Source organism: Candidatus Binataceae bacterium (assembly GCA_035294265.1).
GTDB lineage: Bacteria > Desulfobacterota > Binatia > Binatales > Binataceae > DATGLK01.
In genome coordinates this window covers 1-57,065 of sequence record DATGLK010000085.1, presented here as the reverse complement: position 1 = coordinate 57,065, position 57,065 = coordinate 1, and the positions used below count along the sequence as shown (strand labels likewise).

The 57,065-nt window shown below is 62.3% G+C and carries 56 protein-coding genes (1 of these 56 running past the window's edge); 33 read left to right on the top strand and 23 right to left on the bottom strand.

What is annotated here, in order from left to right:
* Both VKV28_13605 and VKV28_13600 read left to right on the top strand, forming a co-directional pair.
* Window positions 1-94, top strand: the end of a protein-coding gene (locus tag VKV28_13605) for an oligopeptide/dipeptide ABC transporter ATP-binding protein (protein HLH77833.1). 872 nt of this gene lie to the left of the window's left edge; the window shows 94 of its 966 coding nt (coding positions 873-966); the start codon falls outside the window, past its left edge; its stop codon occupies window positions 92-94.
* A 48-nt stretch (window positions 95-142) separates the two neighbouring features.
* Window positions 143-577 (top strand): polymer-forming cytoskeletal protein, encoded by a 435-nt coding sequence (locus tag VKV28_13600; GenBank protein ID HLH77832.1) that lies wholly within the window; start codon window positions 143-145, stop codon window positions 575-577.
* A gap of 1 nt (window position 578) precedes the next feature.
* Here VKV28_13600 and rplS read toward each other — a convergent pair whose 3' ends face one another.
* Window positions 579-923, bottom strand: a complete 345-nt coding sequence (gene rplS, locus VKV28_13595; protein ID HLH77831.1) for a 50S ribosomal protein L19 — start codon at window positions 921-923, stop codon at window positions 579-581.
* Window positions 924-1,063: 140 nt separating this feature from the next.
* Complete coding sequence (locus VKV28_13590; protein ID HLH77830.1) at window positions 1,064-2,161, bottom strand: FAD-binding oxidoreductase; 1,098 nt, start codon at window positions 2,159-2,161, stop codon at window positions 1,064-1,066.
* A gap of 191 nt (window positions 2,162-2,352) precedes the next feature.
* On the opposite strand from VKV28_13590, the gene VKV28_13585 reads away from it, so the two are divergent.
* From VKV28_13585 to VKV28_13540, 10 genes are all read left to right on the top strand, one after another.
* A complete protein-coding gene (locus tag VKV28_13585) occupies window positions 2,353-2,700 on the top strand; it encodes a hypothetical protein (protein HLH77829.1) in 348 nt (115 codons plus the stop codon).
* 116 nt (window positions 2,701-2,816) lie between these two features.
* On the top strand, window positions 2,817-4,064 hold the full coding sequence (locus VKV28_13580) for a Rieske 2Fe-2S domain-containing protein (GenBank protein HLH77828.1): 1,248 nt from the start codon (window positions 2,817-2,819) through the stop codon (window positions 4,062-4,064).
* Between the two features lie 190 nt (window positions 4,065-4,254).
* Window positions 4,255-5,451, top strand: coding sequence for a hypothetical protein (locus VKV28_13575; protein HLH77827.1), 1,197 nt, complete (start codon window positions 4,255-4,257; stop codon window positions 5,449-5,451).
* A 33-nt stretch (window positions 5,452-5,484) separates the two neighbouring features.
* Window positions 5,485-6,393: a hypothetical protein gene (locus VKV28_13570; GenBank protein ID HLH77826.1), complete on the top strand. Its 909-nt coding sequence runs from the start codon at window positions 5,485-5,487 to the stop codon at window positions 6,391-6,393.
* A gap of 18 nt (window positions 6,394-6,411) precedes the next feature.
* Window positions 6,412-7,173: an SDR family NAD(P)-dependent oxidoreductase gene (locus VKV28_13565; GenBank protein ID HLH77825.1), complete on the top strand. Its 762-nt coding sequence runs from the start codon at window positions 6,412-6,414 to the stop codon at window positions 7,171-7,173.
* Window positions 7,174-7,188: 15 nt separating this feature from the next.
* Complete coding sequence (locus VKV28_13560) at window positions 7,189-8,850, top strand: AMP-binding protein (protein HLH77824.1); 1,662 nt, start codon at window positions 7,189-7,191, stop codon at window positions 8,848-8,850.
* Window positions 8,822-9,694, top strand: a complete 873-nt coding sequence (locus VKV28_13555) for an amidohydrolase family protein (GenBank protein HLH77823.1) — start codon at window positions 8,822-8,824, stop codon at window positions 9,692-9,694. Before VKV28_13560 ends, VKV28_13555 begins: the two co-directional genes overlap by 29 nt.
* A 182-nt stretch (window positions 9,695-9,876) precedes the next feature.
* A complete protein-coding gene (locus tag VKV28_13550; protein ID HLH77822.1) occupies window positions 9,877-10,851 on the top strand; it encodes a Gfo/Idh/MocA family oxidoreductase in 975 nt (324 codons plus the stop codon).
* Window positions 10,852-10,866: 15 nt separating this feature from the next.
* Window positions 10,867-11,955, top strand: coding sequence for a DegT/DnrJ/EryC1/StrS family aminotransferase (locus VKV28_13545; protein HLH77821.1), 1,089 nt, complete (start codon window positions 10,867-10,869; stop codon window positions 11,953-11,955).
* Complete coding sequence (locus tag VKV28_13540; protein HLH77820.1) at window positions 11,952-12,695, top strand: glycosyltransferase family 2 protein; 744 nt, start codon at window positions 11,952-11,954, stop codon at window positions 12,693-12,695. Before VKV28_13545 ends, VKV28_13540 begins: the two co-directional genes overlap by 4 nt.
* A gap of 48 nt (window positions 12,696-12,743) precedes the next feature.
* On the opposite strand, the gene murF is transcribed toward VKV28_13540, so the two are convergent.
* A complete protein-coding gene (gene murF, locus VKV28_13535) occupies window positions 12,744-14,183 on the bottom strand; it encodes a UDP-N-acetylmuramoyl-tripeptide--D-alanyl-D-alanine ligase (GenBank protein ID HLH77819.1) in 1,440 nt (479 codons plus the stop codon).
* Window positions 14,184-14,259: 76 nt separating this feature from the next.
* Here murF and VKV28_13530 point away from each other — a divergent pair, with 76 nt between their 5' ends.
* From VKV28_13530 to VKV28_13510, 5 genes are all read left to right on the top strand, one after another.
* Entirely contained in the window at window positions 14,260-14,472 is a 213-nt protein-coding gene (locus VKV28_13530; GenBank protein HLH77818.1) for a hypothetical protein, read from the top strand.
* Between the two features lie 236 nt (window positions 14,473-14,708).
* Window positions 14,709-15,212 carry a 5-(carboxyamino)imidazole ribonucleotide mutase gene (gene purE, locus VKV28_13525; GenBank protein HLH77817.1) on the top strand — a complete coding sequence of 168 codons (504 nt, stop codon included), beginning with the start codon at window positions 14,709-14,711 and terminating at the stop codon, window positions 15,210-15,212.
* 153 nt (window positions 15,213-15,365) lie between these two features.
* Window positions 15,366-16,907, top strand: coding sequence for an ABC transporter substrate-binding protein (locus tag VKV28_13520; GenBank protein ID HLH77816.1), 1,542 nt, complete (start codon window positions 15,366-15,368; stop codon window positions 16,905-16,907).
* Complete coding sequence (locus VKV28_13515) at window positions 16,904-17,824, top strand: ABC transporter permease (GenBank protein HLH77815.1); 921 nt, start codon at window positions 16,904-16,906, stop codon at window positions 17,822-17,824. The genes VKV28_13520 and VKV28_13515 overlap by 4 nt, the downstream gene beginning before the upstream one ends.
* A complete protein-coding gene (locus tag VKV28_13510; protein HLH77814.1) occupies window positions 17,821-18,618 on the top strand; it encodes an ABC transporter permease in 798 nt (265 codons plus the stop codon). Before VKV28_13515 ends, VKV28_13510 begins: the two co-directional genes overlap by 4 nt.
* Window positions 18,619-18,624: 6 nt before the next feature.
* Here VKV28_13510 and VKV28_13505 read toward each other — a convergent pair whose 3' ends face one another.
* Window positions 18,625-19,521 (bottom strand): hypothetical protein, encoded by an 897-nt coding sequence (locus VKV28_13505; protein HLH77813.1) that lies wholly within the window; start codon window positions 19,519-19,521, stop codon window positions 18,625-18,627.
* 105 nt (window positions 19,522-19,626) lie between these two features.
* Here VKV28_13505 and VKV28_13500 point away from each other — a divergent pair, with 105 nt between their 5' ends.
* Window positions 19,627-20,793: a glycosyltransferase family 4 protein gene (locus tag VKV28_13500; GenBank protein ID HLH77812.1), complete on the top strand. Its 1,167-nt coding sequence runs from the start codon at window positions 19,627-19,629 to the stop codon at window positions 20,791-20,793.
* 147 nt (window positions 20,794-20,940) lie between these two features.
* Here VKV28_13500 and VKV28_13495 read toward each other — a convergent pair whose 3' ends face one another.
* Genes VKV28_13495 through hemW form a run of 3 tightly spaced genes read right to left on the bottom strand, consistent with a single transcriptional unit; the run spans window position 20,941 to window position 24,091 of the window.
* Window positions 20,941-21,759 (bottom strand): TauD/TfdA family dioxygenase, encoded by an 819-nt coding sequence (locus tag VKV28_13495; protein ID HLH77811.1) that lies wholly within the window; start codon window positions 21,757-21,759, stop codon window positions 20,941-20,943.
* A gap of 44 nt (window positions 21,760-21,803) precedes the next feature.
* Window positions 21,804-22,889, bottom strand: coding sequence for an amidohydrolase family protein (locus tag VKV28_13490; protein HLH77810.1), 1,086 nt, complete (start codon window positions 22,887-22,889; stop codon window positions 21,804-21,806).
* Between the two features lie 53 nt (window positions 22,890-22,942).
* Entirely contained in the window at window positions 22,943-24,091 is a 1,149-nt protein-coding gene (gene hemW / locus VKV28_13485; protein ID HLH77809.1) for a radical SAM family heme chaperone HemW, read from the bottom strand.
* Between the two features lie 132 nt (window positions 24,092-24,223).
* On the opposite strand from hemW, the gene murJ reads away from it, so the two are divergent.
* The 5 genes from murJ (at window position 24,224) to VKV28_13460 (ending at window position 33,365) form a co-directional block, all read left to right on the top strand.
* Window positions 24,224-25,843: a murein biosynthesis integral membrane protein MurJ gene (murJ, locus tag VKV28_13480; protein ID HLH77808.1), complete on the top strand. Its 1,620-nt coding sequence runs from the start codon at window positions 24,224-24,226 to the stop codon at window positions 25,841-25,843.
* Between the two features lie 69 nt (window positions 25,844-25,912).
* Window positions 25,913-27,325, top strand: a complete 1,413-nt coding sequence (locus VKV28_13475) for a 4-hydroxyphenylacetate 3-hydroxylase N-terminal domain-containing protein (GenBank protein ID HLH77807.1) — start codon at window positions 25,913-25,915, stop codon at window positions 27,323-27,325.
* Window positions 27,326-27,605: 280 nt separating this feature from the next.
* Window positions 27,606-28,580 carry a LysR substrate-binding domain-containing protein gene (locus VKV28_13470; GenBank protein HLH77806.1) on the top strand — a complete coding sequence of 325 codons (975 nt, stop codon included), beginning with the start codon at window positions 27,606-27,608 and terminating at the stop codon, window positions 28,578-28,580.
* 546 nt (window positions 28,581-29,126) lie between these two features.
* Window positions 29,127-32,573: an NHL repeat-containing protein gene (locus VKV28_13465; protein HLH77805.1), complete on the top strand. Its 3,447-nt coding sequence runs from the start codon at window positions 29,127-29,129 to the stop codon at window positions 32,571-32,573.
* Between the two features lie 87 nt (window positions 32,574-32,660).
* A complete protein-coding gene (locus VKV28_13460) occupies window positions 32,661-33,365 on the top strand; it encodes a hypothetical protein (GenBank protein HLH77804.1) in 705 nt (234 codons plus the stop codon).
* 21 nt (window positions 33,366-33,386) lie between these two features.
* On the opposite strand, the gene VKV28_13455 is transcribed toward VKV28_13460, so the two are convergent.
* The 3 genes from VKV28_13455 to VKV28_13445 all read right to left on the bottom strand — a co-directional run bounded on the left by VKV28_13455 (window position 33,387) and on the right by VKV28_13445 (window position 36,791).
* The gene (locus VKV28_13455; protein HLH77803.1) at window positions 33,387-34,289 is read right to left on the bottom strand and encodes a hypothetical protein; all 903 of its coding nucleotides are present in this window, start codon (window positions 34,287-34,289) and stop codon (window positions 33,387-33,389) included.
* A 48-nt stretch (window positions 34,290-34,337) separates the two neighbouring features.
* Window positions 34,338-35,630 (bottom strand): hypothetical protein, encoded by a 1,293-nt coding sequence (locus tag VKV28_13450; protein HLH77802.1) that lies wholly within the window; start codon window positions 35,628-35,630, stop codon window positions 34,338-34,340.
* Window positions 35,631-35,744: 114 nt separating this feature from the next.
* The gene (locus VKV28_13445) at window positions 35,745-36,791 is read right to left on the bottom strand and encodes an LLM class flavin-dependent oxidoreductase (GenBank protein HLH77801.1); all 1,047 of its coding nucleotides are present in this window, start codon (window positions 36,789-36,791) and stop codon (window positions 35,745-35,747) included.
* 650 nt (window positions 36,792-37,441) lie between these two features.
* On the opposite strand from VKV28_13445, the gene crcB reads away from it, so the two are divergent.
* A complete protein-coding gene (crcB, locus tag VKV28_13440) occupies window positions 37,442-37,816 on the top strand; it encodes a fluoride efflux transporter CrcB (protein ID HLH77800.1) in 375 nt (124 codons plus the stop codon).
* Between the two features lie 206 nt (window positions 37,817-38,022).
* Here the strand turns inward: crcB and VKV28_13435 are convergent, their stop codons facing one another.
* Window positions 38,023-38,463, bottom strand: a complete 441-nt coding sequence (locus VKV28_13435) for a hypothetical protein (protein HLH77799.1) — start codon at window positions 38,461-38,463, stop codon at window positions 38,023-38,025.
* Between the two features lie 138 nt (window positions 38,464-38,601).
* On the opposite strand from VKV28_13435, the gene hisC reads away from it, so the two are divergent.
* Together hisC and pth are read left to right on the top strand one after the other, a co-directional pair.
* Window positions 38,602-39,702: a histidinol-phosphate transaminase gene (gene hisC, locus VKV28_13430; protein HLH77798.1), complete on the top strand. Its 1,101-nt coding sequence runs from the start codon at window positions 38,602-38,604 to the stop codon at window positions 39,700-39,702.
* A 97-nt stretch (window positions 39,703-39,799) separates the two neighbouring features.
* A complete protein-coding gene (pth, locus tag VKV28_13425; GenBank protein HLH77797.1) occupies window positions 39,800-40,444 on the top strand; it encodes an aminoacyl-tRNA hydrolase in 645 nt (214 codons plus the stop codon).
* 216 nt (window positions 40,445-40,660) lie between these two features.
* On the opposite strand, the gene VKV28_13420 is transcribed toward pth, so the two are convergent.
* The 3 genes from VKV28_13420 to lgt form a co-directional block, all read right to left on the bottom strand.
* Window positions 40,661-42,067 (bottom strand): S41 family peptidase, encoded by a 1,407-nt coding sequence (locus VKV28_13420; GenBank protein ID HLH77796.1) that lies wholly within the window; start codon window positions 42,065-42,067, stop codon window positions 40,661-40,663.
* Window positions 42,068-42,128: 61 nt separating this feature from the next.
* Window positions 42,129-42,716, bottom strand: a complete 588-nt coding sequence (locus VKV28_13415) for a TlpA disulfide reductase family protein (protein ID HLH77795.1) — start codon at window positions 42,714-42,716, stop codon at window positions 42,129-42,131.
* Entirely contained in the window at window positions 42,713-43,579 is an 867-nt protein-coding gene (lgt, locus tag VKV28_13410; protein HLH77794.1) for a prolipoprotein diacylglyceryl transferase, read from the bottom strand. Before lgt ends, VKV28_13415 begins: the two co-directional genes overlap by 4 nt.
* Window positions 43,580-43,672: 93 nt before the next feature.
* On the opposite strand from lgt, the gene dtd reads away from it, so the two are divergent.
* Genes dtd through VKV28_13395 form a run of 3 tightly spaced genes read left to right on the top strand, consistent with a single transcriptional unit; the run spans window position 43,673 to window position 45,071 of the window.
* On the top strand, window positions 43,673-44,119 hold the full coding sequence (dtd, locus tag VKV28_13405; protein ID HLH77793.1) for a D-aminoacyl-tRNA deacylase: 447 nt from the start codon (window positions 43,673-43,675) through the stop codon (window positions 44,117-44,119).
* Window positions 44,120-44,121: 2 nt separating this feature from the next.
* Entirely contained in the window at window positions 44,122-44,601 is a 480-nt protein-coding gene (locus VKV28_13400; GenBank protein ID HLH77792.1) for a hypothetical protein, read from the top strand.
* A complete protein-coding gene (locus tag VKV28_13395; GenBank protein HLH77791.1) occupies window positions 44,598-45,071 on the top strand; it encodes a tRNA (cytidine(34)-2'-O)-methyltransferase in 474 nt (157 codons plus the stop codon). The genes VKV28_13400 and VKV28_13395 overlap by 4 nt, the downstream gene beginning before the upstream one ends.
* A 4-nt stretch (window positions 45,072-45,075) precedes the next feature.
* Here the strand turns inward: VKV28_13395 and VKV28_13390 are convergent, their stop codons facing one another.
* From VKV28_13390 to VKV28_13370, 5 genes are all read right to left on the bottom strand, one after another.
* Window positions 45,076-45,339: a hypothetical protein gene (locus VKV28_13390; protein ID HLH77790.1), complete on the bottom strand. Its 264-nt coding sequence runs from the start codon at window positions 45,337-45,339 to the stop codon at window positions 45,076-45,078.
* Between the two features lie 88 nt (window positions 45,340-45,427).
* On the bottom strand, window positions 45,428-46,333 hold the full coding sequence (locus VKV28_13385) for an ABC transporter permease (GenBank protein ID HLH77789.1): 906 nt from the start codon (window positions 46,331-46,333) through the stop codon (window positions 45,428-45,430).
* Window positions 46,326-47,375 (bottom strand): ABC transporter permease, encoded by a 1,050-nt coding sequence (locus VKV28_13380; protein ID HLH77788.1) that lies wholly within the window; start codon window positions 47,373-47,375, stop codon window positions 46,326-46,328. The genes VKV28_13385 and VKV28_13380 overlap by 8 nt, the downstream gene beginning before the upstream one ends.
* Before the next feature lie 20 nt (window positions 47,376-47,395).
* Window positions 47,396-48,886 carry an ATP-binding cassette domain-containing protein gene (locus VKV28_13375; GenBank protein HLH77787.1) on the bottom strand — a complete coding sequence of 497 codons (1,491 nt, stop codon included), beginning with the start codon at window positions 48,884-48,886 and terminating at the stop codon, window positions 47,396-47,398.
* Between the two features lie 27 nt (window positions 48,887-48,913).
* Window positions 48,914-50,254, bottom strand: coding sequence for a CCA tRNA nucleotidyltransferase (locus VKV28_13370; protein HLH77786.1), 1,341 nt, complete (start codon window positions 50,252-50,254; stop codon window positions 48,914-48,916).
* Between the two features lie 160 nt (window positions 50,255-50,414).
* Between VKV28_13370 and VKV28_13365 the strand changes: the two genes are divergently transcribed.
* Together VKV28_13365 and VKV28_13360 are read left to right on the top strand one after the other, a co-directional pair.
* Entirely contained in the window at window positions 50,415-50,885 is a 471-nt protein-coding gene (locus VKV28_13365; protein HLH77785.1) for a hypothetical protein, read from the top strand.
* A gap of 72 nt (window positions 50,886-50,957) precedes the next feature.
* On the top strand, window positions 50,958-51,428 hold the full coding sequence (locus VKV28_13360) for a hypothetical protein (protein HLH77784.1): 471 nt from the start codon (window positions 50,958-50,960) through the stop codon (window positions 51,426-51,428).
* A gap of 69 nt (window positions 51,429-51,497) precedes the next feature.
* On the opposite strand, the gene VKV28_13355 is transcribed toward VKV28_13360, so the two are convergent.
* The 4 genes from VKV28_13355 to VKV28_13340 are packed head-to-tail and all read right to left on the bottom strand — an operon-like array spanning window position 51,498 to window position 54,689.
* Window positions 51,498-52,355 carry an NAD(P)-dependent oxidoreductase gene (locus VKV28_13355; protein ID HLH77783.1) on the bottom strand — a complete coding sequence of 286 codons (858 nt, stop codon included), beginning with the start codon at window positions 52,353-52,355 and terminating at the stop codon, window positions 51,498-51,500.
* Window positions 52,356-52,359: 4 nt separating this feature from the next.
* On the bottom strand, window positions 52,360-53,421 hold the full coding sequence (locus tag VKV28_13350; GenBank protein ID HLH77782.1) for an aromatic ring-hydroxylating dioxygenase subunit alpha: 1,062 nt from the start codon (window positions 53,419-53,421) through the stop codon (window positions 52,360-52,362).
* Between the two features lie 51 nt (window positions 53,422-53,472).
* Window positions 53,473-53,661, bottom strand: coding sequence for a recombinase-like helix-turn-helix domain-containing protein (locus tag VKV28_13345; protein ID HLH77781.1), 189 nt, complete (start codon window positions 53,659-53,661; stop codon window positions 53,473-53,475).
* A gap of 14 nt (window positions 53,662-53,675) precedes the next feature.
* Complete coding sequence (locus VKV28_13340; GenBank protein HLH77780.1) at window positions 53,676-54,689, bottom strand: dihydrodipicolinate synthase family protein; 1,014 nt, start codon at window positions 54,687-54,689, stop codon at window positions 53,676-53,678.
* Window positions 54,690-55,059: 370 nt separating this feature from the next.
* On the opposite strand from VKV28_13340, the gene bioF reads away from it, so the two are divergent.
* Complete coding sequence (bioF, locus tag VKV28_13335; GenBank protein ID HLH77779.1) at window positions 55,060-56,244, top strand: 8-amino-7-oxononanoate synthase; 1,185 nt, start codon at window positions 55,060-55,062, stop codon at window positions 56,242-56,244.
* Window positions 56,241-57,065, top strand: an 825-nt coding sequence (locus VKV28_13330; protein HLH77778.1) for an aminotransferase class III-fold pyridoxal phosphate-dependent enzyme, incomplete at its 3' end; no start/stop codon positions are given. The genes bioF and VKV28_13330, both read left to right, overlap by 4 nt.

Genomic DNA, 57,065 nt, shown 5'->3' with positions numbered 1-57,065 from the left:
CTACGCTCGGGATATCTGCCGCAAGGACAGCCCCGCGCTTATCGAAGGCAGCAGCGGGCAGGCGGTTGCCTGCCACGTGTTCCCGGCGCAGTGACAAGCGCTTGCCCGTGCAATAGACTACTGGCGTGCGGCCGAAGTCATTATGAGCAACCGCGAAACGGATTCAAGCCCGCTCCCCGTGGCAGAGCTGGGCGCGGGATGGCACGCCGAGCGGGCCCGGGTCGCGGTGGGGCGCAACGTTACCGTCTCGGGGCGGCTTATCTTTCAGGAGCCGGTGCGGATCGAGGGCACCTTTAAGGGCGAGGTGCAGTCCAGCGACTTGGTGGTGATTGCCGCCGAGGCCAAAATCAGCGATGGGCGAGTGAAGGCCCATCGTTTGCTGGTATTGGGGCGAGTGGAGGGCGACGTCGAGTCAGAGCGGGTCTTCCTAGGGCCCGCGAGCGTGGTCACAGGCAATATCCGTGCCGCTTATCTGACCATTTGCGAAGGTGCCGAGTACAACGGCGCGGTGCAGATGGCGGGTGGGCGCGAGCTGCGCCCCGAAGATGCCGCCGCCGTCCGTGGCGGACGGGGCTAGCCTAGCTAGCCGAGGCAATACGGGCGGCCTTGCCGCGCAGGGCGCGCAGGTAATACAAACGGGCGCGTCGTACGCGACCTCGGCTGAGCACTTGGATGCTCTCGATGCGACTGGAATTAAGCGGGAAGATCCGTTCGACCCCAATGCCGTAGGATACCTTGCGCACGGTGAAGGTGGTGCGGGCTCCTGCCCGGTTGATACGGATTACCACGCCCTCGAAAGCCTGGATACGCTCCTTTTCGCCCTCAATGACGCGCACTTGCAGCCGAACCGTGTCACCGCTGCGAAAAGCGGGCAAGTCGGACTTGATCGTCGGTTCTTCGATTTTCCTAATCACGTCGTTCATGGGTGCAACCCCTGTCGTGCAAGTTGTCAAGGCTATCCGAAGCGAGTTCTCCAAACAACCCGCCTGATCTGCCCGCCGAAGCTGAGGGTAACCGAAATGGTGATCGTCCCGTACGATTTTTTTGAGGCGATCTTGCGAGCTCAAGACAACGCGCCCCAGGCGGGCAGGGGGCGGCGCTCCGTGATCGCCGCGGCGAGCTGCGCCCCGGCCCACACGCTGAGCGCTACCCCGTGGCCGGCGTAGCCGCCGGCGGCCAGCACCGTGGGGGTATCGGGTAATGCGCACAGGAGTGGCGTCATTCGCTCCAAAAAGGCGATCGGCCCCGCCCACTGGGCGCTGAATTGAACCTGGGCGAGCGCGGGATGGAGGTTGCGCACACGATGCTTAAGCCGCGCCAAGATGGCTTGGAACTCCCGGTTCGCCAACGTCAAGTTCTCCAGTTCGTCGGGAGTGCCGAAGCTCAGTCCGGCGCCGAAGATCATTCGGCCGTCGCGCACGTAGCGGCCCCACAGATAGGGCTGATCGACAGTGTAGAAAGGGATTCCCGCCGCTAGCCCGACCTCGGCCAATAACGCCTGGTCAAGCGGCGCCGTGGCGCAGGCGTATGTGAGGGCGCTATGGACTTGGATCGGGAGGAAAGCGGCTGACCAGGCGTTGACCGCCACTACCACCCAATGGGCGCGCACGGCGCGGTCGCGCAGCCGCAGGCGCGAGGGTGCCCCGGGTGTCAGGTGCTCAACCGGGCAGTCGAAGTACAGGGCCGCGCCGGCCCGGCTGGCGGCATCGGCCAAGCCCGCCATCAGCGCCCCCGGATCGACCGCCCCCCCGGGCACCGTGCGCGCAATTCCGATCGGCTGACCGCCGTCTTCCCAGGGCAGCCAGCTCTCGCCCGCGCCGCGCCGATGTTCGATCTCCCAGCAGCCGGGCAGGCGCAAGTCGCAAGCGATTTTCTCGCGCTCAACCAGCTCGCGCATGAACTCCGCAGTCTGGCCGGTTCCCTCCACGACCGCACGCGCGGTGCCCTCCAACACGATTCCCCCGGTGCGGCCGCTGGCGCCGCCACCGAGCGCGGCAGCTTCGAGCAGGGCTGGTCTGATGCCGGCACGGGCCAGATGGTAGGCGGTGGACAAACCGGTTAAGCCACCGCCGATGATCGCGACCTCGACTTCATTAGCGAGCGAGGGCGTGGCGGCCGGCGTTTTCGCGCGCCATGGTGGTTTGCCCCATTTCCGTTCCATGCTGTTGGCCCCATTTCTCCAGATCATTGTAAGCCCTGAGGTTTAACCAGAGCTATCGCGGACGGCGAGGACGAGGGCACCCGCGTCCATTGCTCGCGGTGTGGCCAGCGGTCACAATGTGCATGAGTTACATGAGTAATTGGATCGCCGATTAGTGGCGCAATGCGGGTATCTTGAATGGAGAATGCCGGATGAGGCCGTTGTGTCGCAGCTATGTGCGCTACTCCTTGTTGGTTTTAGCCGCGGGCCTGATGGCCTGCGGACCCACGATCGCTCAGCGGCGGCGCCAGGGCTTTATCGATACCCACCCCGAGTTGTCGCCCACCCTCAAGAGCGACATTTTAAACGGTCGGGTTGTGCGCGGAATGACCATGGATGAGGTACGGGCGATTTGGGGCAGTCCGCCTCCCGATTGTGCCACCCGGACCACCGCCCTGGTCGTGATTTGGAGCTATTGCCACAAGAATCTGGCTGCTTCGACCCTGGTTTTCTTCGATAGCCACGGTCGAGTCACCAATCTGCAAATGCCCCAGCAGTAAGCTGAAATTTCGGCCGGCCAGCCTTGGCGGCTTTGACGTCATGGACGAAACGAGCGGGACTTTGCTAACTAAGAAAAGGTCGCCAGCTACCGGGCCGGCGCGGAGGTAAACCTGCCATGATGACGCGCGAAGAAAACGAGCTGCTCTGCCGGGTGGGACCGGGCAGCGTAATGGGTGAGTTTTTGCGCGAGTATTGGGTGCCGGCCGCGCGCTCGGCGGCACTGGAGGCCGACGGCGCGCCGATGCGGGTGCGGCTGTTCGGGGAAAACTTCGTGGCCTTCCGCGCCACCGACGGCCGCGTGGGTTTTTTTGACGAGGGCTGTCCCCATCGATGTACTTCGCTGGCCTTGGCACGCAACGAAGATAACGCCCTGACCTGTATCTTTCACGGCTGGAAAATTGACGTCTCGGGCAAAGTCGTCGAGGTGCCCTCCGAGCCCCCCGAGCGACGCGCTGAATTCGCCGCCAAGGTGCGAGTGCGCCATTATCCCGTGCGCGAGGCGGGCGGGATGGCGTGGGTTTATCTGGGCAAGCGCAGCGAGCCGCCGCCGTTTTACAATTTCGAATTCAACCAAATGCCCGAAAGCCAGCTGATGCCGCAGCGCGCGGTGCTCCATTGCAACTGGTTCCAGGGCATGGAAGCGGTGTTGGATTCGGCCCACGTTGGCTTTCTCCATCGCGGTTCGTTTAACACCATGAGCGCCGACTTGCGCTTTGCCACCATGAACAGCCCCACCTACGAGCTGATCATGAAGCCCTACGGGTTTCGCGAAGGAGCCGTACGCGATCTGGGCGATGGCACTTATTACGCGCGCATCCGCGAGCTGGTGGCGCCCTTTTATTCGTTCATCCCCATGGCTTCCGAGGACGCCCACCTGATGATCTGCGCCATTCCGATCGATGACGAATGGAACGCGCAGTGGTATTTGCGCTATTATCCCAATCGACCAATGACCGCCGCCGACCGCACCCGCTTGATGCAGGGTAACGCGCCCAACCTGGACAATTTTGCCGCTACCATGGGCAATAGCGAAAATCTTTGGAACCAGGATCGTAAAAAGATGCGCGAAGGGCATTGGAGTGGTTTGCCCTGTTTCCAATATGAAGATTTTACCACCCAGGAAGCGATGGGCCCGATCGTCGATCGGACCCGCGAGTATCTGGGAATGAGCGACCTGATTGTGGTGCGGGTACGGCGGATGCTGTTGGAGGCGGCGCGCGAGTTCAAGCGCAGCGGCAAAATCGCCTTCGCCGCCGATCAGCCGCTGGACTATTCCAGGATTCGCGCGATCGCCGTGCGCTATCCCAAGCAGACCAGTTGGCGCGATATCGATTCCTTCGCGCCGCCGCCCCAACTGCCCTGAAGTGCGCGCATGAAGAGCGCTTTTCGTGGGCGTAGCTGGACTCGGGTTGGGCTGCTCGCTATGCCAGAGTTAGCGGTCATGGTGGTGAGCCGGGTCCAAAGCCTTTAACTCGGTTTAAGTGAACCGTCTGAGCGAAAGTGGGGAGCAGATGGCGAAAGTACGTAATCTTTTACCTCATCAGGGAAGAACTATGAAACCACGCTGGTCGCTGTTCGCCGTCGCAACATCGCTGTGCCTCGGGCTGGGAGTGCTGGGTTATCTGGTTGCCCCGGAAGGGGTTGCCTGGGCGCAAAACAGTCGCAAAATCGATTTTTCCGCGGTCTTCCGTTCTGCCAAAGGAGGGAACATCGCGCCCTGCCGGGAGATTTTCGATCCCTATCCCGAGTTCAACGGAATTGCGCTGGATCCCGCGCATAACCTGGTGGGGTTGAGCGATACTAATCTCAAGAGCCTGCTCATCTACCACATGGATCAAGGCTCGACGTCCCCCGATATCACGCCTCAGATTGGTCAGATCAAAGGGCCTGCCAGCTACATCTCGTATGCCGCGGGCGTGGCCTTTGACCCGGATCGAAAGATGGTGTGCGTGACCGAGAACGACGTTGGTGACGACGTGGCCTGCTTCTCCATTACCGCCAACGGCGACTACCCGGCGCGTGTGCTGGCGGTGCCGCATGGCGCTTACGGCGTAGCCTTCAGCCACCGGCTGCGGCAGATGGCGGTCTCGATCGAGCACAACGCGCAAATAATCTTCTATGCCACCGGAGCGACCGGGGCGACCTTGCCTCTACGCTCGATTCGCGGGCCGCACACTACAATGGCGGATCCGCACGGGATGTATTGGGACGATCAAAATCACGAGATTGCGGTAGTTAATCACGGTAACTGGTCGCGCGGCTACTGGGATATCGATTACAACGGCGGCGGTCATTATCAACCCCCCTCGATTACGGTCTTCTCCGACGAGGCCAAAGGCGACAGCGCGCCGCTGCGCACGGTGCAGGGTAATCAGACCCGGCTCAACTGGCCGTCGGGGATCGCGGTGGATACGGTTCACAACGAGATCGCGGTGGCCAACACCGCCAGCGGCTCGGTCTTGATCTTCAGCCGCACCGCCAACGGCAACGTAGCACCGATTCGCGAAATCGCCGGCCCTCACACCGGGCTTTCCATCCCGATGGGAGTAGCGTTTGACCCCGCCCACAACACCCTGTGGGTGGCCAACTTCGGCCACACCGCGCTCATCTTCGATCGTACCGCCAACGGTGACGCGGCCCCGCTGCGAGTGGTGCGCAATGCACCAAAGGGCACCCCGGCGGCGCGTTTTGGCAACCCCTTCACGATTGCGTACGACACCAAGCGGGACGCGCTGATTGTCCCCAATTGAGTGACCGATCCCCGTATCGGGATGTTTGCCAGGTTGGCAAGCGGTAATGTCGAGCCGGTTCGGATGATTTGGGGAACGGTCAGCAAACTCACGCGCGTGGCCCATGGCGTCTTCTATGATGCCGGGCGCGACCAGATAGTGGGCAGCGAGCCGCTGGCCAGCTCGGTGGTCACCTTCGACGCCGGCGCCAACGGTCAGGTCCCGCCCTTGCGGGTATTGCAGGGACCCAAGACCCAGTTGCATCAGCCCTGGGGAGTGGCGGTGGACGACATCCATCATGAGTTGGTGGTAGGCGATTACGCCACCAGCAACATCCTGGTCTACCCCTGGAATGCTACCGGCGACGTCGCACCGATTCGCACGATAGGCGGCGTCAACACCATGATGCGTGGGATTACTGATGTTGCGCTTGATCCGCAACGCAACCTGATCGTGGCGGTGACGATGCAAACCCGCAACAGCGCAGCGTCTGGCGCCGGGGTTTACACCACCCATTATGAGACCGCCGAAACCCAGCATCCGGGCGCGATCTTCATTTTCGATCGCACCGCCAACGGCGACGTCAAGCCCAAACGGATGATCTTCGGTCCGCATACCGGCATCCTGGCCACCGCCCAGGTGCAGGTCGCCGACGGCAAGATCTTTGTGACGGTGAGCAATACACCGTATCAACCGCCTTACGATCTGGCTGGCACCGCGCCGCGTCCGGGATGCCTGGGGCCGCCGCTGCCGCCGCTCACGATGGGTAGCGGAAACAACTTCGTTGGGGTGTGGAACCTGACCGACAACGGCGATGTGCCGCCCCGTTTCATCATCCACGGTCCGTCCTCGCAAATGGTGGCGCCGGCCGGGATTGCGGTTAATCCCAAGGCCGGGGAAGTCTACGTGACCGACGGGGGTGTCGGTTCCACCTTTACCTTCCTGGTGCCGCAGGCCTTCTAAGGCTGGTATCATTTGGGTATGACTGAGCGGCGGGCGGCGCTGATAACCGGAGCTTCAAAGGGCATCGGTGCCGCCGCCGCCGTAGCACTGGCCGCGGCCGGCTATGACGTCGCGATTAACTTCAGCCGCGACGATGCCGGTGCACGCGCGGTCGCGGCACGCGTCGAGGCCTTGGGCGTGGCCGCGCTGCTGTGTCGATGCGACGTATCGGATGAACCTGCGGTCCGTGCGATGGCCGACGCGATCGGTGAGCGTTTCGGGCGGCTGGATGCCCTGGTTAACAATGCTGGCATCACTTCCCGTACTGCCCCGAGTGATTTCGAGGCGATGGCGCTGGAGGACTGGGATCGTGTCTTCGCGGTCAACGTGCGCGGGATTTTTCAAGTGACCCGCGCGGTACTGCCGATGCTCAGGCGGGCGCCCGATGCCGCGATCGTTAACAGTGCCAGTATCGTCGGACTGCGACCGGGACCCCAACCCTTGCCTTACGCCGCCAGCAAGGCGGCGGTGGTCAATCTGACCAAGACTTTGGCGCTTCATCTGGGTCCCAAGATTCGCGTCAACGCGGTGGCGCCGGGTTGGATGGAAGGGGATTGGATGAAACGGATGCTGGGCGAGCGCTACGAAGATCTGATGGCGCGGCGCGCGCGCCAGACTCCGCTCAAGCGCAACGTCACCGCCGCGGATGTAGCCGAAACCATTGTCTCGCTGATCACCGCCAATCGCTTCGTCACCGGCGAGATTGTGGTGATCGACGGCGGCTTTGCCAGCTCGACCTGAAGCGGGTGCGGTCCGATGCTGGAGGGCGTAGTACCGTTTCCGCCTGAGTTCGCGCGCCGCTACCGCGAGCGTGGTTACTGGCAGGATCGCAGCCTGCGCGATGAATTCGCTCCGGTCTTCGCCAACTACGCCTCGCGGATAGCGCTGATCGACGGTGAACGGCAGTTTACCTATGCCGACATCGATCGAATAAGCGACAATCTGGCACTAAATCTGCTGGCATTGGGCGTACGGCCACTGGACCGGCTGGTGCTGCAATTGCCCAACGTGGCGGAGTTCGTGCTGCTCTATTTCGCGCTGCAGAAAATCGGCGCGATTCCCATTGCCGCCTTGGCCAGCCATCGCTTCAGCGAAGTCAGTCAGTTCGTCCAAATTTCCCAGGCGGTCGGATGCGTCTTTCCCAAGCTCCAGGGCGATTTTGAGTTTTCCCCGATGATCGCGCGGGTGGCTAAGGAAAACCCCTGCATGCGCTTTCCTATCGTGCTGGGTCAGGCAAGCTCGGATGAGATCTCGTTGGCCCAGTTAATTGAGAAACCCGCCGGACTAGGACGCGGCGAACTGGACAAAATCAAGCTGGATCCAACCGATCCGTGTATCTTTCAGCTCTCCGGGGGCACCACCGGAGTGCCCAAGCTGATTCCGCGTACCCACAACGACTACGCTTACAACTCCAAGGCGGCGGCCCAGGTCTGCGGCGTCAGCGGTGACTCGGTGCTGCTGCTGGTGCTGCCCATCGCGCACAACCTGCCGCTGGCCTGCCCGGGAATTCAAGGTTTCATGTTCAACGGTGGCAAGGTGGTGCTGTGCCAGAGCGCGCGCCCCGAGGTGATGCTGCCGCTGGTTCCCAAACATCGCGTCACTCATATCAAGGTGGTGCCCGCGTTGCTCATCCGGCTGATCAATAGCCCAGTCCTGGCCACGGTGGACACCTCCTCGCTGCGCTACATCCAAAGTGGTGGCCAGCGCTTGCAGCCCGAAGTACGTATTCGCACCCATGAGCTGATCCCGACCTGCTTCGTTCAGGAGAACTTCGGCATGTCCGAGGGCACGCTAATGTTCGTGCGCGCGGATGACCCCGAAGAGGTACGCTTGGAGACGGTGGGGCGGCCGATTTGCCCTGACGACGAAGTGCGGCTGTTGGATGACGACGACCGCGAAGTCGCTATGGGGGAGGTAGGCGAGCTGTGCACGCGCGGCCCCTATACCTTGCGCGGCTACTACGGCGCGCCGGAGCACAACGCTAAGGTTTTCACCACTGACGGCTTCTATCGCTCGGGCGACTTAATGCGCCAGCATCCTTCAGGCAATTACATAGTCGAGGGACGTAAGAAAGATCTGATCAATCGCGGCGGCGAGAAGATCAGCGCCGAAGAGATCGAAAATCTCATCCTGTCCCATCCGGCGGTGCAGAACGTCGCTTGCGTGGCAATGCCCGATCCCGAGCTGGGCGAGCGGATGTGCGCCTGCGTGATTGCGCGCGCCGGGGCGCGGCTGACGCTGGCGGAGTTGGTAAATTATTTGAGCACCAAGGAGATCGCCAGATTCAAGCTTCCCGAGCGGCTAGAACTGATGGATGACTTTCCGCTGTCAACCTTCGGCAAGGTGTCAAAAAAGACTCTGGTCGAGATGATAAGTCAAAAGCTCGCGCGTGAAGCCGCGCGCGGACAGGGTAATTAGCGTGCGTGTCATCGACCTGCATTGCTACCCCAACACTGAACCCTGGATTAAATGCCAGGGGCCTTACGTCGAGGCGCTCGCCAAGTACTGGAATCGCCAATGGACCTGGAAGCAGGAAGACGAGGTGATCGCGGAGTTCGAGCAGGCCGGCGTCGAGGCGGTGCTGGTGGCGTTGGATCTGGAGACTACGACCGGTACGCCGCCGTGCGGCAACGAGTACGTCAAGCAGATGCAGATGCGCCATCGGCCGCGGACAATCCAGGCCTGGGGCGCGGTCGATCCCTTCAAGGGCGAGCTTGCGCTACGCGAGGCGCGCCATGCGATCAAAGACTTGGGAATGCTTGGCTTTCACTTTCACCCCATCATGGGGCATTATGCGGTCAACGACCGGCGCCTTTATCCACTCTTTGAGCTTATCAATGAGCTGAAGGTGCCTGTCATGATTGACGTTGGTACCACCGGGATGGGGGCCGGGATGCCCGGCGGCCTGGGGGCTCGGATCTATGACGCTCATCCGCGCGCGCTCGATGAGCTTGCCGCCGACTTTCCTCAACTCACCATTGTTGCCGCTCATCCGGGCTGGCCGTGGACCGACGAGATGACGGCGGTGGCGCTGCACAAAGGCAATGTCTACTGGGAGATGTCAGGGTGGGCGCCGAAATACTTCCCAGAGCAACTTAAAATCGACATGCGCTCGAGGCTGCAAGATAAGATTATGTTTGGCAGCGACTATCCCAGCATTCCGCATGCCCGCTTGTTTAAGGAATGGGCGGAGCTGGGGTACAGCGCGACGGTGATGGAAAAAATCTTCCATCAGAATGCCGAGCGGATCCTGGGGCTGTGACTTTTTGGCTTGCCCCCGCCTGTTCTCAGTCGGTGATTGAGATAAATTGCTTGGCAAATGAAGCGCTCCGGCAATTGTCGAGCAACCGTTGATGACTTAAGCCATGGCTTGACTCCCCCTTCCGCAATATTAGAAAATTTTATGGTGGAACAGGGGCCTTCAAACCGCGTCTCGTTAACTGCGTGAAAGTTTTATTGCTGGGTATAGGACGCTGGGGCGCCAATCATCTGCGCGTCGCCCGCCTGCTGGGTGTTGATTTGTACGTGGCTGACCCGGCACCGGCGGGACAGGAGCGAGCGCGCAAGGCCGGGTTGGCGGCGGAGCGGGTGTCGCCCGACCCGATGGCCTTCAAGGAGGCCGTGACGGCGGTGGTGGTGGCCACACCTGCCCAGTCCCACTTCGAGCTGTGTCGCGCCTTTCTCAACGCGGGCAAGGACGTGTTTGTCGAAAAGCCGATCACGCTGGATGCTGCCCAAGCTTTGGAACTGACCAAGTTGGCCGAGCATAAACGGCGAATTCTGCAAGTCGGCCATATTTTTCGTTTCGATCCGGCTTCGCAATGGCTGCGCGCGGCGGTGGCCAATGGTGATTTCGGTCAGGTTCGCCTGTTGCGCGGTACCTTCAGTGGTTTCAAACGCCCCCGTATGGACACCGGTGTGATGTTCGCCGACGCGATTCATTTCGCCGACCTCTTTAATTTCATCCTCGATCGGCTGCCTGGGCGGGTGTTGGCGGTTAGCCGAGATTTTTTCGACCGCGGGATGGAGGACGAGGCTTTGCTCAGCTTGGACTATGCCGGGGGCACGATGGCTCGGATCGAGGCCGGCTACCATCTGCCGGGCAAGTATCGTGAGGTAATCGTGGTGGGTGAGCGGCTGAGCGCGGTGTGCGATTACAACGTCGCGCAGTACAAGCTGCGCACCTTCCGCAATCAGCATCAAATGGTCGGCGGCAACCTGGACGCGGCCGAGGGCGAAATGCATCAGTTGGAATTCGCACCCGAGGAGCCGCTGCTGGCCGAATGGCAGGCCTTTTTGGCCTCGGTAGCAGACCGTACGCCGCCGCTGGCCGACGGGCGCGCCGGCTATCAATCGGTGCGGGTGATCGAAGCCGCGCTGGAATCCGCGCGCAGTGGGCGCGTGGTGGAGCTGCAATAGGAAAAGGGGCTGTTCGTGCGCCGAATACCGTTATCGGTTCCGTTTGTGGATGACGAAGTGCGCCAGGCTGTGCTCCGGGCGGTGGACTCGCGCCGCTACATCCTGGCGGGTGAATGCGAGGCCTTCGAGCGCGAGCTGGCCGACAGCGTGGGACGCAAGCACGCCGTGCTCTCGACTTCCTGGACCTCGGCGGTCTATCTGCTCCACCTGGCGATGGGGCTGCGCGCGGGGGACGAAGTGCTGGTGCCCTCGCACACCGCCTTCCCCACGATCGAACCGATGATGCATTGCGGCGCGCGGCCGGTGTTTATCGATATCGACGACACCTATTGTATGGACCCAGCCCTGCTGGAAGCCGCGATTACGCCGCGCACGGTTGGGATAATGCCGGTCCATCTCTACGGCCATCCTGCCGATCTGGAGCCGATGGCGGCGCTCGCGCGCCGCCACAATCTATGGCTGTTCGAGGACTGCGCTCAGGCCCAGGGTGCGCGTTACCGCGGCCGCACCGTGGGCAGCTTCGGCATGGCGGCGGGATTTTCCTTCTTCCCCTCCAAGAACCTCACGGTTTTGGGCGACGGCGGTTGTGTCATGACTGACGACGACCAGTTGGCGCAGCGCCTGCGGATGCTGCGTAACCACGGCCGCTTGGACAAGTACACCCATCAGATGGCAGGTTTCAATTTGCGCTTCAACGATATCCAGGCCGCTGCCGGCCGGGTCGGATTGCGCAACCTGGAAAGGCTTAACAACGGCCGGCGCGCCGCCGCCGCGCGCTATCGCGAGCGGCTGGGCGCACTGGTGAAGGTGCCGCCGGAGCGACCGTGGGCATATGCGGTTTACCACATGTTTGTGATCGCACTGCCCGGGCGCGACGAGCTGGCCGCTTTTCTCAAGAGCCGCGGGATTGAAACCGGCCTGCATTATCCGGTCCCCAACCACCGCCAACCTGCCGTTACCGCCTGCTTCGACCATATCCCTTCACTGCCGGTGACCGAGCGCGCCGTCGATGAAATCCTGTCGCTGCCCATTCACGGCGAGATTTCGCTGGATGACGTGGATTATGTTTGCGACTCTATCGCGGAGTTTCTGAGGAAGCGTTGAATCCCACGCTCAGCCTGGTAGTTCCCTGCTATAATGAAGAAGGCAATTTGCGAGCGCTTACCGAGCGCATCGAGCAGGTTTGCGCGCCGCTAGGGCTAAGTTACGAGTTGGTCATCACCGACGACTGCAGCAGTGACGGCTCGTGGCCGTTGTTGCAACAACTGGCGGTGAGCAATCCCCATCTACGCGCCCAGCGTCTGGAGCGCAATTGTGGCGAATCGGCAGCCTCGTGGGCCGGGATGCGGGCGGCGCGCGGCCAGTACATTGTTACAATCGATGCCGACCTGCAGAACGATCCGACCGAGCTGCCGCATTTTATCGAAGCCCTCAAAAATTACGATTGCGTATGCGGGAGCCGGGTCAAGACGCGCGCGCAAGGCGACAATATCCTCAAGGTGTTGACGTCGCGGGCGGGCAACTGGCTGCGCAATTGGCTCAGCGGCGATCAGATCAGCGACTCGGGATGCACCTATCGTGCGTTCAAGCGCGAATGCATCGCCGAGGTGCGGCCGTTTCGTGGGATGCATCGCTTCCTGCCCACCCTGATCCGGATGGAAGGGTACAGCGTGGGCGAAATTGCGGTGGTCAACCAGCCGCGCCACTCCGGCCGCAGCCATTACGGGTTCTGGAACCGAATCAATTTTTTGGCCGATCTGCTGGCGGTTCGTTGGATGATCAAGCGCCAGATAAAACCCCGTGTCATCGCCCGTATCCCCGCTAACGACGAAGGGGAAGACTAAGGCTCTTTTTTTGCCGGAGCCGGCGAAATGGGCGTCTATGGTTCCCCTTTAATTTGCTTTTTCCAGGACCTCGATAACTCGTTCCATCCGCATCCCGCGCGAACCTTTGACCAGAATTAGATCGCCCGACCGTGCCAAGCGCCGGATCAAGGCCGCGGCGTGGGTACTATCGGCGCTGGCGTAACTTTGAATGGTCGCAGGGGCCAGCATCTCCGCCAGCGCCATGCTCATTTCGGGGCCAACCGCGACCAGGAGCGCGGGCCGGGCGGCGAGCGCATCCGATATTGCTGCGCGATGCATCTCGGCCGACAGGCTGCCCAGTTCCAGCATGTCGCCCAGGGCGATAATCAGTCGACTGCCGCACCGGTCGGCGATCTCGCGGGCGCCGCTCAGCGCCTCGCGCACAGAACTGGGGCTGGCGTTGTAGCTATCATCGAGCACGATCAGCGCGCCTACCTGTCGCAAGTGCATCCGGCCGGGTACCGGTGCGACTTCCGCCAGGGCTTGTCGCAGCGCGGGTAGATCGTCGGGTGCGATGGGGGCGAGGGCGGCGATAGCCGCCAGGGCGGCGGTGGCGTTGAGCGCAGCGGCCGCGCCCAGCAGCGGAAGCTCGGCTTCGAACAGCTCGGGCGTTCCCGGCGCGCGCATCCGCGGGCTCATCGCGATCCTCAGGCGTTGCCGGCAATCACGGGTTGCTTCGCGCGACAGCAGCCAGGCATCTGCGTCTGAGCTGGCGCCGAAGAACAGGGCAGGGAGATGGTCGGCGGGAATGCGCGAGCGCAAGCGCCGATCTTCGTTCCAGGTGACTCGCGCTTGACGCGCAAAAGCGAATAGCGCCGCTTCTTCATCGGCAATTCCATCGACGTTGCCCAGCCCTTCGGTGTGCTCGATCTCGGCGTTGAGCACCAGGGCGACGTTTGGCTGGACCATCTCGCCCAGACGGCGAATTTCGCCCGGCGAGTTGGTGCCGCATTCGATCACCATCGCGCGATGTTCAGGCGTTAGCGCCAGCAGGGTCAGCGGCACGCCGATGAGATTATTGAGATTGCCCGTGGTGGCCAAAATGGTTCCGAAGCGCGCGCGGGCTAGGGCCGCGGTGAGATCCTTAGTGGTGGTTTTTCCCACGGCGCCGCCGATTGCGATTGAGGGTATTGGATTAAGCTGACGCATCATTCGTAGATGGAAACGCGCCAAGTGCCCCAATGCTGCCAGGGTGTCCGGCACTTCGATCCGGACCGGCGCGCCCTCCCATCCCGGTTCGGTTACGGCGGCGATGGAGCCGGCGGCGCGCGCGGCCGCCAGATGGCGATGGCCGTCGCTGGTGGCGCCGCGCAGGGCGACGAACAGCGCGCCAGGCTGAATCATTCGCGTGTCGGTGGAGATGCCGCGGATGCGCGCCATGCCATCGCCGATCAATTTGCCGCCGCACGCCTGCGCGACTTCGCTCAGGGTCATCTCGACCTGGTTTTGTGGCAGCGGCGTAGCCATCCCTTCGGCCTCCGGGCATGAAAGCTACCGGCAATTTGGCGGGCAAGAAAGGGCTCTAAAAGTTTCAGATGGCGTGATGGAAAACCCAGTAAACGTGCACGAGGCAAAAACCCATTTCTCGCGGCTGCTCAACAAAATCAAGTTGGGAGAGGAAGTGGGGATTGCGGGAGCGGATAAGCCCATTGCCGGGCTGATGCCGCTTAGCCCATCACGGGGCGCACGCGTTGTTGGGCAAGCCATGCAGGAAGGTCTGACGTTGGTAAGCCATAAGTATAAGTTTGCCAGCTAGATGTTCGAATCATTTGGTAGCTTCGCAGGACGGTGGATGCGGTCTGGTTGCCTTCGTGCGCCTCCCTGATGAGATTCCTACGCGAGAAGCAGAAGACGCCGGCTGCCAAGTTGCCTGAGAGGCTCCAGGTCTAGCGCATTCCGACCTCCTTATTCGAGGGAACGAGCAAGCATTGCTGCCTGCTTGACAACGGCGGTGCGGGCTAGCAGCCTGCGTGGAGAAACGGAGCATGGGCGATGAGTGAAACAAAGAGTCCGGCCGGGGTACTGGTCGGAGTGATCATGGGCAGCAAGACGGACCTGGAATACCTCAACGCGGGTACCGAGCTGCTGGCGGAGCTGGGGATTGGTTACGAGGTCAAGGTGCTTTCAGCCCATCGCACCCCCGAGGCAGTGTTTGATTACGCGCGTGCGGCGGCGGGACGTGGCTTGGAGCTGCTGATTGCCGGTGCTGGCGGCGCGGCCCATCTGCCAGGAGTGCTGGCGGCCAACACCTTGCTTCCGGTGATTGGGGTGCCCATTCCCTCTACCACCCTGGGTGGGATGGATTCTCTGCTCTCGATCGTGCAGATGCCGCGCGGCGTGCCGGTGGCGACGATGGCGATCGGCAAGCCCGGCGCGGGTAACGCGGCGCTGTTCGCGGCCGCCGTCCTGGCGCCGCGCTATCCCGCGATTGCGGCCAAGCTGGCCGCCTGGCGCGACAAGCGCAGCCGGGAAGCGCTGCAGAATCAAAATCCCTGACGCCCGGACCAATGCGCCGCCTTTCAGCGGCGGTGGCTTTGCGCGGTTTGAGCGTACAGGTATCGTACATGGGCGGTGATATCACGCCTGGTCAGCATAGCATGCAGCCCGGCGGCGACTCTCGGGGCCCGCGGCCTGAGGTGGGCTGGGGTCTTGAGGGCGGCTGCACTGACGGGGTTTGTGCTGGTGCTCGCCGGTTGCCATCCGGCCGTCGTCCCGGCAATTCCAGCCAATTATCTGCGGGTTGATATCGATAGCTCGCCCTTGTCGCTGGACCCTCGTTATGCCACCGACGCGGTGTCGGCGCGGATCGACGAGCTGCTCTTCGATTCGCTCTTGCGCCTGGACCAAAACGGCCGCTTCACCGGTGACTTGGCCGCCAGTTTTGAATGGCGCTCGCCCACCGCGCTGGTCTTCCATCTGCGCCCGGGCGTGCGTCTGAGCGACGGCCGGCTGCTGACCGCGCGCGATGTCAAATACACCTACGACTCGGTGCTCGATCCGGCCAGCCTCTCGCCCAAGCGCGGCGGGATGGAGGAGCTGGCCGGAGTTGATGCACCCGACGATTCCACCGTGATTCTGCGCACTCGGCGCCCTTATGCGCCGGCCTTGGAACTGGGGTTGCTCAATGTGGTCCCGGCAGATACGCCGGCAGGGGCGGGGGCGAGCCGCACGCCGCTGGGCAGCGGCCCTTTTCGTCTGGCGGGCTTCGTGCGCGACGAATGGGTGATACTAGCGCGCAACCCCTACCATCCCTACGCCCCCGGCGCGGTGCCGGGCGTGGCCTTCAAGGTGGTTCCCGATCCGACGGTATGCGCGCTGGAGTTGCTGGAGGGCAGCGCCCAGTTCACCGAAAACGATCTGCCGCCCGCGCTGCTCGGCTATCTGCGCGACCGGCCCCGTCTGACAGTCAGCCAAAGTCCCGGCACTTCCTACCAGTATCTGCAGTTCAATTTTCGCGACCCCCGTCTGCGCGATCTGCGTGTGCGCCAGGCGATCGCGATGGCGATCGATCGCCCGGCGCTGGTGCGCTCGCTGCTCTATGGCACGGCGCGGGTAGCTAGCGGGATGCTGGCGCCGGAGAACTGGGCGTATACTGGCGCGGTGCGCCAATACCCTTATGATCCGGCGGCCGCGCGCCGGATGCTCGATCGTGCCGGTTATCGAGCCGGCGCCGACGGCCTGCGCTTCACCCTGGTATACAAAACCACCCAGGGCGAGGAGCGGATGCTGCTGGCGCAGGCGTTGGCCGCGATGCTGCGCCAAGTCGGGATCGGCTTGCGCATCCGCAGCTATGAATGGCCGACCTTCTACAGCGATATTCAGCGCGGCAACTTCGATTTGACTTCGCTGGCCTGGATCGGGATCACCGATCCGCATCACTATTTTTTGGTGTTCGATTCAGCCATGATTCCGCCGCGCGGACTCAATCGCGGCGACTATGTCAATCCTCGTATGGACGCGCTGCTCGCCCAAGGCGATGCCACGATCGATCCGAATCAGCGGCGCGCGATCTACGCGGCGGTCCAGCAATTGGCGGCCGAGGACCTGCCGTACGTTTCATTGTGGTGGCAGGATAACGTCGCGGTGATGGCGTCGCGGGTTGGCGGTTTTAAGCCCTATCCCAACGGCAGCCTGCGCTCGCTGGCTTCGGTTCATCTGGGCGCGGAGCCACTGGAGGCGGCGGTCCGGTGATCGATTTCATCTGGCGGCGAATATTGGCCTTGGTGCCGGTAGCGCTGGGCGTGGCCACGCTGACCTTCGCCCTGCTTCATCTGGTGCCGGGAGATCCGGTAATCGCGATGCTGGGAGAAAACGCGACGGCGGCCGACGTCGAAGGGCTACGCCATCAGTTGGGTTTGGACCAGCCCCTGGCGGTGCAATATGTCGCCTATCTCGACGGCTTACTGCATGGCGACCTGGGCCAATCCATCTCCACTCACCAACCCGTCAGCCGCGCCATCGCGCAGCGCTTTCCGGCCACCATGGAGCTGGCGGGGGCGGGGCTGGTGGTCGCTATCCTGTTCGCGTTTCCGCTGGGACTTTTGGCGGGTGCGCGCCCCGGCGGCGCGATCGATTTCAGCGCCATGAGCTTCGCCCTCTTTGGCATCTCGGTACCCCATCTGTACCTGGGGCCGCTGCTTATGATTGTCTTCTCGCTAGAGCTGGGCTGGTTGCCGCTCAACGGCCGTGGCGGCTTGGCCCATTTGGTCCTGCCCGCACTCACGATGGGGATGGCGCTGGCGGCGGTTACCGCGCGGATGTTGCGGCAGAGCCTCATTCAGGTGCGCGAGGCCGACTTCATGCGCACCGCGCGCGGCAAGGGACTGAGCGAGCTGTCCGCGCTTACTCGCCACGGACTGCGCAACGCCTTGACCCCGATTATCAGCCTGCTGGGACTGCAAGCGGGCGCGCTGCTGACCGGGTCCATCATCACCGAGGTGATTTTTTCCTGGCCCGGGATGGGGCGCCTGCTGATAAGCGCGATCGGCGCGCGCGACTATCCGCTGGCTCAGGGCTGCGTGCTGGTCTTTGCCCTGACCTACGTCACGGTCAATATCGTCACCGATCTGGCTTACGGGCTGGCCGATCCGCGCGTGCGCCGTCAATGAACAATCTATCCTTGCGCGTGGGCGCGGTGCTGGTGGCGGCGTTGCTGCTGACGGCGATGCTGGGCCCCTACCTGGGCGGCGATCCAATCGCGATCGATCTCAAGGCGGTGCTGGCGGGACCCAGCTTGGCCCATCCTTTGGGATGCGACGCGCTGGGACGCGATTTGCTCGCGCGCACCCTGTGGGGCGCGCGCATCTCGCTGGGCATCGCCGCCGTAATAGTGGTGTTGTCGCTGGTTATCGGCAGCTTGGTGGGCGGATGCGCGGCGTTGGCGGGGGGAATGCTGGACGAAGCCCTGATGCGAGGGGTGGATATCCTGCTGGCCTTTCCGGGCATCCTGTTGGCGATCGCGTTGGCGGCGATTTTGGGCCCCGGCATGCTCGATCTGGTGATCGCCTTGGGCGCGATGGGGTGGACCGGCTATGCCCGGCTAGTGCGCGGCGAAATTCTTTCGCTCAAAGAGCGCGAGTATGTACAAGCCGCACGCGGCCTGGGCGCTTCGCCCACCCGCCTCCTGCTACGCCATCTACTGCCCGCCGTGGCGGCGCCGGTCACCGTTCAGGCCAGCTTCGGTTTCGCCGGATTGATCGTGGCCGAGGCGGCGCTGTCCTTCCTGGGGCTGGGAATTCCGCCGCCGCAGCCGACCTGGGGCGGGATGCTCGATGAAGGGCGGGCGTTTTTGCTGATCGCGCCCCATCTGACTACCGTGCCCGGCGTGGCGATTGGGATCTCGGTGTTGGGCTTTAATTTTCTGGGCGACGGCTTGGCGCAAAAATTCGGCCGCCAGCATTGAGCAGAGTTAAAGCTTGGGTTTGCGCTCGCGCCGCGGGGTATCGTCGAAGGCCGCGCGCGCCCCGATTCGAGTGGTCACGCCCAGCCGAGGCGGCTCGTAATGGTTTTCAGCGCTGAAAGGTTGAGCGAAGCGATCGTCAGCCAGCTCCTCGCGCACGAAGAAAGCGTTGACCCCGGTGAAGTCGCATCCCACCAGCGCATAGCCGCGTTCGCGGCCCAGTTGTTCGAAGGCCTTGAGGCTGGCGCCGAAGTAGCTGGTGAATTTCCACACCAGCTCGGGGCGATAGGTGGCTTTCCAATCCATTTCAGGCGGGTAATTGGAGTTGTACTCGATCACCGCCACGCGCGGGCGGTAATCGGTCAGCGCTGCCCATAGATGGTAGGTGTTGCGATCGATATCCAGCGAGAGCAGATCGAAAGTCGAGGGCAGCTTCAACTCGGCGCACAACGCCGCGATATTCTCGGCCGTGACCTGGGCACATCGGGCGCGCAAACGCCCCTGGGCCAACGGCGCAGCAAAGGCGCGCTGGATTCGGTTCATCGCCTGCGCGTCGCCGTCGATCCACCAGCCGCTCCAGCCCTGGGCCAGCAGGAGCGCGGTGTTGTTTTCGAGGCCGTTGCCGGTGCCGATTTCGACAAAAGTGCGATCGGTGGTGCCGATCCGGCGAAAGATTTCGGCGATCATGCCGTCCTCGCCGTTTTGCGAGAAGGTTTGCGCGGCATACCGCAGCAGCCGCTTCGGATCCGACCACCGCGGGTCGTGAGCCAGCGCGATGGGCCACGCCACGGTGGCGCAGCGCTTGAGCGTATCGTTGAGCGCAGCCAGATGGGCGTTGGTCTCGCGCAATTCCTGAATTAGGGGCAAATTCCGATAGATCCGCCGCAGGAACCGTCGCAACGACATGGTCTAGTCCTCGCCCGGCGCGAGCTGGGTCGTAATCCACTCGGCCGGGATGCAAGCAGCGTCCACGGCCGCTAGAATTTCGGCCTGGGGGCAGGGAGTCAAGCCTTGAAGATTCTGCTGGTGGTGGAGGCGTTCAACTCGATCGGTGGGGCGATTGAGCTGGTCGACCACCTCTCGGCTAATTTAGCCGTCCGCGGCCATCGCGTGTTGATCGCTTCCACTCGCGCCGCTGGTGACAACGAACGCGTGCCAGCCGCCGGCGTGGAATGCGTCTATCTTCCGATTCGCGGGCGCAAACCCCTTAGCTGGCGCCATCTGGAGCGGTTGTGGCGTGAGCCTCTGTTGCCGCGTCGCAGCGAGTTGGCGGCGCTCATCGCACGCTGGCAGCCCGACCTGGTCAGCGGCCACACCTGCCATTGGGATACTTTTCCCACCTTGGCCAGTGTCTGCCGGATAACCAGGGTGGCGTGGGTGCACAGTCTCTACGATTGGCGCGATCAAGGGCGGCGGGCTTTTGCCAACCTACCTGCGCTTAAACGCGCCGCCGGTCTGATCGCCATCTCGCAAGCCAGCAAGGATGCCTTCGCCTCACGCTTTCCGCCCGCGGCCGCTGCCGAGGTGGTACTCGGCGGGGTAGATGAAAACAAGGCGACCCCTTACGCGGCATCGCGTCCCTACCTGTTTTGCGCCTCGCGGCTGGATTTGCGGGACAAGGCGCTCGATACCCTGATTGCCGCGTTCAGCCGGGTTGCCCGCCAGCATGCCGAGCCAATCGATCTGCTGATCGCCGGCAGCGGGCCCGACCAGGAGCGGGTTGCGGCGCTGGCGGCGGCCTCGCCCGTGGCGCAGCGAATCCGAATGCTGGGGCGAGTGTCGCGCGAGCATTTGCTGGCCTTGCACGCGGGCGCGCGCCTGTTTGTGATGCCGAGCCGCAAGGCCGAAGGGTTGGGAATCGTGTTTTTGGAAGCAATGATGGCGGGCAAGGCGGTAATCGGTACCCGCACCGGCGGCGTGGAGGAGATAATCACCGACGGCGACAACGGGCGCCTGGTGGCCGAGGACGATGCGAACGCGCTGGCCGCCGCCATTGCGCAGTTGCTCGCGGATCCGGCTGGCACGAGGGCGATGGGCGAGCGTGGGCGGACGCGCGCATCCCAGTACACCTGGCCGCGGCTGACGCAGCGTCACGAGGCGATCTACCAGGCTTGCCTGCGCCGGCATCGACCTGGTACCGCAGAAAGGTTCACGGGCGATGCGCCAGGCGATCGATGAAGGGTGCCGATCAGGTTGGGTAAATTGTCCAAGTGGCGTGCCATCGAGCGGGTGGCGTCCGACCAATAACCCGCTGTGGCTAGCCGCCCGATTGTCATTCAAGTGCAGTGAGCAAAGCGAACCACATTGAATTAAGTGGTGGGCATTTCAAGGGCGAAAGAACGGGCGGTCGCCCAGGATCGTCACTCGATGGCCATAGCGGCGATGGGGATAATAATCCCACACGGCCAGATGCTGAGTGCAGCGATTGTCCCAAAAGGCAACCGAATTCTCCTGCCACTTGAAGCGACACTGGAACCTGGGATCCTCCCCATGCGCGAAGAGCATCGCTAACACCGCATCGCTCTCGGCTTTGCCGAGCTGGACGATCCGGGTGGTAAACAAGCGATTGACGAACAGCGCCGGCCGTCCGGTTTCAGGATGGGTTCTGACGACGGGATGTTCGGCACGAGGGAATTCGGCGCGCCCTTCGGCCGGGCGCCGCCCCTCGTAATTGCGGGCGCCATCGTGAATCGCCGTGAGCCCACACAAGAATCGCTGCATAGGCGGGGAGAGCGCCTGGTAGGCTTCGTACATGCTAGCGAATAGGGTATCGCCGCCCACCGCCGGCAACTCCGTGATATGGAGCACCGAGCCCATCGGCGTCACTTCGTCGCAGGAAACGTCCGAATGCCATTCTTCACCGGCGATCCGCTGGGAATTCTCATCCGCCTTGACGACGATGATTTCGGGGTGGCCATCGACCACACCCAGAGGTGCCGGATGGATGTGCAGTTCTCCAAAGCGCCGGCCGAAAGCTTTATGCTGCTCGGGCGTAAGGCGCTGATCGCGGAAAAAGATGACTAGATTTTCCAGTAGCGCGGCGTGAATGGCTTTGAAGCCTTCCTCGCTCAGTGGCTGGGTCAGATCGATGCCATCGATTTCCGCGCCGATCGCGGGAGTCAGCTTCCGTATCGAAATAGCCACGCCTCGCACCTTTCCTGCTCCAAAACGATCTTTCTTAGCGCCGATTACAGGCGATAGAAGGCGCGGGCATTGGCGCCCAGGATCGCAACCTTATCCGCGCGCGACAGCTCCGGATTTTCTACGGTCTCGTCGATTTCATGCTTGACGTCGACCAGGTCGGCCTCGTGCGGGTAATCCGAGGAATAGCCGAAGCCTTGGGCGCCAAGCTGGTTAACCAGATAGGGCAGGATGGAATCGTTGCCCTCGCAGCCCACCAGGATCTGATTGCGCTGCAAATACTTCTCGAAGCGCGGAATCTCGAGCATCTCGCCCGCCTGTAACTCCCGCTCGCGCGCGATTCGGTCGTGGAGCAGCGCGACCCATCCCACGCCCCCTTCTAGAAAGGCCACGTGGAGGTCGGACCAGCGCTCGAACAGGCCGGCGCAGGTCATCGCGACGAAGGAGATCATCAGTGGGATGGGATGGTGCAGGATGTGGGAGTAGCGCAGATGGTCGAAGTCATCCAGGCCAATACCGCCGTTGCAGCCACCGTGAATAGCCAGCGCGCAGCCCAATTCTGCCGCGCTCTGATAGACCGGCCAGTAAAATTCGTGTCCTAGATGTAGCGGCAGACCGGTGGAAGGGATCATCGCGCCCGGCAGTCCCAGCTCCTTGACCGCGCGGCGCAATTCGGCCGCCGCTTCGGCCGGAAATTGCATCGGAATCAGCCCCATCGGGTGCAGCCGCGGATCGATCGCGAAACGCGCCGCCATATAATCGTTATAGGCGCGGCAGATGCGAATGGTGTATTCACGTTGGCGCAGCCATCCCACCGACAAGCCGTCGCTGGTAAATAGAACGGTCTGCGTGATCGGAGTTTGCTCGACCAGCTCCAACCAGTCCTGCGGCGAGCCGGGCCGATGCTGGCTGGCGGTCACCCGCGCCCGCTTGGGATTGTCGAACATCGCCTGGCGGACGACAGAGTCGGCGCGATAATGAATCCCGTCCAACGAAGGGAAGACGCTGATCGAGCTGGGAAAGGGGCGGTCGGTGCTGGCTAGGAAGCGAATCGTCGGATCCATGAATTCGGCCAGTTCGGACAAGGTCTCCACGACATGCCCGTCGCAATCGATCACGTCGATATTATCCATCAGGCTCCTCCCAAGGTGGGCGTTCCAACGCCCACCTTGCCCTGCTCGAAAGCTTACACCAGCTCGGCGAAAACCGAATCGGCCAGCTCCAGGCCGCGCTCGCTCAGGCGCAGATGCTCCCCCTGCCACAGCAACAGTTCGCCGTCGATCAGGCGAGTCAGGCGGCTGCCATAATGCTCCTGCAGGGTGTGGCCGAAACGGGCGCAAAAGCGGTTTCCGTCAAGCCCCTCACGCAGGCGCAGGTTGAGAAAGGTGAACTCACCCGCGCTGGTTTGCGCGTCCAGGGTTTCATTGCCCGCTTCCGCGATTCCCGCGTCCAGCGCGCGTTCCAGGTAGAGCGCGGGCAAGCGCTCGTTCCACCACCGCCGGCCGCCGCTGCCCTGCGCGGTGTAGCTATGGGCGCCGGCTCCGATTCCCAGATAATCTTCGCCTCGCCAATAGGTCAGGTTGTGGCGCGCGGGATGGCCGGGGCGGGCGTAGTTGGAAATCTCGTACATCGGATAGCCCCTGCTATTCAGCTCGCGCCGCACCATCTCGTACATGGCAGCTTGGCGCGATTCGGCCAGCGGGCGCATCCGCCCGCTTTTGAGCGCCGCTCCAAAAGCCGTGCCGGGTTCAAAGGTTAAGTTGTAGGCGGAGATATGATCGGGTTCCAGCTCGACGGCGGCGGCGATGTCGGCGCGCGCCTCGGCCAGAGTTTGACCGGGCAGCGCAAAGATAAGGTCGAGGCTGAGTTCGGCGATTCCCACCTGGCGCGTCCATTTCGCTGCCTGGCGAGTTTGCTCAGCGTCGTGGATACGGCCCAATTGCTTGAGAAGACGCGGGTTGAAAGATTGCGCCCCCAGGCTGAGCCGATTGATTCCGGCCTGGGCGTAACCGCCAAGCTTGGCCCGATCGACAGTGCCCGGGTTGGTCTCCAGGGTAATCTCGGCGCCGGATTGGATGCCGAACAGATGGTCGGCACTCTCCAGGAGCGCGCCGATCGAAGCCGGAGCGAAGAGTGAGGGCGTGCCGCCGCCGAAGAAAACGGTGCGCAGGCGACGGCCGGCGAAGGCGGTTTGGCGAGAGCGAAAGGCCAGCTCAGCCTTTAACGCCGCGACATAGCGCTGCTCAGGCCATTGTTTGACCGCGTATGAATTGAAATCGCAATAAGGGCATTTTGAATCGCAGTATGGGATATGTACGTAGAGCGAAAAATTCATGATCGCGATCGCGGCAGAAATCGCCTGTAGCAAGCTTAGGCCGCCCGCGCGGTCATTGCCAGTCGCCTTACTCCGCGCCGCTCGGCGCGGATATACTAGCCGGGTTTGGATCTTGGCTTGATGGGGCGCTGAGTGAGCATCGGAGCAGACGCGGAGTTGCCGGATAGCAACGGTGTGGCGGTTGAAGCGGTGCCGGCGGGCAGTCGGGCCGCGGTGGTGGCGGCAGGCATTCTGCTAAGCCGCATCGCGGGCCTGTTGCGCGAGAGCGTATTTGCCCATTTCTTCGGTGATTCAGCGGCTGCCGACGCCTTCAAGGCCGCCTTTCGCATTCCCAACATCTTGCAGAACCTCTTTGGCGAGGGGGTGCTGTCGGCCTCGTTCATCCCGGTGTACAGCCGTCTGTTGGGCCAGGGGGAAGAGGAATTGGGCGACGCCCTGGCGGTCACCTTGGGCGCGATTCTAAGTTTGACGATGGCGTTGCTGGTGGCGCTGGGCGTGGCTGCGGCGCCCTATCTAATCGACGCCGTGGCGCCCGGCTTCGTGGGCGCCAAGCGCGAGCTGACCATCCGTTTGGTGCGAATCTTTTTCCCCGGTGCCGGCTTGTTGGTGATGTCGGCCTGGTGCCTTGGGATCCTCAATAGTCACCACCGTTTTTTCGCCGCGTATGTCGCTCCGGTGGCCTGGAACTGCGCCATCATCGCCGCGATGCTGCTCTACGGCCCCCATTATCGGCAAGATGCCCTGGCCCGGCTGACGGCTTGGGGCGCTGTGATTGGTTCCATCCTTCAGGTTGCGGTGCAATTGCCGCAGGTTCTTTTACTGGTGCGCCATCTGCGGGTGGATCTGACCCGCACCCGCCAGGCGCTGCGCGCGGTGGGCAACAACTTTCTGCCCGTGATTACTGGTCGCGGAGTGGTCCAGATCAGCGCTTATATCGATAATCTGCTCGCGAGCCTGCTGCCCACCGGGGCGGTGGCGGCGTTCAATTACGCACAGATCCTCTACCTGTTGCCGATCAGTCTGTTCGGGATGTCGGTGGCCGCGGCCGAGCTGCCTACCATGTCCCGAGCGGTGGGCGCCCCCGAGCAGGTAGCCGAACGTTTGCGGCAGCGACTCAATCGGGGCTTGCGGCAGATAGCCTTTCTGGTGATTCCCTCGGCCGCGGCCTTTGTCCTGTTGGGCGACGTAATCGTTGGCGCGATCTTTCAGTCCGGCCATTTCACCCATGCCGACGCGCTTTACGTCTGGAGCATCCTGGCCGGATCCGCGGTCGGGCTGCTCGCGGTAACCATGGGTCGGCTTTATTCCTCCGCGTTCTATGCTTTGTGGGACACTCGTACGCCGTTGAAATTTGCCCTGGTCCGAGTGGCGCTGACGATTGCGGCGGGTTATTTGTGCGCGATTGTTCTGCCGCCGCGGCTGGGTATTCCACTGCGTTGGGGGGTGGCGGGGTTGACCTTCTCCGCCGGCGTGGCGGGATGGCTGGAGTTCGCGCTGCTGCGCCACGCGCTTAACCGCAGAGTTGGGCGCTCGGGGCTGGCCAAGCGCTACGTGCTGCAGTTGTGGGCGATGGCGTTGGTGGCGGGTGCGGTAGGGTTGGCGCTCAAGGCTGCAATGGGCACCAGCGGCCCGCGCCTACTTGCCTTGGCGGTATTGCCCGGCTACGGCTTGACCTATCTGGGGCTGGCCTATTGGCTTGGGCTGCCCGAGTTGGCCTCGGTTGCCAGCCGGCTCGTTGGCAGGCGCGCCTGAGCCCAAGAGCGCGCCGGGGGCGAATCGGACACGAGATCATCGCGAGCAAGCCAGCGGAGGAATCGATTAATGGCGCTACGAACTCCACAACAATATCGTGAGTCCTTGCGCGACGGCCGGCGGGTCTTTTTCCGCGGCGCGCGCGTCGCCGACGTCACCAGCCATCCTGTCATCGGCTTGGCCACCGACCACCTGGCGCTGGACTTCGAGTTGGCCGAGGAGCCGGCGATGCGCGAACTGGCGGTGGTGGAGGAGGGGGGTGTGGCCAGCAGCCGCTATTATCAACTGCCGCGCAGCGGGGCCGATTTGCGTCGACGGGCCGAGTTGATCGCAGCCTCCACCCGCCGCGGCGCCACCCTGGTGGTGCTGGCCAAGGAGATCGGCACCGACGCCCTCTTCGCCCTGCACCTGGCCGTGGCCGCACGCTATCGGGAACGAGTCGAGCAGTTCCATCGCTACTGTCGAGACCATGATTTGGCCCTGGCAGTGGCCCAAACCGACGTCAAGGGCGACCGCTCCTTGAGCCCGGCGGCGCAACCCGACCCCGATCATTACCTTCACATCGTGGCCGAGCGTGCCGATGGTATCGTGGTACGCGGAGCCAAGATCCACACTTCGATCGCGCCCAACGCCAACGAGCTGATCGTGCTGCCCACCCGCGCGCTCAAGTCAGGCGAGGGGCCCTATGCGGTGGCTTTCGCCATTCCGATCGATACGCCCGGCCTGAGCCTGATCGCCAGTCCGCATGGTAGCGGCCCCAAGAACCCCCTGGAGCATCCGATCAGCGCACGCCACAAGATGATGGAAACCCTGACCGTATTTGACGACGTCTTCGTGCCCTCGTCGCGGGTCTTCCTGCAGGGCGAGGCCGAGCTGGCGGGGCCGCTGGCGCTGGCCTTCGTGCGTTTCCATCGTTTCACCGCGGTTGCTTATAAACTGCCCCTGTTGGAGCTGCTGAGCGGGGCGGCGTACGCGATCGCGCAGGCCAATGGGATCATCGGCGCGGCTCATGTGCGCGACAAGTTGACCCAACTGGCGGTCTATCACACCGTGGTGCGCGGGTTGTTGGAGCAGGCGGCGGAGGCCTGGACTCTGGAACAGGGCTTGGCGGTGCCCAACACTTTGCTGGTGAACGTGGCAAAGTATCACTTCGCGCATAATTATCATCAGGCGGTGCAGATTGTGCAGGACCTGGCTGGTGGCCTGTTGGTAACGGCGCCAGCGGCCGAGGATCTGAGCAGTGAAGCTACCCGCGCCTATGTCTTGAAATATCTGGGCGGGCGGGCCGACAGCGATGCCGAGAGCCGCTTACGGTTGATGAACCTGGTGTCGGATCTTACCGCCTCCGACTATGGCGGCTATCAGGAGGTACTGGCGGTACAGGCCGAGGGAGGCTTCGAGGCAGAAAAGCTGCAGGCCTTTCGCGAGTACGATTTTCAAGCCGCGGCCGCCTATGCACGCCGGCTGGCTGGGGTGAAATAGTTTCGTTTAGCGGCGGGTGCCTAAGCCCTTGCTTCATTAGTCTGGCTTGCAATCAAATTTTAGCGTCCGGACTGGTAACAACTGCATTTTGCGCACAGACTTGAGTTTGGCCGGACTTTGGCCAAGCCACGGGAACTTGGAAAAGCACGCGCGCAAGCACCGTGCACCGGTTGGTTTTGGGCTCGCCGGTGTCGGTGCAGGGTTGCGGGTGGGCGCTCCCAGCTTCACGCAGAAGTCCGTTGCGGCTCCCCTTAGTATCAGCTATGCTTATGTAAAATCGATGCATATCGAAAGCCTCAAGGTTTTTTGCGACATCGTGGAGAGCGGCAGTTTTTCCTTTGCCGCCTCGCAGAATTTCGTCACCCAGTCGGCGGTTAGCCAGCAGGTGCGCAGCCTCGAGGAAAAATACGATTGCCGCCTCATCGAGCGCGGCCGCACCGGAGTCAAGCCGACCAATGCCGGACAACTACTCTACAGCGCAGGTAAGGAAATTGTACGGCGCTTCCTGGAGTTGGAAAATCGTTTGCGCGAGATCGGATCGGTGGTGGCGGGCTCGATTCGAGTCGGCACGGTTTACAGCGTCGGATTGCACGAATTGCCGGCCTATCTGACCGAGTTTCTGCGCGCCTACCCAGCCGTCAACGTGCATCTGGAGTATCTGCGTGCCAATCGGATTTATGAAGATCTGGTCGAGGGCAAGATCGATCTGGGGGTAGTCGCCTATCCCGCCAAGCGCAGTCAGATAGTCTCGGTCGCCTTCCGTCACGATGAGCTGGTGCTGGTAGTTCCGCCCGATAGCACCTTGGCGCGCCAGTCCAAGGTTAGCTTCAGCCAACTCGAGGGGCAGCGCTTTGTCGGGTACGAACGTGACATCTCCACCCGTAAGGCGGTGGATAAAATCTTGCGAGAGCACGGGGTCAAACCGACCTATACGATGGAATTCGACAATGTCGAAACTATCAAGCGAGCGGTGGAAATCGGGTTGGGCGTCGCCATCGTGCCGCGGCTGACGGCTGAGCATGAGAGCGCGCGCGGATCGCTTAGAGTGCTGGAATTTCAGGAAGGCGTCTTCACCCGCCCGTTGGCGATCATATACAAGCGGGGGCGCGAGCTGTCGCCCGCCATCCACCGCTTTATCGAGTTACTTACTTCCACTCAGACCGCGGTGGCAAAAGCCGCGCGTGGAGAGCGCGAGCGGTCCGAGCATCGCGACAAGACCGACAAGAGTGAACGCGTCGACAAGGCTGCGTCCTGAAGCCGCATAGCGACCTCCAGAAGCTGCCGGTTTGGCTCTCCTCGATCGTAACACGCGCTCCAACTGACTCACTCCAAGGATCGCCCGTGCCCTGTGTTTCAAGCATGGGCTAGCCGCGCTGGCGCTCCGCCGTCCTCAAACGGCTAATTCCAATCCGGCTGTAGCATCGCCATAAGCGCCTTATTCTCCTGTGCAAGGCAAGGGTTACAAGGCTTTAATTCAGCCCGGTGTCAAGTTGCATGCCTCGACAGCAGCTTGCGCGCCGCCAACGCGTATGGCGGTTAGGCCTACCATTTAAATATAATAAAATATGATTTAGACAAACAACAAGGATTTAAATCAATATTTTAATGTTTCAATAAAGAAGGAAAAAACTGCAGAGATAAACAATTAAAATAGATCTAAAAATTGCGTTTGACATTTTATAGTGGCCAGTAGTAATGAAAGCTTACTGCCCGCCCTGAGAGGGATAAAATGGCCAAGACTTACTTAAGTAGCCACCTAAAGGTTCAGCGCTTAATTAAGGGCTTAGTTTTGGCTGAGCTGATGCTTCTTAGCCAGGTTGCTTTGCGGGCAGATGCTGCGGCTCCCAACGTCACTGCCAGCGTCGCCTTGGGCCAGGATGATTTGACGCATGGGAACTTCAACCTGACCGACGCTGGATCGCTAAGCCTGTCGGGCAGTCTCAACTCTTCAGTGGTTACGGACAGCCAGGGGCACGTTTACGTGTCGGATGAAACCAACAATCGGGTGCTGGGTTGGCGCAGCGCAACGAGCTTGGTTAACGGTCAGGCCGCGGATCTGGTTTTGGGGCAGCCCGATTTTCTGTCTTACAGCTGCCCGTCGCCAACTGCCTCGACCTTATGCGGGCCCGAGGGAATTGCCGTGGACAGTTCGGGCAATCTTTACGTGGCGGACGAAACCAATAACCGAGTGCTCGAATACAAGACGCCGTTCAGCGCCTGTGCCAGTTTCCCCTGCGTGGGGCCTGCCGCGTCATTGGTCTTCGGCCAGGGGAGCAGCGGGAGCAACTTTACCGCCAACGTTTGCGCCAATGGCTCCAGCCCCAATCCCTCGCCCAGCGCGACTGGGCTATGTAGTCCTCACGGCGTTGCGGTCGACAGCTCCGGCAATCTGTACATTGCCGATGGAGCCAACAGCCGAGTGCTCGAGTACAACCATCCACTGAGCAGCCCGCCCAACGTGACCGCCAACCTGGTAATCGGTCAGGGCAGCACAGGAACCAACTTCACGGCCAACTCCTGCGCCGACGGAGCTGGCACAGATCCGGCGGTCAGCGCCACTGGTTTGTGTTTTCCCTACGGAGTGGCGATGGACGGCGCCAACGACCTGTACGTTGCCGACAATTTCAACAACCGGGTGCTTGAATACAACACCCCCTTGGGCAATCCGACCAACGTGACGGCTAACCTGGTTTTCGGCCAGGGCAGCAGCGGAACCAACTTCACCGCCAATACCTGCGCCAACGGCAGCTCTCCCAATCCGGCACCCAGCGCCACCGGCATATGCTCGCCACAGGGGGTGGCGCTTGATAGCTCGGGAAACCTGTATGTTGGTGACACTGGCAACAATCGAGTTCTGAAATTCAACGATCCGCTGGGTTCCAGTCCGCCCAACGTGACCGCCAATTTGGTTTTCGGCCAGGGCAGCAGCGGGACGGACTTCACCGCCAACGCTTGCGCTGATGGGGTTGACTCCGACCCAGCCATCAGTGCGACCGGAATCTGCAGGCCCGCAGGGGTTGCAGCCAGTTCTTCGGGGCAAGTTTACATTGCCGATCAGGGTAACAACCGGCTCCTCGGATATGGCAGCGCCAATGCGACGGCCAATCTGGTGCTGGGTCAGTACGATTTTGCGCATAACGTAAAAAATCGGACGAAGGCCAACGGCTTGGGTGAAAACGGGGCGGGGGTGGATAGTCGCGTGGCCGCCGACAGTTCGGGACACGTGTACGTGGCCGACAATGGCAACAATCGAGTGCTGGGATGGCGCAACGCCGGTTCGTTGGTCAGCGGCCAGGCCGCTGATCTGGTTATCGGACAAGCGGATTTTATCTCGTATCTTGCCAATCGGGGGAACAGCACTCCCGCTGCCAACACTCTCAATCTTCCGGTTGGGGTAGCCACTGACAGCGCCGGCAATCTGTATGTTGCCGACTACTACAATTCGCGCGTCCTGGAGTTCAATGCGCCCTTCGCGGCCTGCGCTAGCTTTCCCTGCGTGGGAGGCAACGCCAACCTGGTCTTCGGCATCGACGCCAGCGGCAAGAACTTCACCACGGCGGGTACCTGCGGAACTCCGAGCGCGACCAACCTGTGTAATCCCTCGGCTATCGCGGTGGATAGCTCGGGCAACGTCTACATCAGCGATAACGGTCACGGTCGGGTGCTGGAATATAACAATGCACTGGCCAGCACCAACGTCACCGCCAATACCGTTTTCGGCGTAGACGCCAGCGGCACGAATTTCACCTCCGGGGGCTGCGGCGGTACCAGCGCGACCAGCTTGTGCAGCCCCGCGGGCGTAGCCCTGGATGGCAGAAACAATCTCTATGTCGCGGACAACGGGGAGAGTCGGGTGGTGGAATACAACAGCCCGCTCAGCAGCAATCCGCCTAACGTGACGGCCAACCTGGTCTTCGGCCAGGGCAGCAGCGGGACCAACTTTACCGCCAACACCTGCGCCAACGGCAGCTTTTCCAATCCGGCCCCCAGCGCCACCGGCTTGTGCGGCCCCTCGGGGATCGCGCTGGACGGGAGCGGCAACCTCTATGTTGCCGACAATCTGAACAATCGCGTGCTTGAATATGTCAATCCCCTGGGCTCCAACCCACCCAACGTGACCGCCAGCACAGTCTTCGGCCAGGGCAGCAGTGGGACCAACTTCACCGCCAACGCCTGCGCCAACGGCTCCGGCTCCCCTGCGCCGATCAGCGCAACCGGTCTGTGTACGCCGGCGGGAGTGGCGCTGGACTACCTTGGCAACATTTATGTGGTCGATCTCACCAACAACCGGGCCGTGGTCTACAGTCAGTCCGCGCCCACGCCCACTCCGACCGCGACCGCTAGCTCGACGCCCACTCCGACGGCGACCGCCAGCTCGACCCCGACTCAGACGCCTACGCCTACCGCGAGTGCTTCGCCCACTGCCACCTTAAGCCCCACGCCCACGGCGACATCCAGCCAAACTCCGGCGCCCACCCAGGCTCCCACGGCGACGTTGGTGCCGCCGACAGCAACCGCGACCCTGGCGCCGACCAGTGGACCCACTGCGGTTCCGACCCAAACCGCCGCTCCGACACCTACCGCTGCACCCACGGCGGCGGCCAATGTTGCGCTGACCGGTACGGGCAATGGCAGCGGCGGTCCCGGCGCCACGGTAAGTGGCGGCAGCTTCAGCTTGACCAACACCACCTCGGGGGTCGAGACGATCGCCTCGGTGAGCATAGTCGTGAGCGATCCCAAGCTGTTCGGCTCGCTTACGCTGACGGCGAGCGTGGGTGGTCAGCAGACTGCGGTCACGGTAAGCGGCAGCGCCATAGCGGCCACGACCCTATTTGAGTTCTCCCCGGCGCTGATCGTGCCTGCCGGAGGTTCGGTGACTTTCTCGTTGAGCACGGTGATCTCGTTAAATCCGGCGATGAACGATCAAATGGGCGTCAGATATGCCTACGCGTCGATCGTGCCGATGTCGAGCGACGGTCAGTCGCGAGGCATGGTGCCGTTGCTGCTGGGATTGGGTCTGATCGGGATGGTGATGATGCTCAGTGAGAAGCGCAAACGGCGGCACACCGCACTGGCGGTAGCAGTGGCGCTGGCGCTGATGGCGGCAATCGCTGGCTGCAGTAGCAGCAGTAGTTCTTCCAAGCCCAGCTCCACGCAAGTGGTTCAGGGCGCGGCGGTCAGCCAAGGCGGGACGCCCCAAAAGGTAGCTGGCCTGCCCCTGCTGCTGGGCACCATCCAACAGCAGTGAAGAGGGTCGAGGAGTCACTTGCGTCAATTATGCTGCCGATAGAACGATCGCGCGCTGAAACTTCAGCCTTAGGGGAGATTAGGAGCGATGGCGGCAAGAAGTTTGATAGTGGCTGGAGCATCCCTCGCGATGATGCTGGCGGCGCAGCTTGCGCTGGCGCAGTCCGGCAGCAACGGGATTTATGGAGGGTACGTCGGCAGCGACCAATGGATGCAAAACCAGAATGACATGGCCCGCGACCGGGTCAGGATGGACGCACTGCAGCGCGGTGGAGCGAGCGGCGGATGCAACCAGTTGCCACAGGGATGGGCGCGTGTCGACGCTACCGTTCATTTCCCGGCCAGTTACGGTGGCTATGCCGGGTGGGTGAACACTGCTGAACTACTGCCGGTGGGTCGCGACTTGAAAGCGTTTCTTGCCAGTCACAGCGTGACGGGTGCTTTCGTGCGGCCAGCGCTGCGCGCCAGCGCCAGCACCGTGACGACCAGGGTATGCGCCCCGGCTGGACAGAGGTTCTGGCTGATTGTCGATTCTGGCATGGCGCGTGTGGCGGTTGGACAACTCGCGATGGGCAGCGCGGGGGCCAGCGACACGGTCTCGCTGACTGCGCCGCCGCTGTCCAAATCGAACGATAGCCAGGCCAGGAGCGCGCCCTCCATCCGGGTGGCTCCGATCGCCACCAGTCCTTTCCAAAAGCCTGCAGTAGACAACTCTTGGAAAGCGCCGACCGTCGACGATAGCTGGAAGCCGCCCACTGTGGGGTCAGGCTTTGTGCCGCCTGGCAGTCGATAAGCCTATCTGGCGCTTGGATCGTTACTCGCCCAGGCCAAAGAGCTGAGGTGCCAAGAAGGTGAAGATTCCGTGGCCGGGATCGACCACGTAAATCTCTCCTTCCTTGGGGTTGAGCGCGATGCTGGAGGGATGGGATAGGCCGGTATCCACGCCTTTGATTATAGCTATCGGTGGCACGTCGCCGTTGGCGGTCTCCGACCATACTCCCACGAAGCCCGCCGGCGCTACCCAGCCCGAGGGTGGAATAGTTTTCAGCCCGGCCCGCGGACTGATGCCGTGGTAGGTCGGAATATGAGGGGTGAAGTCGTATTTGACATAGGTAGGGACCAAGCCCGCCGAGGTGTAAGTGGGAATCAGATCGGATTGCATCACGCTGACGAAGATCTCGCCCTTGTAAACCGCGGTGTGCCAGTCGCCCAAAATACCGGTTTTCGGGCCCACGATTTCGCGCAGCGGAGCGACGTCGCCGTCATCGGTGCCTCGAAACATGAAGATCGCCGGCCGCGAGCGGCTGATGGTGGGTTCCGAGCCCGAGACCACGATCACGTCATGCTCGGGGTCGTAGGAAACTCCCATGATCGAGCCCAGCCGCGTCTTGGGCCCGGCAATCTCCTGTACCGGCTTGACGTTGCCCTGTCCCAGCCAGGGATAGACTGTTACCGAGTGGCTGCCCAGATTAGCTACCAGGATGTGTTTGCGTACCGGATCGAGCGCGACCCCGCAGGGCTCCGAAAGCCTGGTGTCGGGGCCCTGGATATAGCGCAAGGGCGGTTGGTTACCGCTGGCATCGCCGGCAAAGGTCAGGATGGCGGCGGCGTGCGTGCTGGGGATGACGATTTCATCGCGCGCCGGATTATAAACCACGCCATGGATGGTTCGCGAAAGGCGGGTGTGGCTGCCCTGGATGGTACGCACCGGCTGCATGTCGCCGTTTGCCAGCCTGGCAAACGCGGCAAGACGCGGGTCGATGTTTCAATTGGGAACCAGTAACTGGTTGCGCTTGCTGTCGTAGCCCAGCGCCATCGTGCTGTTGGTCCCGACCACCGGAGTCCCTGGAGGGGCATTGCGAATGATCCGCTTGGGTGCCACATCGCCCTGTGCGTTGAGGTCGAAGGCTTCGCCTTGATGGCCGAAGTTGGCGACCCAGATTTCCGCGTGGCGGCTATCGATCGCGATGCCGGTGGGATTGCGAATCTCGGTGTGAGGGCCGTGAATTACGCGCAAGGGCGCCACGTCGCCATTGGCATCGCGAGCGAAGATGAGGACTGAGTTGTTGCCCAGATTGGCGACCGCGATCAGATTGTGAACAGTGTCCACTGCAATCGAGCGCGGCCAATCAAGCTGCGTCTTGGGCCCTTGAATCACCCGCAGCGGGGTAACATCGCCCTGGGCCAGCCCGGAATAAATGCGAATGGAGGGGGGACGGAACTCGGCCTTGAGGCGCGGCTCGTTCTGCGCCCCCTGCAAGCGGACCAGGTTGAGATCGCGGGCCGAATGCTTGCCGAAATCCCCCTCCCACCAGTTGCCGTCATTGGCCACGCCGATTTCATTGTGTTGCTGGTCCCAGAAGATCCCCCAGGGGACGGCCAGGCCGGTTTTCGCTCCCCATATGTAGCGTATGGGGTGGGTCAAGCCGGTCGCTCCCAGCCGAAAGATAGTTACGATGTCCACCGCGGTGGAAGAGACCGCGATCTCCTTTCGCACCTGGTTGATCGCTGCCGCAAAGGCGCCGTGGGGCACCGCCAGCGTGCGCGGAGTGGCGTCACCGCGGGCGCTGTAGGGAAAGGCCATGATACTGTCGCCGGTATCGGCGTTGAGGGTATAGACCTCGCGCCGCACCGGATCGACCAACACGTTGCCGATGGTTTCGCAGCGGGTGTCGGGGCCGATTATCTGGGTTAGCGGCTGGGTGATGCCATCTTCCACCACGTTGCCAGTGCGCCGATAGAGCAGCAGACTCTTGAGATTAAAATCGCTGAAGGCAACCACGTCGTGGTCGGAATCAACCGCTACCCCGCTGAACTCCGGGTAGTGGTCGATCACACAGCGCACCGGAGTGAGGTCGCCGCCCAGCAAGGCACGGTTGAGCGCGCTCTGAAGCGCCGACGGATGGCTCGAGCTGGCCGACTGGCCTACGTCGCCAGCCTGCGCCCTCGCCGGGGCAGCTAGGTCCGAAACGACGCTGAGAAGCAGTGAAGCCAGAGCGCAGATACCGGCCGCGATTCCCAGCCGTGACCTGGAGCGCAATCGTTTTGGTCTGCGCATCGTTTGCCTCCCTGACTGAGCCCGCCCGTTAACCATGCGCGCTACCACGAAGGCTGGTTTAGCGTCAAGCCGCACCCGCGCCGCGGTTTCGTCAGCAGCGCCAGGCTGGGCCGGCTAATCGTGCAGTCTGGGGATCACGTGCTTGGCGAACAGATCGAGCGAACGCTCAGCATATTCCAGAGGCAGGCCGCCGAAGCGAAAGGTACAATCGACCTGGGTAAAGCCCATCAATTCTTGACCGCGCTGCAAAATCTCGACGGCTTCCTGCGGCGTGCCGACCAAAATTCGGGAGGCCGCAATTAATTCGTCGATATTGTGGACGTCGCGGATTACTTTCTGCTCTTCTTCGATGTTGCGTTCGCCACGCATGCGGTCGATAGTGTGGGTGCTGGCCCCGATATAGCGATGAAGCGCTTGGGCGGCCAGCGCCTTGGCTTCCTGGCGATTGTCAGACAGGACGACCTGGTAATGGGCGGCGATTCGATAGTCATTGGGCGGATGGCCCGACGCACGCCACGCCTGGCGATAGACCTTGTTCAATCCAATCAGCGGCTCGACCCCGCGATAGGCCACCGTTAGGATGCCAAAACCCTGCTCGCCTGCCCATTTGAAGCTTTCCGGCGTGCCGCCGCAGGCCAGCCAGACCGGCAAGCGTGGTTTTTGCTGCGGGCGCGGCCAAAGCTGCAAATCCTTAGCTTGATAAAATGGGCCGTCGTGGCTGAAGTGCTCGTTGGCCCAAGCTTTGAGGATCAAGGCCAAGCCGTCTTTGAGCCGATCCTGCGAGTTCTCCATCGGAACATGAAATCGATCGTAATCGAAGGCCACGAAACCGCGCCCCACGCCGAGATCCACCCGGCCGTTGGACATCAGATCGATCATCGCCAACTGTTCGGCGATCTCGATGGGATTGTGCAAAGGCAAGACGATAATCGACGAGCCCAGACGCACCCGCTTGGTACGTTGGGCCAAGGCGGAGAGCATGGTCAGAGTGGAGGGGATGATGCCGCCATAAGCATCGAAATGATGCTCGTTGGCCCACAACGAATCGAAGCCCAACTCTTCGCTCTCGGCCAGCATATCGACGAAGTGCCGCATGAATTCGCCCAGGTCGCCATCGACGTCGGCAAAATAGGTGGGCAGGCAAAAATGTCCAAACTTCACAGCTTTTCTCCCATCATCTGGGCCCGCGTTGATGGCGACTGTCACGGCCAGAGAACCATCGAAGAGCGCAACAACGCATACATTTGACTGTCGTATCGCTCAACGCTGACCCCTTAACAATCCCCACAGGACCATTTAGCCCGATCCGCGGGTACATGCCAGAGTCAGGCTGACCCGCGACGCCCATTCCGCCACGGGCTCGAAGATCCTTGGTGCTATCCACTACCTAACATAGCGCGTAAGTTTGTTCGCAAGCGGGCTCGTCACCTTCCAGATTGCGGCAGAACTCGGGCCTGAGCGGTTTCGCGAAACTTGGCGAGGACAGGGCTCATGTTCACGGGAAGGGCCAAACAGGTTGCGGCGTTTTTCAGTGAGCGCGATTTCTATACAATCAGTCGCGCTACTCGGTGCTGATCTAGGCGCGGCGCGGAGCGGCGGGCTTCGGTGTTTCCAGCCCGATCCACACCTCGGCTGTGCGGCTGTCGATAGGTCTGTCGATGATGCTGGCCGTGGCCGAGCCGCTGCTCGCCTTGTCGGCGGAAAGGCGGATCAGATGGATGGCAGCGACGGTGTACGGGTGGGACTCATGGGGCGTAGCGAAATGATACGCGCGTTGCTGGCCTGACCTGCACGCCGAGGAATCGCGGACGATGTTGGCGGCTTTGCTGGTGGCGTTGGGAGGCGGGCTGGGCTCGATGGCGCGCTATCTGGTGGGAGGTTGGTTCGCTGCTCGCCTGAGCTCCAGCTTTCCCTACGGTACCTTCTTCATCAACGTTACCGGCAGCTTCGTAATTGCCTTTTTTCTGGCCTTTGCCGAGGACCGGGTCTGGCTGGGGCCCAATTGGCGGCTGTTCTTCGCGATCGGCGTGGTGGGCGGCTACACCACCTTCTCCACCTTTGAATTTGAATCGATTCGGCTCTTGCAGGACGGCGAGATGCTGGCGGGTGCCTTCTACATGCTCGGCAGCGTGGTATGCGGAGCGCTGGGCGCGGTAGCGGGATTGGTTTTGGGCAGTCGGCTCTAAAGCGCGGCCAGGTGGCGTGGCTCGTGGCGGCGCAGCCTTGGGACATTCCAGATACCCACTCCGTAAATCCCCTGGTCAGGGAACGGGGTTTGCAGAAAGAGAAGACCAAGGAAGCAAACCGTCTTTGACGCAGCGGCTGTTTTTATGCGGAAAGCCGACTTCGCGCAGGCCGAAAGGGTTTTTGGCCCCTGCTTAAAGCCGGTTTTTCAGGGGAACATCATAGAGCCCACCGGATTCCATTCGCCTCGCACTGGCACCTCGGAGTTGAGCAGTTGGTCAATCTGGGCCTGGTCGGGTGTTGGTGCGGAGGGTGCCTGCTCGCGCAGTTGTTTGTACCTTTCGTAGGCTGCCAAGCTGCCGATATACACACAATCGCAAAATTTGGTGTCGGGGAAATAATAGGTAAGCACACCTTTGCGCTCCAAGCTGTTAAAGCGCAACGGAGTCAGCCCCGCGATCGCCTGCTGCATCGCGGGCGTAATGGGTACCTGCTTGAAGCCGGCCTGGGCCAACATGGGTTCGAGCATTTGGACGCGCGAAGGGCGAACCGGCGGATTGATAACCGGCGGAGTAGTAAGAGTTTGAGCGCAGGCCGTAGCCAACCCCATCGCCGCCAACAGGACCAGTGATTTGGTTTTGCAAAACATCTGCAGCATCTTTAATGCTCCGCCGCACTTGCCGCAACCCGATCCCATTGCGGTTGCGCTGGCGTGCGGCTCTTTCCCCGGCGGCGCGCCTGTGGCACTTTGATTCGATGGTGCTGTTTAAGCGGGCCCGCCAGTTGCATGTTTCGTTCCGCGATTGAACGAATGGCGCCTTACCTGCCGGGAGAGCAACCCCGGCTCGGTGAGCGCCTGATCAAGCTTAACACCAACGAGAACCCTTATCCGCCCTCGCCCCGGGTGCGGCGCGCGATCGTACAGGCGGCCGTGGCCGAAAGTTTGCGGCTGTATCCGCGGCCGCGGGCCGATAGCCTGGTGGCAGCGGCGGCGCGCTATTACCGCCTGCCGGCAAACATGATTTTGGCCGGCAACGGCTCCGATGAGCTGCTCTCGATGCTGTTTCGGGCCACCCTGGACGCGGGCGATGTAGCGGCTTGGGCGGTGCCGACCTATTCGCTGTACGACACGCTGGCCGCGATTGCGGGCGCGCGGGTGATACGTGTCGAGCTGGGGCGCGATTTCGCCTTTCCCCTGCGCGCGCTGGCGCGCGCGCGCGCTCGGCTGACGATCGTGTGTAATCCCAACTCCCCCTCGGGGACGCTGGTGGCGCGCGAGGATCTGATCGAATTGGCGCGCCGACTGCACCCGCGCCTGTTGGTGATTGACGAGGCCTATGTCGACTTCGCCGAGCGCAGCTCGCTACGGCTGGTGCGAGCCTTGGACAACGTGGTGATCCTGCGTACGATGTCCAAGTCGTTCTCGTTGGCGGGGATGCGGTTGGGGCTGTTGCTGGCACCGCCGCCTCTGATCGAGCAGTTACTCAAAGTAAAGGATTCCTACAATTTAAATTGTCTGGCGCAGGCAGCCGGCGCCGCCGCCTTAAACGACGCCGCCTGGGCCTTGCGCAACGTGCAGCGGGTGCGGCGCACGCGGAGAATGACCGAGGTCGGGTTGCGCAAAATCGGCTTCGAAGTCCCTTCCTCGGCGGCCAATTTCGTGCTGGCGCGAATGACGGGAATTAAGCTTGAGGGGATGGCCGCGCAGCTGCGCCGGCGTGGCATCCTGGTGCGTTATTTCGATACTCCGCTGCTTTACGATTGCCTGCGAATTACCATCGGCAAACCTGCCGAAATGAAAATCCTACTCCGGGAGCTAACCGCCTTGGTCCCTGCGGCGCGTGCCGGCGGCGGCGCGGGTCGCGGGCGGTCAAGGGTGCGCGCTTGAGCCAAAAGTGCTACCGGCGAAGGACGCGCCCGCTGCTGCGGTGGCGCGTCCGCCGTCCTGCTTTACTGGAACCTGAGCGGAGCAGAAAACAGGTACGATGACCCTTCGGCGGTTGTTCCAATCTTTTCGCGCGCCGCGCGCGGATTCGGTCCAGGATTCGGAGCGAGGTCGGGAGCCGTGGCTGCTGGTGGGGTTGGGCAATCCTGGCGAGCGCTATGCCCACAGCCGCCATAACCTGGGTTTCCTCGCGATTGAGCTGATCGCCCACCAAGCCGCCATCAGCCTAGGCCAACAACGCTTCAAGGCGCGGCTGGGCCGGGGCGACTTCGGGGGCCATCCGGTCCTGTTGGCGCAACCGCAAACTTTCATGAATCTGAGCGGTGAGAGCGTGGTCTCCTTGCTAGGCTACTTCAAGCTGCCGCTGGGCCGCCTGCTGGTGTTCCATGACGACCTGGATCTGGAACCGGGAGTGGTGCGGCTCAAGCGCGGTGGTGGCGACGGCGGCCATCGCGGCCTGCGTTCGATTATCGAGTTGCTGGGCAACGCCAATTTCCTGCGTCTGCGCATGGGAGTAGGCCATGCGCCGCAAGGACGCGAACCGGTCGGCTATCTGTTGGAGCCTATGAATGCTGCCCAGATGGCCCAGATACAGCCGCAACTGGAGCGCGCGGCTCAGGCGGCGCGGGCGGTGCTCAATGATGGCGTGGAGCGAGCGATGAACCAGTTCAATCAGCGTGGTTAGCCGTGGCGCTCGAAGCGCGGCCTGACGGCCAGCTGGTTCGCCATTTCCGTGCGCCGAGGATGACGGGAAGCTTAGGTGCGACCGACCGCCTAGCCTTGAAACCCGCAACTGTGAGTCCGCGGGCAAGCGAGGGTAGCCGCACCTGATAAACCAGGCTAGAGCCCTGACAAGTGGCTGGGGGTGGTTGAGAGCGCTCCAGCTACCGCGGAATGATGCCTAGTTGCTGGCCGCCAGCTTATCTTCCTTGGCAAGTTGCGCCTTGTAGGTGTTCCAGTGTTTCAGCACGTTGATGGCGGCCTGCAATTGCACATCCTGCGGTTTGCCTTTGGCACCCGCCTTGCTCTGGTTCTCCGGCTTGGCCGGGACCACTTGGCCGCTATGCGGCAGACTCAAGCCACTGGTGGCCGGGCTCTTCTTTTGGCCGTTGATGAAGTGGTGGGGTAGATCGCTCTCGCGAATCTCTTCATCCTGGTCTGCGGTTCCCGCCGGCACTTCCATCGTATTGCTCGCCAACCGCGGCTCCTCCACCACCACATCGGGCGTGATTCCGACCGCCTGAATAGAGCGCCCGTTGGGCGTGTAATAGCGAGCGGTGGTCAACCGCAACGCCGAGCGATCATCCAGCGGCAGAATGGTCTGGACGGACCCCTTGCCGAAGGTCTGAGTCCCCACGATCACGGCACGATGATGGTCTTGCAGGGCGCCGGCGACAATCTCGCTGGCACTGGCGCTGCCGCCATTGACCAGCACGACCATCGGGTAGTCCACGAAATTGTCCTTCTTGTGCGACATGTATTTCTGTTCCTGACTCTGTCGCCGGCCTTGCGTATAGACGATCAGGCCGCCGTCCAGGAAATCATCCGCTATCCGCACCGCTTGATTGAGCAAGCCACCGGGGTCGTCGCGCAGGTCCAGCACCAGGCCCTTGATCTGGCCGTGATGCTCCTTTTCGTACTTGCTCATCGCTGCTTCCAGGTCTTCGTCGCTATGTTCCTGGAATGTGGTCAGATGGATATATTCATAGCCGCCCGGTAGCTGATGGGCCTTGACCGACTTTATCTGAATGACGTCGCGCTTCATCGTGACCGTGAACAGTTCGGGCACGCCGTCGCGATGCAAGGTCAGGCTTATCGGACTACCCTTGGGCCCGCGCATCGCCTTGACCGCGTCGGTCAGAGTCATGTCCTTGGTAAAGTCGTTGTTGATTTTGATGATCTCATCGTTGGGCTTGATCCCGGCCCGATATGCCGGAGTGTCCTCGATGGGCGAGACCACGGTCAGGACACCATTTTTGATCGTGATTTCGATCCCCAGGCCGCCGAAGCTGCCCCGGGTTTCGATTTGCAGGTCTTTATAGAGGTCCGGGGTCAGGTAGGCGCTGTGAGGGTCGAGCGAAGCCAACATCCCAGTGATCGCGCCGTTGATCAGATCCTTGGTAGAGACTGGCTCGACGTAATTTTTCTGTACGATCGCCAGCACGTTGGCGAAGGTCTCGAGTTGGTCGTAGGAGCTGTCGGGTAAGGCTTGAGCGCGGCGGACCGCAAGTTGGCCGACGATCAGCACGCACGCAACCACGCACAGAAGCCCTGTGATAAGCCACTTGTTTTTCTTTATGGTGGTCATTAAACAACCTGCGATAACTAACCTGCGATGAACAAAATCAGCTCTGGGCGAAGCGCCAAAGCTAGCTCTCCTTGCTGTTGAGCAGCTCGCCCAGCGCCTCGCGGATATCGTCGCGCGACCAGTCGAACCCGCCCACGTGATGAGCCACGATCCGCCCATTGCGATCGATGATAAAGGTCTCGGGTACGCCGGTAACGTTATAGGCGTCGCCGATCTGGTTGTCGGGGTCAAGCAGGACTTCAAAATGCAGATTATTCTGTTCGACGAACGGCATCACCACGGGACGCCCGGCGCGGTCTTCGCTGACTGCTAGCATGACAAAGTCGGGGCGCGACTTGAAGGCCTCGTAAAGTTTTTCCATCGAGGGCAGCTCATCGCGGCAGGGGCCGCACCAAGTCGCCCAGACATTGAGGAACACCACCTTGCCGCGCAAATTCTTGAGGGAGACTTCTTTGCCACTCAAGCTCTGTAAGCGGAAATTCGCCGCCAAGTCCCCCGCCGCAACTGGCGCCGAGCCGGTGGTACTGGCCATCACATCGGAGCTCTGTGGTGCCGCCACCGACGGCCGTGCCCACAGGCGCAGGCCCAGGGTGCCAATCCCCGCAACTACTAGAACCAAACCGGCCACCGATAGGATTTTGTACTTCATGGTTGCGATGCCCAGGCGGCCTCGCGCTGGAGTGCCGCAGGTTGTTGGGTGTACGACCAGGCGTATAATACCAAGCCGCCGATCACCATCAGAGCCGCGATCAGTTGCGCTTCGGATAGCCCCATCCACACCCGAGGATTGACCCGAATGAATTCCACCATGAAGCGGCTGGCTCCAGCCAAGATAAGGTAGAGATAAAACAGCCGCCCGTCCGGTTGCGAACGCTTGCGAATAGACCACAGGAACAGGCAAACCGCGGTATAAAGCAGCGCCTCGTAAATTGGCGCTGGATGGACCCGGACCCAGGGCGCGCAGCCATAATCGTTACAGCCCGGAGCCGCCACCAGCTGATTGGCATGATTGAGCGCCAGCACGCTACGTCCGGTCCAACCCACGATCGCATGCGGGTAGGACATCGCCCAGGGCAGCTTGGATTCCATGCCCCAGTCGCCGTCGCCCGACAGCAGGCAGCCCACCCGTCCCAGCGCCTGCCCGATCGCGATCCCCGGAGCCAGCGAGTCGGCCGCGACCAACCATTTGATCCCATAATGGCGCACGACCAGAAAGCTGACCGCGATGCCACCCATCAGGCCGCCAAACCACACAAAACCCGCACCGGAAAAGATGATGGTGCTGGGATGGGTGGCATATTGGGGCCAATTATCGATCACGTCGTACAGGCGCGAGCCTGCAATCCCGCCCAGCGCCGCCCACAACACCAGCATCGAGGCCTGGTCGGGATTCAAGCCGCGGCGCTTGAACTCGCTGGTGCAGATCAGATCAGCGGCGATGAAGCCCAAAGCCATCATCAAGCCGTAGCTGTAGACGGTGAGCGGTCCTATTCGAAACAAAACCGGCAGCATAGCGTTTCCCCTACTATAATATGCGGCCGGCGCTCTCACCAGACGGGTGTACTGGCCGGTGCGGCGCTGCTACATCATAAGTAAGACGGTCCGGTGCGAGCGGTTGTTCAAAGGGTAACACGGGCTCGGGTAAGCGTGGAAGGGCGCGGGGTGGGAGCCATCGGCCGAGGGCTGCTGGTCTTGCTTGGGGTGGCCAGCAGCGATCAGGAGGCCGATTGCCACGCCCTGGCTCGGCGCCTGCCGGCCTTGCGCATTTTCCCCGACCCAAACGGCAAGATGAACCTGGATTTGGTCGCCGCTGGCGGCCAGATGCTGGTGGTCTCGCAATTCACCTTGTTGGCCGATACGCGCGGCGGCCGCCGCCCCTCCTTCTCCAAGGCTGCTCCCGCCGAACAGGCACGCTCGCTCTACGAGCTGTTCATCGCCGCCTGCCGCGAACGCGGATTGGAAGTTGCGCACGGTCACTTTGGAGCAAAAATGGAGGTCGAGCTAGTCAACGACGGACCAGTCACCCTGATTGTGGACAGCAACGAGGCTTGACCGTGGGGCGGGCCGGCTTCTACCCGGTCGAATCGGGCCGGATCTCTTTTCGCCGCGATGGCTACTGGTACAGCGACGCGGAGCGTATCGACAATCCTCGCATCGCCCTGCTGTTCAGTCGCAGTTTGCGGCGCACACCCGACGGCAACTACCGGCTGCAGGTCGGCGACGAGCAGGCCGCGGTGACCGTCGAAGACACACCCTATGTCGTCACCGCCGTCGATATATCGGGCGGCGGCGAGGTGACGGTCACGCTCAACGACGGTAGCCGGGAAGAACTGGCCTACGATTCGCTGGAGGTGGGGACGGACAATGCGCTTTACTGCGCCGTCAAGCAGGGAGAATTTCGCGCGCTATTTTTGCGTCCAGCCTACTACCATTTAAGCCCGCTGTTTGTCGAGCAGAGCACGGGTGGCTTCGCGCTCCGCCTGCAGGGTCGGACTTATCCGATTCGCTCGGCTTCCGCCCCGTCATCGGAATGACGCCACTTCTTAACATAGTGCTGGTGCGTCCCGAGATTCCCCAGAACACCGGCTCGATCGCGCGCCTGGCGGCGGCTACCCGCGTACGCCTGCACCTGGTCGGCCCGCTAGGCTTTTCTCTGGAGGATCGCTACCTGCGGCGCGCCGGGTTGGATTACTGGCCGTTGGTCGATGTGCGCAGCTATGAAGATTGGGCACGGTTTTTAGAAGCGCATCGCGGTGCCCCAATGAAACTGTTTTCCGCCCGCGCCACTACGCCATATATCCACGCCGGTTATACCGCGGGCGATTACCTGCTGTTTGGCAGCGAGACCAAAGGGTTAGGGCCGGCGATGCTCTCAGCGGGGCTGGGCCCCGCCTTTCGGATCCCCATTTTCGAATCCGGCGTGCGCAGCCTCAATTTGGCCAATGCCGTTTCGATTGTGGTTTACGAAGCGCTGCGCCAGTTCGGTGCGCTCGATCGAAGCTGACGCTTCACTGGCGCGGACAAGTCGCGCATCCGCCGCTGGAACAGCCGCAACCGCCGCCCCGCGGCGCAGGCCTGATCTCATAGCCCAGATCCGCAACCGCTTCGGCGCCGACCCAGCGCAAATCATCCTGAAGCGGCCGATCGCAATGGGCACATTGGCGAACTTCCCGTCCATCGACCAGAACCACGCAAGCGATAACCTCGCGCGTGCACGAGGCGCAATAGGCGACCGGGAAACTGGGCGAAAAACTTTCAGACCGGGTAAGCATTCCTGGCATCCAGCCGGATGATAACTCACCAGCGCAGAAACACAACCCGTCATTTGCCAGCTTGGCGCTTACGCCCTCGGAGGCCACGTTACAGATAGGGCTCGCCCAGGGCGCTGGGTGCCCGGCCATGGCCACCCATCGGGGTCAACACTACTAGGGTGAGCAGATAGGGCAGGGCGAGAAAGAGCTGATAGGGCAGATGAGTACCGGCGGCTTGCAGCGTAAATTGCAAGGCCATCGCACCGCCAAACAAAAGCGCCCCAAGGGCGACGCCCGGCGCTGTCCATTGGCCCAAGATTACCACCGCCAGGGCGACGAAACCGCGCCCGGCCGACATCCCCTCCACGAAGGTATTGGCATAGCCCAGGCTGAGGTAGGCGCCGCTCAGTCCGGTCAGGACGCCCGAGATCATTAACGCCTCCCAGCGTAGGCGATACACGTTCATCCCTAGAGCATCGGCGGCCTGCGGCCTTTCGCCGGCCGCGCGCAAGCGCAATCCAAAGGGAGTCCGATTGAGGGCTAGGCTGGTGAGCGGGACCAGCACCGCGGCCAGATACACCAATGCGTTGTGATGGAACAGCGCCGGTCCCAGCATTGGCATGCGTGTTAAGGGCCCCAGCTCCAAATGAGGTAATCCAGCCACGGTGAAGGCGGTTCCGGTGGCGCTGAAGACGCGTCGATAAAGCACGCCGGTAAGACCCAGCGCGAACAGATCCAGTGCGGTACCGGCGACCACCTGATTGACCGCCAGATTGACCACCAGCACCGCCAGCAGGGCGCACATCAGCAGGCCGGTTACGATGGCGCCCACCAGCCCGATCAGAAGGCTATGGCCAAAATAGCCTCCCGCCATCGCGCTGAAGGCGGAAGCCAGCATGATCCCCTCGATCCCGATATTGATGACCCCGCTTTGCTCAACCACCAGCTCGCCTAGGGCGGCCAAGAGCAGGGGCGCGGCCATCGCGATGGTCGAGCTGACAAACGCCTCAAGCATTGACCGCGGGCTCGGCCGAGGAAGTTTGAGAAGCTTGAGCGCTCGAGGGCGCGCGGCGTAGAACAGGGGTGTCAAAGGCAAGCAGGAGAAAGATAACGACCGCCTGGATCACCTGGACCAGCACTGGGGAAATTCCCAGCACTCGTTGGATCGATTGCGAACCGTTGTCCAGAGCTCCGAAAAAACCAGCGGTCAATACGACCGCCAATGGATTGAGCCGAGCCACTAAGGCTACGGCGATAGCCTCGTAGCCCCACCCCGGCGAAAAATTTTCGTACAAGCGGCCGCTGATCGCCGATATTTGAACCGCGCCGCCCAGGCCGGCCAGCGCGCCCGACAGCGCCATCGTGGCGAGGGTGACCCGGTTCACCCCCAAGCCATAAAAAGCCGCGGCGCGCGCGTTTTTGCCCACCGCCCGCAGCTTGAAACCCGCTTCGGTCCGATACAGCCAGATCTCGCAGCCAACCGCCATCAGCAGCGCCAGCACCAGCCCAAAGTTGAGCTGGCTGGGAGCAAAATAGAGGTCAAGCTGCGCCGCCGGCGCGATTGGCGCGCTCACGGGCAGCGCGCGCGAGGGCTCCATCAGCGGCCCATGCACGGCCCAACTGACCGCCTGGATCGCGACATAGTTGAGCATGATGGTGCTGATGACTTCGTTGACCCGGTAGCGGGTTTTGAGCATTCCGCATAGGCCGCTCCACAAGGCGCCGGCCAGCGCGCCGGCCAACAGCAGCGCCGTGACCGCGAGCAGATGAGGCCAACCAGGCAGATGCAGACCCAGGGCGCAGGCGGCCATCGCGCCCACCAGAAGCTGGCCATCGGCCCCGATATTCCACAGCGCGCCGGTAAAAGCGACGCTGACCGCCAGGCCGGTGAACACCAGCGGCATCGCCTTGGTCAGGCTGTCGGTGACTGCCAGCCAGCTTCCGGCCGCGCCCTCCAGCAGGGCGGCGAAGACCGCTAGCGGCGCGATCCCCACCGCCGCCAAAGCCAGCCCCACCAGGAGCAAGGCCAACGCGATCGCCGCCAGCGGCCCGCGCAAAGCTATCCAACTACGGTAAATCAGGCGGATGCTCCGGCCATCAGCAGGCCCATTCGTTCGGGATGCCGTTGCTGGGGGGCGACTTCGGTCAGGACGCCGCGACTCAGTACGGCCACGCGATGGCAGCAATTGAGGACCTCATCGAGGTCCGTGGAGAAGAGCAGGACCGCCCCGCCTTGGGCGGCGAAATCGCCGATTACGCGATGAACGGCGGCGGCCGCGGCGACATCCAGGCCGCGGGTCAAATCGTGAGCGACCAGGACCTTGGGCGCGGTGGCCACCGCGCGCGCCACCATCAGGCGCTGGCGATGACCGCCGGAGAGCGCGCCGGCCGTCAGCCGCGGCCCGGGCGCACGGATCTGAAAGCGTTCGATCAAGGCCTGGCACAGTCCCATCACCCAGCCGCGATCAATTAAGCCGTGCCGGCGCGCGCGCCGGCGCAGCACCGCGGCCAGGAGTAGATTTTCCCACAGTGGAAAATCCAGGATGAGTCCGTCCAGGTCGCGGTTTTGCGGCAGCACGGCGATTTCCTCGCAGCCGCCGGCCGGCAGCGGGCGGCCGTTCAGCAGGATGCGGCCGGCGGTAGGACGATGCAAACCGGCCAGGGTTTCGACAAACTCGCGCTGTCCGTTGCCGTCAACTCCGGCCACTCCGAGGATCTCACCGGAATCGAGCCGCACAGAGACGCCCTTGAGGGACGCGCGGCCGGCCAGCTCCAGGCTTAGCGCCTCCAGCCGCAAGATCTCCCGCGGAGGAGTGGGCGCGGGGGTATTCAACGGCTGCTGCGCGGGCACGATTTCGCCCACCATCGCGGCGGCCAAGCGCGCCTCGCTGATCTCTGCCGGGCGAGTACGCATCACCACCTGCCCCGCGCGCAGGACCGTCACTCGATCGGCCACCGCCAGCGCCTCGGGCAGCTTATGAGTAATCAGGATCACGATCCGACCGCTGCCGCGCAGCTTGCGCAGCAAGTCGAGAAATCCGGCCAGTTCGTGCGGCCCCAACAGGCCGGTGGGCTCGTCCAGGATCAGCACCCTGGGATCGAGACTCAGGGCGCGCAAGATCTCTAGCCGCACCCGCGCGGCGACTGAAAGAGTTTCGATCAGGGTGCTATCGAGGGGCAGTTGGAAATCCAACTCGGCGGCCATTCGCGCAGCGGCGGCTGCCGCTGCGCGGGCCGCGCGCCCGCCGCGCCATAAAGCGCCGGCAATCAGATTATCGGCCACCGTAAAGCGCTCGAACAGCAGTGGGCTTTGATGGACCAGGGCGATTCCGGCGGCCAAGGCGGCTTTCGCCGATCCCGGTCGCAGGGTCTGACCGGCCAAGGTGATTTCACCCGAATCAGGGCGTATTCGGCCCGCGATCAGGTTCATCAAGGTGCTCTTGCCGGCGCCGTTTTCGCCCACCAGGGCGTGGATCTCACCCGGTTCGGCGACGAAGTCCACCCCTTGCAGGGCCAGGGTGGGACCAAAGTGCTTGGTGATCGCGACCGCACGCAGGACAGCTTCCATGGTTGGCTCCCGGCCGGTGACGGCGACTCAGCTTGGGCTGGGGCCGCCGTGCTGGCGACGGACGTAAGCCAAGGCCTGTTCGCGATTGCGCAATTGGCCATCGAGCTGCAAGTCCTCGACCTCGCGCAAAATTGTCTTGAAGCGAGGCCCTGGAGTAAAACCCAACTCGATCAAGTCGCGACCGTTGATAAGCCGCGCCTCGCGCAGTTCCTGGGGTTGGCGCGCGGCCAGCGCCCGACGGCAGAAATGGTAGAACCCCAGATAGCTATTGGAGGCCAGCGCGTCGTACCAGGACAATTCAAGCAGCTCCTCGAACCCATCCTCGGCCAGCATGCGCTTGAGCGTCGATGGGCGCATCCGAGGCGCCATGGTAAGGCGCAGGTGGTAGCGCACCAGATAGGCCACTCTTTCCTGGACAAAGCGCGAGCGCTTGAGACGCTGCAGAATCGCGCTAGCCATCTCAGCGCCGCGTTCGGTATGTCCATAAAAAGTGACCTTACCCTGGCTCTCGGCTCGGCAGGGAGGTTTGGCAATATCATGAAACAGCAGGCCAAAAGCCAGGGTCTCGCTGCAACCCTGCTCCAGCATCGAGAGTGCCAGCAGGGTGTGGCGCCAGACGTCACCCTCGGGGTGGAAATTGGCGGGTTGAGCGCATTGCGCCAGTGGCTCCAATTCAGGGAGGATCTCATGCATCAGGCCGCATTGGCGCAGTAGCTCCATCCCACGCGCGGCGCTGCCCTCGGTCATGATCATGACCAATTCGTCGCCGATTCGCTCGGCCGAAACCGCACCTATCGCGCTTGCATGAGCGGCGATTGCGGCCCAGGTGCGCGGCTCGATCTCGAAGCCCAGGCGAGCAGCGAAGCGCACCGCACGCAACATTCGCAGCCGGTCTTCGGCAAACCGCTCGGCGGGATCGCCGATCGCGCGCACGATCCCAGCGCGCAAATCGGCGCGGCCGCCGACCAGATCGATGACCTCGTCCGTCAGCGGATCGTAATACATCCCACCGATGGTAAAGTCGCGTCGTGCCGCGTCCTCGGCCAGCGTGCCGAAACGCACTGCCGAAGGGCGCCGGCCATCGAGGTAGGGCGCGTCGGCGCGAAAGGTGGCAACTTCGAACGGCGTCCCCTCGCTAACCACCACGATTACACCAAAACGGGCGCCTACCGCGACGGTATTAGGAAACAGCCGTTGGATCACCTCGGGGCGCGCGTTAGTGGCGATATCGTAGTCCTTGGCCTCCACTCCCAACAGGCGATCGCGTACGCAGCCCCCGGCGAAATAGGCGTCAAACCCCTGCTCGCGCAACTGTCGCACCAAGCCTATCGCCTTCCTTTTCTTGTCGGGTTGGGGATTAGCGGACATGATCAACCACTTCGAAGTCTAACCCGAGCCGCACCAGTCTGGCCAGAAGCCACAAATAATTCTGCCGACTTTCGCTAATTTGGCTTTGACGGTGCATCATATATCTGCTACAAACAGCCGCTAAAGTCTCTTAACCCACTGCATACGGGGGAGAGGAATAATGGTGGCGAGACAACTTAAGGGTCTAGGCATATCTGCGATTGTGGGGTTCGCGCTGCTGTTTGCCGCGGTGCCAGGACAGGTAAGGGCTCAGGAACGGGGCCATGTTGCGGTTCAGATGACCGGAGGGCGGGTTACCACGGGGCGGTTGGAATTTCGGCAATACTGCGCGCCCTGCCACGGGACGAATGGGACGGGAGATGGGCCGATGGCCGATCAGCTCAAGACCAAGCCCGCGGACTTAACCCAGCTTTCAGCCACGCATGGCGGCAAATTCCCAACCAAGTACGTGTATGACACTATTACCGGCGTCCAAGTAACCAAATCGCACGGCACGCGCGAGATGCCGATTTGGGGCCAAGTGTTTTACACTGGAAACCTGGCCGGCGGACAACGCCCCCGCACCCCAGCCGCGGTCAAACGCTATATCGATCCGATCGTGTCTTATATTGAATCGATTCAAGCCAAGTAGACAAGTAGATATGATGAGGCAGCGCAAGCAAGCTTGGCCGACTCCTTTAACCATCGCACGGAGATGAGGCAAATGGTGGCATATCAACTTAAACGACTGGGCGGACCCGCGCTAATCGCACTGGCGTTGCTGGTTGCCGCTGCACTCCCGACACCAGCGCTAGCTCAGGCTGGCCACGCTCCGGTGCAGATGACCAGCGGACGGGTTACCACGGGGCGGCTGGAGTTTCGGCAATATTGCGCGCCTTGCCACGGAATGAGTGGGACGGGAGATGGGCCGATGGCTGATCAACTTAAGACCAAGCCTGCCGACCTGACCCAGCTTTCGGCCACGCATGGCGGCAAGTTCCCAACCAAGTACGTGTATGACACCATCACCGGCGCCCAAGTAAGCAAATCGCACGGCACGCGCGAGATGCCGATTTGGGGACAGGTATTCCGCACGGGCAATATTCGACCCGGGCAACCCCCGCGCACGCCGGCTGCCATCCGGCGCTACATCGATCCAATTGTCGCTTATATCGAATCGATCCAAGCTAAGTAAGCGTTCGCTCGGAATTCTTCATCGACAAAGGCGGTAGGCCATTGGTCAGCCGCCTTTGTCGTTTCCCGCTCAGGACTTGCGCAGGAAGAGTGCGCTCATGTCCTGGTCGGCGAAACCCGCCTCGGCGGCGGCGCGAAAGGCGCGCAGCGCGGTCTGAAAGATGGGTGCATCATAGTTCTGCTCGCGACATAACTCGGCGCCCAGCCCCAAATCCTTGAGCACTCGCTTCACCTGAAAGCCGGGTTTGAGGTCGCCGGTTTCCAGATGGCGTTCCCAGCCGGTCATGAGCGGAGAGCCCGCGACCGAGGTGCGCAAGACTTCAACCAGCTCGGGAATATCTAGGCCACAATCGCGCCCGAGGCCGGCAGCCTCGCAAAACAGCGCGACGTAGGACAGGAATACGATTTGGTTGATCAACTTGGCCACGTTGCCACTGCCCAGCGGTCCTAGATGATGGATCCCCTTGGCCAAGCAACGTAGCACCGGCAGTGCGGCCTCGAAATCGGCCCGCTCGCCGCCAATCATCGCGGTCAGCGTGCCCCGTTCGGCGGGTCCGACCCCTCCGCTTACCGAGGCGTCGATGAATTTCACGCCGTGCTGCGCGCATCGGCGCGCTAATTCGCGGCTCTGAGCCGGGCCGATCGTGCTGGTCTCGATAACCAGGGTCCCCGCGCGAGCGCCTTGCAAAACGCCGTCGGCACCGGTGATCGCGGCCTCGACTTCGGGCGGGCCGGGTACGCTGGTAACGACAAAATCGACCTGCGCGGCGAGCGCGGCGGGCGTGGCGCAAACCGTGGCACCAGCGCTTACCAGCGCAGGATAGTTGGCCGGACTGACATCGTAGATAAAAACCTTGTTGCCCCCATCCACCAGCCGGCGGGCCATCCGGCTGCCCATCCGGCCCGTCCCTATACATCCGACATTCACGGCCCTAGCCCTCCTGCCCCAAAGCCGCCATGGCGGCGGCCTGCTCCGGTCCGGATGCCGAAATTCCCAGTTGACGCATCGCTTCGGCTCGCAGCATGCGGCGCATGCGAATCACGGCGGTATCGGTTTGGAACAGTCGTTCGCGCGTCCGCGCTGCAGGCGGAATCGCCTCCAGCAGCACCCGGTCTTGCTCGACCACCTCGTCGTTGCGCTGCTTGAGGCGGTTTTTGTACATGAAGCGCCACAGATCACGCTGCCAACCCGAAACTTTGCGCGTACGCCAGAGATTTACCAGGGTCGCGTCGCGATCGATAGGCGTGGGATGGCCTACGATAAAGAAGGAACCACCACCGAACGCCGGCGGATAGGGTACTTCAGTGCGAATCCAGAAACTGTTACCGGGATGGAATATCACCTCATGCCAATCCAGGTTTACACCGCGCTGATTGTCGCGATAGGTCTGGAACCCGTGAGCAGTGGGCTCGACCTTGAGCACCGTGTCCTTGCGCCCACGATCCAGCGTAAAGGTTCCGGTATGCAGATAACTGCCGTGAACCGGATCGGTGCGATTGTCCATCGTCACTTGCCAGTTGCAGCGCCAGACCGCGGCGTACAAAAACTGATCCCACTGGGGCGAGGTCAACTCCTCGGGGAAAATCGGTTCGGGGGCCTCGGCATTGGGATCTTCGGCGAAATAAACGAAGATCGCGCCGGCCTGCTCCCGCACCGGGTAGTTGCGCACCAGTTTCTGCCCAACCATCGGGCAGCCCGGTGAGGGCGGGACCGCGGCTACGATCCCGGCACCGGTGACTTGCACCCCGTGATAGGGGCACATCACGTTGCCTTGGACCACCTGGCCCAACGACAAGGGGGCGCCGCGATGCGGACAGAAGTCCTCCAGGACATTGAGTTGCCCCTGATCGCCGCGCCAGAGCACCAAGTCGCGTTGTAAGCGGCGCAGGGCCACCGGCCGATCGGTAACCTCGCTTGAGCGCGCCACCTGGTACCATAGGTTGAGCAGCCCGCTCTCCAATCGCTCCTCGACCGTCGTAATAGTCGTAGCCATCGATTGTCTCCAGAACCAGGCGGCACGCTGGCGGGAACCGCCCGCCACTCCTTAATTGCCCAGCCGCCTGAGCTCCGCCGCCAGCAATTCGGCCGTCCACGCCTGCCCGTTGGGCCCACGCACGTTGCCCTCGTTGAGCCCGCGCGCGAAGTCCTCCAGCGTGGCGGTTCCCTTGGAGAGCAGCGCCTCCAGGGCGTCGCCCAGCAGGTCTTCGTAAGTCTTGGTCGAGATCAGCCCCATGGAAAAACTCCGGTCTACTCGGGATTGCGCCCCAGATAGAAATCAGCCGGGGCTTCGTCGGCCACGGTAAAGCCCGAGCGAGTCAACGGATCGCGCACAGCGCGCATCTGGGCGTCAGTCAGCTTCATCACTGGCTGGCGCATCGGCCCGCCGTTATAACCTTGCAGCCAGGCTTGGTACTTCCACAGGTAGCGATGGATGAAATTGGCGCCGCCGAAAGTGGCCTGAATCGCGACACGGGCCGCGCGGGCAGGATTGATACCCCAATATATTTCCATCGCGCGGTCGAAATGGCCCTGGTTGAGCAGGCCGAAGTATTCTGGTACCGCGCCGCCCCAGTACTCGTAATTGCTGGTGCCCATCCATTGCTGGCCAAAGAGTTCCACGGTCAGCGGCGAATGGGCCTCCAGGGGATCGGAGAATAGGACCCGCTGTCCCTTGAGCATCTTCCACATCTCGTAATCGCCGGCAATTCCAGGACGCCCGACCTCGTATTTGATGGCGACCACGTTGGGCAAGGCCGCCGCGCGCGCCAGCGCGCGGGGCGGATAGCCGCTGGGATGCAGCCGGCTGAAGTTCCAGTGGGAGGCGGCAAACAGCACCACCGCCAGATTGGTGTGGTTGCAGACGTGGGCCAGATAGTCGTAGAGCTGCTCTTCACTTTTGGGGTAGAAGGAATTGGGATGGCCCAGCAACAGCCCTTCCATCCCAATCGCTTCGGCATCGCGCGCCATCGCGATTATGTCTTCGGCAGTGTCGAAGGTGCCGTGCATCAGGAAGCGATGGCGTCCCTTGGCCTCATCCACCGCGATTTCCATGAAGCGGCGATATTCCGCCGCGGTGGTGGCACATTCGGACACCAACAGGGCGCCCCAAAAGCCATGCTCGATATTGCGCCGCACGTCATGGCGAATCGCTTTCTCGTTGAGCCGTTTCAAGTCGGCGCTGAAGCTGGGTAGGATGACGTTGCACACCCCGCGCCAATTGGCTAGCGCGTGATCTTTGGCATGAGCCTTGGTGTAATTCATCGCATCGTCCTCCCGTAAAGTTCGGCTGACCCAAGCGCGATCGCCAGGCTTAGCGGTCAACCCCTAACACACACCGGTAAAAACGGAGCATCGCATGCTGCCGCTCTTAGTTCAAGAATGGCGATAATTTCGCCGCTGCCGGAGGCTGTCCAGCCGCGCCTTTTGCTGGGTTCCACGCCGCCTTTGGCGCAGACGGTGTAAGCGGCTATGCTGGCCTTCAGCAGGACAGCGAAAAAAATCTGTTCTGAAGATAGTCCCGGCGAGGTTGACAGCAGCCGCCTGCATAAGTGGCGGCGCTTTCCTTAATCATCAAGGCATTGCCAGGGGGAGATGCAAGAGGGGGGCCGGCTTGAGATCGACCATGCTTGAGATGGGTTCATTCGAACAGCAACTTGAACTTGAACTTGAAGATCTGCGAGCGGCCGCGCTGCTGCGCCGGCTGCGCCCGCTTGCAAGTGCGCACGGTCCACGGGTCAGTTACCAGGGCCGAACCGTTATCATGCTATCTTCCAATAACTATCTAGGGCTAGCCGCCGAACCCGCGCTCAAGCGCGCTGCCACCGGCGCGATCGAACGCTGGGGAGTGGGCGCCGCGGCATCTCGCCTGGTCGCGGGCAGCCTGGAATTGTGCCGCGAACTGGAACAGCGGCTGGCGCGCCTTAAGGGCACCCAGGCGGCGCTGGTGTTCGGCTCCGGTTATCTGGCCAATATCGGCGTTATTCCCGCTTTGGCCGGGAGCAACGATATTATTTTGAGCGACGAACTCAACCACGCCAGCCTGATCGATGGATGTCGCCTGGCGCACGCCACGGTGCGCGTTTACCGCCATCGCGATCTCGACCACCTAAAAGTTTTGCTTCAAGATGCGCGCGGTGCCCGCCGCCGCCTGATTATCACGGACTCCGTCTTCAGCATGGACGGCGATGTGGCACCACTGGCCGACATCGTGGAGCTGGCCCGTCGTTTCAACGCCGCGGTCATGATCGATGAGGCCCACGCGGTCGGCGTCCTCGGCCCGGGCGGAGCCGGGCTGGCCGCGGCCCTGGGGTTGCAGGCGCATATCGACGTTCAGATGGGGACCTTGAGCAAGGCGTTGGGCAGCTACGGTGCCTACGTGGCGGGCTCGGAGCGGCTAGTCGAATTTCTTATCAATCGCGCCCGCGGTTTCATCTATACTACCGGCTTGGCGCCGGCGATGGCCGCGGCGGCAAGCGCCGCACTCGAACTGCTTGAGCAACAACCCGAGCGCATCCGGCAACTGTGGGACAACGCCGCGTATTTGAAGGAGCGGCTTAAAGATGCCGGGTTTACCGTGATGGCCACCGATACTCCCATTCTCCCGGTGCTGATCGGATCCGCCCAAGCCGCGCTGGATTTGGAACAAGCTCTGCTGGCGCGCAACGTCTTTGTGGTCGCGATCCGTCCTCCCACCGTACCGCCGGGTACGGCACGCCTGCGCGTGACCCCCATCGCCACACACAGTCGCCAGGATCTCGAGCAGGCAGCGCAGGCTTTCACCCAATGCGCGCGCGAGCTGGGGTTAAACCAGCGATGAGCCAAACCGCCGACACCAACCGCCTGGCCGCCGCCGATCAGCGCTATCTGTGGCACCCGTTCACCCAAATGCAAAGTTGGATGGCGCAGGAGCCTCTGATTATCGAACGCGCCGAGGGCAATTATCTCATCGATACCAAGGGCCGGCGCTACCTCGATGGGGTCGCTTCGCTATGGTGCAACGTCCATGGCCATCGTAAACCAGCCCTGGACCGAGCCTTGATGGAGCAAAGCGCCAAGGTCGCCCACTCCACGATGCTGGGGTTGACCAATGTACCGGCGATCGAGCTGGCCGAGCGACTGATCGGTCTGGCGCCTAAGAGTCTAACTCGAGTTTTCTATTCCGATTCGGGTGCCGAGGCGGTGGAAGTTGCGCTACGGATGGCGGTCGAGTATTGGCACCATCGCGGTCAGCCCGAGCGCTCGCGCTTCGTTACCCTGACCGATTCCTACCATGGCGACACCCTGGGCGCCGTCAGCCTGGGCTACAACCATCTCTTTCATCGCCCTTTGCGCGGCCTGCTGTTTGAGGCCTTGAAGCTCCAGCCGCCACACGTCTTGCGCCTATATCAGGGGATGGAGCCGCAGGCCGCCGAAGTCGAGGCCCTGCGCCGGGCACGGCAGCTCTTTGAGCGCGAGGGCGAGCGGGTAGCTGCCCTGGTCGTGGAACCGTTGATGCAGGGAGCGGCCGGAATGTGGGCCCATTCGACACGCTTCCTAAGCGAACTGGCGACGACGGCGAGGGAAGCTGGTGCGCTGGTTGTCGCCGACGAGGTTGCTACCGGGTTTGGACGCACCGGCGCGATGTTTGCTTGCGCGCAT

Bases quoted from the DNA above. Each gene is read 5' to 3' on its own strand.
- VKV28_13455 (HLH77803.1), bottom strand. From the start codon at position 34,289: ATGCAGCCGGTGCGTACCATCCAGGGCAGCCACACCCGCCTTTCGCGA.
- VKV28_13415 (HLH77795.1), bottom strand. From the start codon at position 42,716: ATGAAGTACAAAATCCTATCGGTGGCCGGTTTGGTTCTAGTAGTTGCG.
- pth (HLH77797.1), top strand. From the start codon at position 39,800: ATGACCCTTCGGCGGTTGTTCCAATCTTTTCGCGCGCCGCGCGCGGAT.
- VKV28_13530 (HLH77818.1), top strand. From the start codon at position 14,260: ATGGAAAACCCAGTAAACGTGCACGAGGCAAAAACCCATTTCTCGCGG.
- VKV28_13585 (HLH77829.1), top strand. From the start codon at position 2,353: ATGAGGCCGTTGTGTCGCAGCTATGTGCGCTACTCCTTGTTGGTTTTA.
- VKV28_13575 (HLH77827.1), top strand. From the start codon at position 4,255: ATGAAACCACGCTGGTCGCTGTTCGCCGTCGCAACATCGCTGTGCCTC.
- VKV28_13490 (HLH77810.1), bottom strand. From the start codon at position 22,889: ATGGATAATATCGACGTGATCGATTGCGACGGGCATGTCGTGGAGACC.
- VKV28_13420 (HLH77796.1), bottom strand. From the start codon at position 42,067: ATGACCACCATAAAGAAAAACAAGTGGCTTATCACAGGGCTTCTGTGC.
- VKV28_13390 (HLH77790.1), bottom strand. From the start codon at position 45,339: ATGCTTACCCGGTCTGAAAGTTTTTCGCCCAGTTTCCCGGTCGCCTAT.
- VKV28_13580 (HLH77828.1), top strand. From the start codon at position 2,817: ATGATGACGCGCGAAGAAAACGAGCTGCTCTGCCGGGTGGGACCGGGC.
- VKV28_13460 (HLH77804.1), top strand. From the start codon at position 32,661: ATGGCGGCAAGAAGTTTGATAGTGGCTGGAGCATCCCTCGCGATGATG.
- VKV28_13475 (HLH77807.1), top strand. From the start codon at position 25,913: ATGGCGCTACGAACTCCACAACAATATCGTGAGTCCTTGCGCGACGGC.
- VKV28_13600 (HLH77832.1), top strand. From the start codon at position 143: ATGAGCAACCGCGAAACGGATTCAAGCCCGCTCCCCGTGGCAGAGCTG.
- VKV28_13590 (HLH77830.1), bottom strand. From the start codon at position 2,161: ATGGAACGGAAATGGGGCAAACCACCATGGCGCGCGAAAACGCCGGCC.
- VKV28_13435 (HLH77799.1), bottom strand. From the start codon at position 38,463: ATGTTTTGCAAAACCAAATCACTGGTCCTGTTGGCGGCGATGGGGTTG.
- VKV28_13375 (HLH77787.1), bottom strand. From the start codon at position 48,886: ATGGAAGCTGTCCTGCGTGCGGTCGCGATCACCAAGCACTTTGGTCCC.
- rplS (HLH77831.1), bottom strand. From the start codon at position 923: ATGAACGACGTGATTAGGAAAATCGAAGAACCGACGATCAAGTCCGAC.
- lgt (HLH77794.1), bottom strand. From the start codon at position 43,579: ATGCTGCCGGTTTTGTTTCGAATAGGACCGCTCACCGTCTACAGCTAC.
- murF (HLH77819.1), bottom strand. From the start codon at position 14,183: ATGGCTACGCCGCTGCCACAAAACCAGGTCGAGATGACCCTGAGCGAA.
- hisC (HLH77798.1), top strand. From the start codon at position 38,602: ATGTTTCGTTCCGCGATTGAACGAATGGCGCCTTACCTGCCGGGAGAG.
- VKV28_13340 (HLH77780.1), bottom strand. From the start codon at position 54,689: ATGAATTACACCAAGGCTCATGCCAAAGATCACGCGCTAGCCAATTGG.
- VKV28_13465 (HLH77805.1), top strand. From the start codon at position 29,127: ATGCTTCTTAGCCAGGTTGCTTTGCGGGCAGATGCTGCGGCTCCCAAC.
- VKV28_13350 (HLH77782.1), bottom strand. From the start codon at position 53,421: ATGGCTACGACTATTACGACGGTCGAGGAGCGATTGGAGAGCGGGCTG.
- VKV28_13365 (HLH77785.1), top strand. From the start codon at position 50,415: ATGGTGGCGAGACAACTTAAGGGTCTAGGCATATCTGCGATTGTGGGG.
- VKV28_13370 (HLH77786.1), bottom strand. From the start codon at position 50,254: ATGTCCGCTAATCCCCAACCCGACAAGAAAAGGAAGGCGATAGGCTTG.
- hemW (HLH77809.1), bottom strand. From the start codon at position 24,091: ATGAATTTTTCGCTCTACGTACATATCCCATACTGCGATTCAAAATGC.
- VKV28_13360 (HLH77784.1), top strand. From the start codon at position 50,958: ATGGTGGCATATCAACTTAAACGACTGGGCGGACCCGCGCTAATCGCA.
- purE (HLH77817.1), top strand. From the start codon at position 14,709: ATGAGTGAAACAAAGAGTCCGGCCGGGGTACTGGTCGGAGTGATCATG.
- bioF (HLH77779.1), top strand. From the start codon at position 55,060: ATGGGTTCATTCGAACAGCAACTTGAACTTGAACTTGAAGATCTGCGA.
- VKV28_13450 (HLH77802.1), bottom strand. From the start codon at position 35,630: ATGCGCAGACCAAAACGATTGCGCTCCAGGTCACGGCTGGGAATCGCG.
- VKV28_13470 (HLH77806.1), top strand. From the start codon at position 27,606: ATGCATATCGAAAGCCTCAAGGTTTTTTGCGACATCGTGGAGAGCGGC.
- VKV28_13565 (HLH77825.1), top strand. From the start codon at position 6,412: ATGACTGAGCGGCGGGCGGCGCTGATAACCGGAGCTTCAAAGGGCATC.
- VKV28_13395 (HLH77791.1), top strand. From the start codon at position 44,598: ATGACGCCACTTCTTAACATAGTGCTGGTGCGTCCCGAGATTCCCCAG.
- VKV28_13345 (HLH77781.1), bottom strand. From the start codon at position 53,661: ATGGGGCTGATCTCGACCAAGACTTACGAAGACCTGCTGGGCGACGCC.
- crcB (HLH77800.1), top strand. From the start codon at position 37,442: ATGTTGGCGGCTTTGCTGGTGGCGTTGGGAGGCGGGCTGGGCTCGATG.
- VKV28_13560 (HLH77824.1), top strand. From the start codon at position 7,189: ATGCTGGAGGGCGTAGTACCGTTTCCGCCTGAGTTCGCGCGCCGCTAC.
- VKV28_13510 (HLH77814.1), top strand. From the start codon at position 17,821: ATGAACAATCTATCCTTGCGCGTGGGCGCGGTGCTGGTGGCGGCGTTG.
- VKV28_13385 (HLH77789.1), bottom strand. From the start codon at position 46,333: ATGCTTGAGGCGTTTGTCAGCTCGACCATCGCGATGGCCGCGCCCCTG.
- VKV28_13505 (HLH77813.1), bottom strand. From the start codon at position 19,521: ATGTCGTTGCGACGGTTCCTGCGGCGGATCTATCGGAATTTGCCCCTA.